Annotated in this window: 55 protein-coding genes and 2 pseudogenes (1 of these 57 running past the window's edge); 31 read left to right on the top strand and 26 right to left on the bottom strand. The window is 50.6% G+C overall.

Going from position 1 to position 57671, the window contains the following annotated elements:
- From B5E56_RS06270 to B5E56_RS14420, 13 genes are all read left to right on the top strand, one after another.
- Positions 1–463 carry the final stretch of a ParB N-terminal domain-containing protein gene (locus B5E56_RS06270; protein ID WP_087389081.1) on the top strand. It extends 611 nt beyond the left edge of the window, so 463 of the gene's 1074 nt are visible here — the last part of the coding sequence; its start codon lies beyond the left edge, outside the window; the stop codon is at positions 461–463.
- A 153-nt stretch (positions 464–616) separates the two neighbouring features.
- On the top strand, positions 617–991 hold the full coding sequence (locus B5E56_RS06265; protein WP_158098683.1) for a hypothetical protein: 375 nt from the start codon (positions 617–619) through the stop codon (positions 989–991).
- Complete coding sequence (locus B5E56_RS06260) at positions 963–1367, top strand: type II toxin-antitoxin system RelE/ParE family toxin (protein ID WP_087389079.1); 405 nt, start codon at positions 963–965, stop codon at positions 1365–1367. Before B5E56_RS06265 ends, B5E56_RS06260 begins: the two co-directional genes overlap by 29 nt.
- Positions 1368–1452: 85 nt before the next feature.
- Positions 1453–2556, top strand: a complete 1104-nt coding sequence (locus B5E56_RS06255) for a hypothetical protein (RefSeq protein WP_087389078.1) — start codon at positions 1453–1455, stop codon at positions 2554–2556.
- Positions 2553–3305 carry a class D sortase gene (locus tag B5E56_RS06250; RefSeq protein WP_087389077.1) on the top strand — a complete coding sequence of 251 codons (753 nt, stop codon included), beginning with the start codon at positions 2553–2555 and terminating at the stop codon, positions 3303–3305. Before B5E56_RS06255 ends, B5E56_RS06250 begins: the two co-directional genes overlap by 4 nt.
- Positions 3306–3705: 400 nt before the next feature.
- Positions 3706–4866: a hypothetical protein gene (locus tag B5E56_RS06240; protein ID WP_087389075.1), complete on the top strand. Its 1161-nt coding sequence runs from the start codon at positions 3706–3708 to the stop codon at positions 4864–4866.
- Between the two features lie 151 nt (positions 4867–5017).
- Positions 5018–5419 (top strand): thioester domain-containing protein, encoded by a 402-nt coding sequence (locus B5E56_RS06235; protein ID WP_343214233.1) that lies wholly within the window; start codon positions 5018–5020, stop codon positions 5417–5419.
- Positions 5420–5432: 13 nt separating this feature from the next.
- Positions 5433–6440 carry a type IV secretory system conjugative DNA transfer family protein gene (locus tag B5E56_RS06230; protein WP_158098682.1) on the top strand — a complete coding sequence of 336 codons (1008 nt, stop codon included), beginning with the start codon at positions 5433–5435 and terminating at the stop codon, positions 6438–6440.
- Between the two features lie 90 nt (positions 6441–6530).
- Positions 6531–7679, top strand: coding sequence for a replication initiator protein A (locus B5E56_RS06225; protein WP_087389073.1), 1149 nt, complete (start codon positions 6531–6533; stop codon positions 7677–7679).
- A 15-nt stretch (positions 7680–7694) separates the two neighbouring features.
- A complete protein-coding gene (locus tag B5E56_RS06220; RefSeq protein WP_087389072.1) occupies positions 7695–8243 on the top strand; it encodes a DUF5697 family protein in 549 nt (182 codons plus the stop codon).
- A 47-nt stretch (positions 8244–8290) separates the two neighbouring features.
- The gene (locus B5E56_RS06215) at positions 8291–9826 is read left to right on the top strand and encodes a hypothetical protein (RefSeq protein ID WP_087389071.1); all 1536 of its coding nucleotides are present in this window, start codon (positions 8291–8293) and stop codon (positions 9824–9826) included.
- A gap of 641 nt (positions 9827–10467) precedes the next feature.
- On the top strand, positions 10468–12327 hold the full coding sequence (locus B5E56_RS06210) for a carboxypeptidase regulatory-like domain-containing protein (RefSeq protein WP_158098681.1): 1860 nt from the start codon (positions 10468–10470) through the stop codon (positions 12325–12327).
- Between the two features lie 23 nt (positions 12328–12350).
- Positions 12351–13154 carry a hypothetical protein gene (locus B5E56_RS14420; protein WP_143383142.1) on the top strand — a complete coding sequence of 268 codons (804 nt, stop codon included), beginning with the start codon at positions 12351–12353 and terminating at the stop codon, positions 13152–13154.
- 146 nt (positions 13155–13300) lie between these two features.
- Here the strand turns inward: B5E56_RS14420 and B5E56_RS06205 are convergent, their stop codons facing one another.
- Positions 13301–14038 (bottom strand): Fic/DOC family protein, encoded by a 738-nt coding sequence (locus B5E56_RS06205; protein ID WP_087389069.1) that lies wholly within the window; start codon positions 14036–14038, stop codon positions 13301–13303.
- Positions 14031–14234 (bottom strand): antitoxin VbhA family protein, encoded by a 204-nt coding sequence (locus tag B5E56_RS06200; protein ID WP_087389068.1) that lies wholly within the window; start codon positions 14232–14234, stop codon positions 14031–14033. Before B5E56_RS06200 ends, B5E56_RS06205 begins: the two co-directional genes overlap by 8 nt.
- A gap of 208 nt (positions 14235–14442) precedes the next feature.
- On the opposite strand from B5E56_RS06200, the gene B5E56_RS06195 reads away from it, so the two are divergent.
- The 4 genes from B5E56_RS06195 to B5E56_RS06180 all read left to right on the top strand — a co-directional run bounded on the left by B5E56_RS06195 (position 14443) and on the right by B5E56_RS06180 (position 19944).
- Positions 14443–15735 carry an ATP-binding protein gene (locus tag B5E56_RS06195; protein ID WP_087389067.1) on the top strand — a complete coding sequence of 431 codons (1293 nt, stop codon included), beginning with the start codon at positions 14443–14445 and terminating at the stop codon, positions 15733–15735.
- A 1079-nt stretch (positions 15736–16814) separates the two neighbouring features.
- Positions 16815–18293 carry a hypothetical protein gene (locus B5E56_RS14415; protein ID WP_158098680.1) on the top strand — a complete coding sequence of 493 codons (1479 nt, stop codon included), beginning with the start codon at positions 16815–16817 and terminating at the stop codon, positions 18291–18293.
- A 63-nt stretch (positions 18294–18356) separates the two neighbouring features.
- Complete coding sequence (locus tag B5E56_RS06185) at positions 18357–19232, top strand: ATP-binding cassette domain-containing protein (protein ID WP_087389065.1); 876 nt, start codon at positions 18357–18359, stop codon at positions 19230–19232.
- Entirely contained in the window at positions 19213–19944 is a 732-nt protein-coding gene (locus B5E56_RS06180) for a hypothetical protein (RefSeq protein WP_087389064.1), read from the top strand. Before B5E56_RS06185 ends, B5E56_RS06180 begins: the two co-directional genes overlap by 20 nt.
- A 457-nt stretch (positions 19945–20401) precedes the next feature.
- Here B5E56_RS06180 and B5E56_RS06170 read toward each other — a convergent pair whose 3' ends face one another.
- The 3 genes from B5E56_RS06170 to B5E56_RS06160 form a co-directional block, all read right to left on the bottom strand.
- Positions 20402–20755 carry a hypothetical protein gene (locus tag B5E56_RS06170; RefSeq protein WP_087389062.1) on the bottom strand — a complete coding sequence of 118 codons (354 nt, stop codon included), beginning with the start codon at positions 20753–20755 and terminating at the stop codon, positions 20402–20404.
- Positions 20756–20829: 74 nt separating this feature from the next.
- Complete coding sequence (locus tag B5E56_RS06165) at positions 20830–21507, bottom strand: DUF4367 domain-containing protein (protein ID WP_087389061.1); 678 nt, start codon at positions 21505–21507, stop codon at positions 20830–20832.
- Positions 21497–22027: an RNA polymerase sigma factor gene (locus tag B5E56_RS06160; RefSeq protein WP_087389060.1), complete on the bottom strand. Its 531-nt coding sequence runs from the start codon at positions 22025–22027 to the stop codon at positions 21497–21499. The genes B5E56_RS06165 and B5E56_RS06160 overlap by 11 nt, the downstream gene beginning before the upstream one ends.
- A gap of 415 nt (positions 22028–22442) precedes the next feature.
- Between B5E56_RS06160 and B5E56_RS06155 the strand changes: the two genes are divergently transcribed.
- Positions 22443–22652 carry a hypothetical protein gene (locus tag B5E56_RS06155; protein WP_206404959.1) on the top strand — a complete coding sequence of 70 codons (210 nt, stop codon included), beginning with the start codon at positions 22443–22445 and terminating at the stop codon, positions 22650–22652.
- 89 nt (positions 22653–22741) lie between these two features.
- Here the strand turns inward: B5E56_RS06155 and B5E56_RS06150 are convergent, their stop codons facing one another.
- The 7 genes from B5E56_RS06150 to B5E56_RS06120 all read right to left on the bottom strand — a co-directional run bounded on the left by B5E56_RS06150 (position 22742) and on the right by B5E56_RS06120 (position 31011).
- On the bottom strand, positions 22742–23725 hold the full coding sequence (locus tag B5E56_RS06150) for an alpha/beta hydrolase (RefSeq protein WP_087389059.1): 984 nt from the start codon (positions 23723–23725) through the stop codon (positions 22742–22744).
- 97 nt (positions 23726–23822) lie between these two features.
- Positions 23823–25598, bottom strand: coding sequence for an oleate hydratase (locus tag B5E56_RS06145; RefSeq protein ID WP_087389058.1), 1776 nt, complete (start codon positions 25596–25598; stop codon positions 23823–23825).
- A 143-nt stretch (positions 25599–25741) separates the two neighbouring features.
- Entirely contained in the window at positions 25742–26314 is a 573-nt protein-coding gene (locus tag B5E56_RS06140) for a TetR/AcrR family transcriptional regulator (RefSeq protein WP_087389057.1), read from the bottom strand.
- A complete protein-coding gene (locus B5E56_RS06135; RefSeq protein WP_087389056.1) occupies positions 26298–28757 on the bottom strand; it encodes an HAD-IC family P-type ATPase in 2460 nt (819 codons plus the stop codon). The genes B5E56_RS06140 and B5E56_RS06135 overlap by 17 nt, the downstream gene beginning before the upstream one ends.
- Before the next feature lies 1 nt (position 28758).
- Positions 28759–29361: an HdeD family acid-resistance protein gene (locus tag B5E56_RS06130; protein WP_158098678.1), complete on the bottom strand. Its 603-nt coding sequence runs from the start codon at positions 29359–29361 to the stop codon at positions 28759–28761.
- A 25-nt stretch (positions 29362–29386) separates the two neighbouring features.
- Complete coding sequence (locus B5E56_RS06125) at positions 29387–29980, bottom strand: hypothetical protein (protein WP_143383140.1); 594 nt, start codon at positions 29978–29980, stop codon at positions 29387–29389.
- Entirely contained in the window at positions 29977–31011 is a 1035-nt protein-coding gene (locus tag B5E56_RS06120) for a lysylphosphatidylglycerol synthase transmembrane domain-containing protein (RefSeq protein WP_158098677.1), read from the bottom strand. The genes B5E56_RS06125 and B5E56_RS06120 overlap by 4 nt, the downstream gene beginning before the upstream one ends.
- Before the next feature lie 248 nt (positions 31012–31259).
- Between B5E56_RS06120 and B5E56_RS06115 the strand changes: the two genes are divergently transcribed.
- Together B5E56_RS06115 and B5E56_RS06110 are read left to right on the top strand one after the other, a co-directional pair.
- Entirely contained in the window at positions 31260–31835 is a 576-nt protein-coding gene (locus B5E56_RS06115; protein WP_087389052.1) for a DUF308 domain-containing protein, read from the top strand.
- 37 nt (positions 31836–31872) lie between these two features.
- Complete coding sequence (locus B5E56_RS06110) at positions 31873–33273, top strand: radical SAM protein (protein WP_087389051.1); 1401 nt, start codon at positions 31873–31875, stop codon at positions 33271–33273.
- A 58-nt stretch (positions 33274–33331) separates the two neighbouring features.
- Here B5E56_RS06110 and B5E56_RS06105 read toward each other — a convergent pair whose 3' ends face one another.
- Positions 33332–33886 (bottom strand): TetR/AcrR family transcriptional regulator, encoded by a 555-nt coding sequence (locus B5E56_RS06105; RefSeq protein WP_087389050.1) that lies wholly within the window; start codon positions 33884–33886, stop codon positions 33332–33334.
- Positions 33887–34054: 168 nt separating this feature from the next.
- On the opposite strand from B5E56_RS06105, the gene B5E56_RS06100 reads away from it, so the two are divergent.
- The 7 genes and pseudogenes from B5E56_RS06100 (at position 34055) to glgB (ending at position 41090) form a co-directional block, all read left to right on the top strand.
- Complete coding sequence (locus B5E56_RS06100) at positions 34055–34939, top strand: hypothetical protein (protein ID WP_206404958.1); 885 nt, start codon at positions 34055–34057, stop codon at positions 34937–34939.
- Positions 34936–35793, top strand: a complete 858-nt coding sequence (locus tag B5E56_RS06095; RefSeq protein WP_087389049.1) for a DegV family protein — start codon at positions 34936–34938, stop codon at positions 35791–35793. Before B5E56_RS06100 ends, B5E56_RS06095 begins: the two co-directional genes overlap by 4 nt.
- Before the next feature lie 50 nt (positions 35794–35843).
- On the top strand, positions 35844–36728 hold the full coding sequence (locus tag B5E56_RS06090) for a DegV family protein (protein ID WP_087389048.1): 885 nt from the start codon (positions 35844–35846) through the stop codon (positions 36726–36728).
- A 57-nt stretch (positions 36729–36785) separates the two neighbouring features.
- Positions 36786–37973 (top strand): mechanosensitive ion channel, encoded by a 1188-nt coding sequence (locus B5E56_RS06085; RefSeq protein WP_087389047.1) that lies wholly within the window; start codon positions 36786–36788, stop codon positions 37971–37973.
- Between the two features lie 32 nt (positions 37974–38005).
- Positions 38006–38545 (top strand): annotated as a pseudogene (locus B5E56_RS06080) (S-adenosylmethionine synthetase N-terminal domain-containing protein); the annotation flags it as partial.
- A 64-nt stretch (positions 38546–38609) separates the two neighbouring features.
- Positions 38610–39254, top strand: coding sequence for a patatin-like phospholipase family protein (locus B5E56_RS06075; protein ID WP_343214231.1), 645 nt, complete (start codon positions 38610–38612; stop codon positions 39252–39254).
- A 42-nt stretch (positions 39255–39296) separates the two neighbouring features.
- Positions 39297–41090, top strand: coding sequence for a 1,4-alpha-glucan branching protein GlgB (glgB, locus tag B5E56_RS06070; RefSeq protein ID WP_087389045.1), 1794 nt, complete (start codon positions 39297–39299; stop codon positions 41088–41090).
- A 273-nt stretch (positions 41091–41363) separates the two neighbouring features.
- On the opposite strand, the gene B5E56_RS06065 is transcribed toward glgB, so the two are convergent.
- The 9 genes and pseudogenes from B5E56_RS06065 to B5E56_RS14880 all read right to left on the bottom strand — a co-directional run bounded on the left by B5E56_RS06065 (position 41364) and on the right by B5E56_RS14880 (position 50759).
- Entirely contained in the window at positions 41364–41582 is a 219-nt protein-coding gene (locus B5E56_RS06065) for a hypothetical protein (RefSeq protein ID WP_087389044.1), read from the bottom strand.
- Between the two features lie 544 nt (positions 41583–42126).
- Entirely contained in the window at positions 42127–42369 is a 243-nt protein-coding gene (locus B5E56_RS15060; protein WP_343214235.1) for a hypothetical protein, read from the bottom strand.
- 46 nt (positions 42370–42415) lie between these two features.
- A pseudogene (locus tag B5E56_RS15055) lies at positions 42416–42547 on the bottom strand (helix-turn-helix domain-containing protein); the annotation flags it as partial.
- A complete protein-coding gene (locus tag B5E56_RS06050; RefSeq protein ID WP_087389042.1) occupies positions 42544–42753 on the bottom strand; it encodes a helix-turn-helix transcriptional regulator in 210 nt (69 codons plus the stop codon). The gene B5E56_RS06050 and the pseudogene B5E56_RS15055, both read right to left, overlap by 4 nt.
- Positions 42754–43140: 387 nt before the next feature.
- Positions 43141–43836, bottom strand: a complete 696-nt coding sequence (locus tag B5E56_RS06045; protein ID WP_087389041.1) for a hypothetical protein — start codon at positions 43834–43836, stop codon at positions 43141–43143.
- Between the two features lie 185 nt (positions 43837–44021).
- Positions 44022–44417 carry a winged helix-turn-helix domain-containing protein gene (locus tag B5E56_RS06040; protein WP_087389040.1) on the bottom strand — a complete coding sequence of 132 codons (396 nt, stop codon included), beginning with the start codon at positions 44415–44417 and terminating at the stop codon, positions 44022–44024.
- 117 nt (positions 44418–44534) lie between these two features.
- Positions 44535–47957, bottom strand: coding sequence for a GLUG motif-containing protein (locus tag B5E56_RS06035; protein ID WP_158098675.1), 3423 nt, complete (start codon positions 47955–47957; stop codon positions 44535–44537).
- A complete protein-coding gene (locus B5E56_RS06030) occupies positions 47938–50442 on the bottom strand; it encodes an efflux RND transporter permease subunit (RefSeq protein WP_242958796.1) in 2505 nt (834 codons plus the stop codon). Before B5E56_RS06030 ends, B5E56_RS06035 begins: the two co-directional genes overlap by 20 nt.
- On the bottom strand, positions 50439–50759 hold the full coding sequence (locus tag B5E56_RS14880) for a hypothetical protein (protein WP_242958795.1): 321 nt from the start codon (positions 50757–50759) through the stop codon (positions 50439–50441). The genes B5E56_RS06030 and B5E56_RS14880 overlap by 4 nt, the downstream gene beginning before the upstream one ends.
- Before the next feature lie 182 nt (positions 50760–50941).
- Between B5E56_RS14880 and B5E56_RS06025 the strand changes: the two genes are divergently transcribed.
- Positions 50942–51562, top strand: coding sequence for a TetR-like C-terminal domain-containing protein (locus B5E56_RS06025; RefSeq protein WP_087389038.1), 621 nt, complete (start codon positions 50942–50944; stop codon positions 51560–51562).
- A 1-nt stretch (position 51563) separates the two neighbouring features.
- Positions 51564–52169 carry an AAA family ATPase gene (locus B5E56_RS06020; protein WP_087389037.1) on the top strand — a complete coding sequence of 202 codons (606 nt, stop codon included), beginning with the start codon at positions 51564–51566 and terminating at the stop codon, positions 52167–52169.
- A 453-nt stretch (positions 52170–52622) separates the two neighbouring features.
- On the opposite strand, the gene B5E56_RS06015 is transcribed toward B5E56_RS06020, so the two are convergent.
- Complete coding sequence (locus B5E56_RS06015) at positions 52623–53165, bottom strand: SLOG family protein (RefSeq protein WP_087389036.1); 543 nt, start codon at positions 53163–53165, stop codon at positions 52623–52625.
- 127 nt (positions 53166–53292) lie between these two features.
- Here B5E56_RS06015 and B5E56_RS06010 point away from each other — a divergent pair, with 127 nt between their 5' ends.
- Together B5E56_RS06010 and B5E56_RS06005 are read left to right on the top strand one after the other, a co-directional pair.
- Positions 53293–54090: a GTP pyrophosphokinase gene (locus tag B5E56_RS06010; RefSeq protein WP_087389035.1), complete on the top strand. Its 798-nt coding sequence runs from the start codon at positions 53293–53295 to the stop codon at positions 54088–54090.
- Positions 54091–54353: 263 nt separating this feature from the next.
- Positions 54354–54686 carry a helix-turn-helix domain-containing protein gene (locus tag B5E56_RS06005; RefSeq protein ID WP_087389034.1) on the top strand — a complete coding sequence of 111 codons (333 nt, stop codon included), beginning with the start codon at positions 54354–54356 and terminating at the stop codon, positions 54684–54686.
- A gap of 30 nt (positions 54687–54716) precedes the next feature.
- Here B5E56_RS06005 and B5E56_RS06000 read toward each other — a convergent pair whose 3' ends face one another.
- The 3 genes from B5E56_RS06000 to B5E56_RS05990 form a co-directional block, all read right to left on the bottom strand.
- Positions 54717–55100 (bottom strand): hypothetical protein, encoded by a 384-nt coding sequence (locus B5E56_RS06000; protein WP_087389033.1) that lies wholly within the window; start codon positions 55098–55100, stop codon positions 54717–54719.
- Positions 55101–55105: 5 nt separating this feature from the next.
- Positions 55106–56020 carry a ParM/StbA family protein gene (locus B5E56_RS05995; RefSeq protein WP_087389032.1) on the bottom strand — a complete coding sequence of 305 codons (915 nt, stop codon included), beginning with the start codon at positions 56018–56020 and terminating at the stop codon, positions 55106–55108.
- Between the two features lie 118 nt (positions 56021–56138).
- Positions 56139–56999: a hypothetical protein gene (locus B5E56_RS05990; RefSeq protein ID WP_242958794.1), complete on the bottom strand. Its 861-nt coding sequence runs from the start codon at positions 56997–56999 to the stop codon at positions 56139–56141.
- Between the last annotated feature and the right edge of the window lie 672 nt (positions 57000–57671).

The raw sequence follows: 57671 nt of genomic DNA, 5'->3' as shown, positions 1-57671 counted from the left end.
AAAGTCCCATACCGACGAGAAGATTGCTCAGGAATATGAGTTGACCCGAGATAAGGTGTCCAAATACTGTCGATATGCAACGTTGTACCGTCCCCTGCTGCTGCTCATGGATACCGGAAAGCAGTTGGGACAGCTGGCCGCTTACGAAGTCAGTTTCGTGGAAGATCACGACCTTCAGGAATGCATCTATCAGCACATTTCCGCTGGGAAATCAGCACTGTCCACTGCAAAAGGTAAAAAACTCCGGGCACTCTTTGAAGCGGGAAATTTGGATGCAGCGCAAATCAAAGCTATTTTGACCGAGGAGACCACCACCGCAAAACGGCCCGGGCGCCGCATCTCGGTTACGCTCTCAGCGGATTTTGAGTCGTATTTCCCAAAGAAGGCAACTGCAAAAGAAATCGAAGAAACCATTCAAAAGGCACTTGAACTTTATTTTAAGACTACAAAGAGTTCTTTATAGAGTCAAGCAAAAAGTACTGGCTCGGCGCTTCCGATAAGGAAGCGTCGGGTCTTTCTTTTTCAAAATAAATAGGAGGTAGGTAATATGCCAAAAAACCTGTATCTTCGTGTCCCAGATCCTTTTGATGAATCCACAGCGGCACGTTTGGAGCGTATGGGAATTCTTCACCCCACCGGCGAAGTAAACATCGAGACCATGCGCGCCTTTGTGCAGATATTTGCAGGCCTGTTCTTTGATGATCTGTGTGATTTCTACTCGGACCAGGAGGAGGTCTCTGCCGTGGCGGCTGCTTTCTCTGAGCTGTCCGCCCGAAAGGACTGCCAGAATATCTATCTGCTGATTTCGCTCCAGTATGATACTATCCGCAAACCGCTCCCTGATCCCATCTGGTGGCTGGCCGGCTGTGCCCCCGCCTTGTCCCTATTCTGTCTGGGATTTGTGGAGCGGCTTCTGGAGCTGATGAAAGGCCAGGCCTGCACTGGGAAGGAGAGAGTTGCGCATGAAGTTGCAGATTGTTGTACCGGTTGAGGGCGCTACGCCCTTCCTGGAGTTCTTCGATACTCTGGATGAAAAGCAGCGACAAAAGCTCATGTCGCTTTTTGCCATGCTTTTGCAATCGCCCGCAGCAGTGATGCGGGAACCCTATGTGAAGCATTTTTCCATCGAACGATACCAGGCTCTCTATGAGCTGCGAGCCAAAAGCAAGAACTTGGTTCGGATCATCTTCACACTCACCGACAGCGGCGACATTCTCTTTCTAGCTCCGTTCATCAAGCGCCATAAGAGAAACACCATGCAGGCGCTGGAACGCTCTCTGGACTACCTGGCGTACATCAAGGATGGGTCATGCTCCATTCAGGAGCTATCCATAAAATTTTTTCTCAATGGAGGTATCACAGTATGACGAAACACAAATTGATCTGGGCGGGGCTCATCATTGGGCTTCCCACGCTGTTCCTGGCGCTCTGGAAAGGCTGGTGGGCGAAGGTATGAAGAGAACGGCTGTATTATTGATGCTCCTGTGTATGCTGACTGTCACGGCCTCTGCGGCCTATGTCCCGGAAGATGTGGTATCGGAAAACCGGGACGGCAGGCAGCTGATCATCAAGACCTACACCCTTCCCCCTGATGCCGACCCCAGCGAATTGATCGAGGAACCCTTTGAGCTGGAGGGCTACACCTACCATCACCTTGAAACCGTCAAGGAAGAGCAGGCATTTAAGGATTCCAAGGCACAAACGGAAGTTGTCACATTGGAAACCAATACGGATGATCTGGCAAAAATACTTGAGCAGCTGGCCCCTACCATGGAATACAACAAAGACGGCTATTCTGGTACGTTAACTCTGGATCATACCACCATTCAGACTGAGGCCGCAGGCTACACCACGAAATACTATACCATCACTGATACGAAGCAATTTCCGGGACTGTCCCGGAACGATCCTTCCTGCGTCCCCACAACGACCGTGAAAAACGGCAGTACCTTGACGCTGAGTGATATTTCCTGGACCGTAACAGGCACGGGTCTGGCTGATGACACTCTCGTCCCCACCTCGTACACGGCCACGGCAACCTATACGGCAACTGGGAGCCGGAGCGTGGCTACCGGCTATGTGACTACCGCCAGTTATACCGGAGAAGTCATAGCTGAAGGCATTCAGTCGATTGCTTACACGGTCACCTACTTGGGCACCCCTGTTGAAACGCCGGTTACTTTCCAGCCGCTCTGGCTGGCTGTGCCTGGCGCGATTCTCCTGCTCCTGGTATTAGGCGGCATCGTGTATGCAGTGCGCTTCCGACCCAATGCAGTAATCTATGCCATGAACGCAAGAGGTGTAGCCTACAAAAAACTGGGCAAGCAACGGGTTTCCACCCGCACCCCCAAATTGGATCTCACTAAACTGCGGGAGTACCCGGCGGGCGATGCAAGCGTGGAGTTGCCCAACAAGCTGGCACACAAACTTGCCGGCAGGATCATCACCATCCAGATGTATGGCGGGAGTCGTACACACCTGGTGGAACCTTTCGAGGGGGATGACAACTACTGGTTTGCAATCAATGAAGACGAAAAGGAGGATGATGAATTATGAAACGATGCAGAGGGCTATTGCTCTCCTTGGCGGGCTTGATGCTCATGACCACCCCTGCTTTTGCTGCGGACTACAATTTTGAAACGCCGTCGCCTAAGGATTATTATGGGAGCACTTCCTACGAGGAGGTTTACGGTGCGCAGTACAATTACGGCGGCATCAACGCTGTGGACTTCCTTGACCCCTTGGCTGACGGCGCCCCGGTCTCCACGGTGGGCGGTGGCTCTACTGTGGAATATGGGATCAACGCGGGCAACGGAAGCATCTATCCGGACAGCAGTTCGGACGGTTACCCCATCCAATGGGGAGATGTTTCCACACTTCCGACAACGCAATTTACTTCCGCCAGTGAAGTAAAGCGTTCCGATGGCAGTATCGGTACCCTGGTTATCCCTAGCCTTGGGATTCGCTATAAGGCCTATGAGAGTACAGACTCGGCCGCCATGCGAAATGGTGTGGGCCACTTCCCCAGCACCAGTGCATGGGGTGGAAACATTGGCTTATGTGGTCACAACAGAGGATCGAGTCACAACATCGGCTCAATCAAGAACCTGGATGTCGGCGATACCATTCGCTATGAGACCAGTCTGGGAACGCGTACCTATGCGGTAAGCGCTGTCAAGATCATCGACAGGACGGATTGGAGCTATCTGAATGCCACATCGGATAACCGCATTACCATTATCACCTGTCTGGCAGACCAGCCTACTAAACGGGTTTGTGTCCAGGCGGTCGAGGTCAGTTCATAAAAAATTCAAAATAAACTTTTATGGCCTCAATTCGTCCCTCGAAAAGCAAAAAACGGCAATAACAGGAATATAATAAGTGACTTTTGATTTATCGGCAAAGGCGTTTCAAAAAAACCTTTGACACGGCTCCTTTTTCGCATTATTTTGGGCTTGAGGAAACATTTCAGGTGGAAAGGGGGCACCGTTATGACATGGAAGTTTCCAAGCGAAAGGGGCCGGAAACCGGATGACTCTACTCTTCGCATTTGCTTGGATATGACATTTGACGTCCCCAATGAGATCGCAGAACAACTTGAATTATGGGGACTCAATACATTCCAGAAATGTGAGTACGATCAGGATTGCCGGCAGTTAAAGGTGAGTGCTCAAACAACGCTGTATCGAAAGGGGGCTTAAATCAATGTACTGGAAACGCTTTTTGCCATTCCTTCTCAGCCTGTGTCTACTGCTTGTTTTTTCCGCAGAAGTAGCTGCGGCTGCCGTTTCCTCTGAACAAGAGACCGCGGCCAGCCATCTTAAAAAGCAAGGAATCATGGTGGGCGATCAGGCTGGAAACATGAATCTGGATAAAGGGCTTACCCGGATAGAACTGGCCACGATTCTAACTCGCTTGAATGGAAATCCAGAGCATGTTCAGGCCGAACAAGTATTTTATTCCGATCAGTGCAAATTCCGGGATGTCCCAGATTGGGCCCGTCTCTATGTAGGCTACTGCTATTTTAACGGCCTTATGGTCGGTTATGATACTGGAGCCTTCGGCGCCTATGATGGTGTGACCCCTGCGGCTGCCACTACAGTTGTTCTAAGGTATATGGCCTTGCCGGAGGTTGAATGGGATTATTCCACCGCTTGCCAAACTGCCCTGGAGCAGGGGCTGATTACATCCGAAGCTGCGCTCAAAGCAGAAGTTACGCGAGGCGATCTGGCAGTCATGATCTACCGGGCTTTGGGGAATACAGGTCCGACGGACACAGAGGAGTCGGAGACTCCGTCTACCACGGGTATCAGTAAAAATCCGGATGGTTCGATCAATCCGCCCGCTGACGGTTCTCAGTATGTTCCCCAGGTCGGAGATGTGATCCGCTGTGATGACGGGACCAATTATACCATCACAGATGTGAGCCGTTGGGATAAGAGCATGTTCGCATCCGGACCAATCGGTGCTTTGCCGGAGCCCACCTGTGACTGGAGCCTTTTGGAACAGCCGGAGCTCCCGGAAATGGAAGTGCGACACTGGCAAAATGAGACTGGCGATCATCTCCGGGTCCGCAATCTCTACGAGACCAGGCGAATGCAATATACCCTTTATAATGCCATAGGCGCTAACCCGGAGACATGGGAAAATGGCGCACCAAAGCTTTCGTCGAAAGGAAACCAGCTTGTTCACATCAATCTCAGCATTCCTGACGACTTGTCTTATCAAATGTTTTGGCCTTGGCGAGCAAGCGAAATCGTAAACCTCTTTAATTCTCTTCCGCCTGGAACCTACTCCATGCAGGCATGGGACGTTTATAAAGACGGAAAATTCCTGCATACAGAATATCAGATCCATGTAATCTAACTTTTGAGCAGAGAAAGACAGCAGGCCAAGTAAGGTGTGCTGTCTTTCTTTTTACCCAGTTTGCATCTTCACCACAATTTAATCAGACCCATTCAAAGGGGGGATGCAACTGCGGTCAGGGGCATCCTCCCTACTTTTATGGAGGTTGCTCATGAAAAAACGATTGATTTCGATACTCTTGACCCTTCTGGTGGTCATGGGACTTCTCCCGACTGCCGCTTTTGCTGCAGAAACGCCTGAGGAGGCGCTGGGAGAGGTCCAGATTTACAATGGCGGCTATAAGATGTCCTACCTGTCCATCAATGGCCGAGTTCGGGAACTGATTTATACCTATTACAACTATGACAATGGAAGCGGCTCAATCCGCGAGATACCGGCATATTGTGTCAATCCCAATATCTATGGCGTTCCCCAATCCGTTCCGGAGGGGGAGAGCATCGAGTATCTGGCGGATGAAAAGGCCAGCGACCCCAAAGTGGTCGGCATCGTCGCTAACGGTTATCCGACCCGCAGTCTGCAGGAGCTGGGACTGGAGAACAAATATCAGGGCTAACATCGCCATTGGCTTGGGCAACCGTCTCTCGGTGTTTCAAAACCCGCTGGTAGACAAGATTACTTCCTACAACGAGATCGACCTGACTTTACCCGGCAGGAGACCCTGTGCGTTTTTCTGCTGTATCTCTGCTCAGGATTCTTCGCTGGAGTTTTTAAGCTCGCTGTTCTTCTCCCAACTTTTTTCTCGGCTTATCGACTATGGGCGCCGACACGGAGAGCATGGGCGGCTTCCCATCAAGGTCAATGTCTGCTTGGAGGAATTCTGTAATATTGGAAAGCTGCCCGATTTCAAAAAGGTTTTGAATTTCTGCCGCGGCTCCGGGATCTTCTGCCAACTCGTGGTTCAATCCATCCCTCAGCTGCAGGACCGGTACCCCAAAACCGAGTGGGAGGAGCTCATTGGTTGCACGGATATTCAGATCTGCCTTGGATGCAATGATGTGGATACGGCGACCTATATCTCCAAAAAGTGCGGCATGGTCACCATCAAGGTGGAAAACAATCAGATGCCCCTCCAGCCGCTTTTCTCCCCAGTCTATAATTCCACCCGGCCATACAGCCAGACCAAGAGCAATACCCAGCGCGCCCTTATGCTCCCGGACGAGATCCTGCGGATGGATAACCGGGAGAGCATCGTTTTGCTGCGCGGCCAGAAGCCGTTGAAGCTCTATAAGATCACACCGGAAGAGCATCCCAGCTTTTCCAAGCTGCATGATGTTCGGATCTCCGATTATGTTCCCGAATGGCGCCGCCTGGAAGAGACTACAAAAGCAGAGCCCGAGCAGGCTGCGGCACAATCCGCAGAACAGCCGGTTCCGTCTGCAGGCGATCCGGTCCCGACAGTTTCCGAGCCAGAAGCGGCTCACCAACCCGCATCGGATGCTGGGAAGAGCACCGGCCAAGAGTGCGAGCGGGCCCCGGAGCCGGACGCTGGCGGCGAGGATCAGCCGGATGTGGATTCTCCCTACGGAGCCTTTGATTTGATTGAAATGCTGCCGGACGAGGTGGGCGGGCCATAGGCGGAGGAGGAAGATTTCTTCCTCCTTTCCCTTTTGCCTGGCAGGACGGCAATTCCCAAATTTGAATGATAGGAAAAGGAGTGAATCACCATGAAGGCAGCACCCATGACAAAAAAGCCGTCTTTCCCGCTGATGAAGCAGGGCGACATTCAAAATATCTACCATCTCCAGATGCCCCGGTGGCTGTTCACGGACTCCAGATACATGGAGCTCTCTTTGGTGGCAAAGGTGGCCTACACCTTTTTGCTCAACCGCTTTCAGCTCTCCAGGCTCAACGGCTGGATCAACGATGACGGCGAGGTGTTCATCGTCTATACCAGACGCTCCCTAGCTGCAGAGATGCAGGTGAGCTATCACAAAATCATCGAGGCCATGAAAGAGCTGTCGGCCTCCGGGCTGATCTGGGAGCGCCGCTGCGGGCGCGGTGACGCCAATCAAATCTACCTGGCTTTGGTCAAGCATGAGGAAGTGGTGGACGGCAGCGCGCCGTTTGTTCCGCGGGAGCACGAGGCAGCCGGCGGAGAACAGCCGGGTTCCATGAATGCCCCGGGCGAATCCCCTGAGGGGCCTGCGGAAGGGACACCTGCAGCAGGATCACAGGAGGAACAAGCACTGGCCAGAAGTGCCGGCTCAGAACTTCTTGATCCCAACCAGCAGGCACCGGGCGCACCTATGTCTGCTTCAGAAGTTCCAAACAGGGACTTCATGAGGGCCGGGGATGAAACTTCAAGAGGTGCGCAAACAGAACTTGCAGAGATCGACCAGCGGGACCCCAATTATATTGATTCAAGTCATACTGAGCGGATTCATACTGAAGTCAGTCTATCTATCCCACCGGGGGGCTATCCGGAGGGGACGGACAGACTTGGACAGTGGTGGAGAAATCTTTCCGAACAGGAGCAGTTGGAGCAGATCCTGGAGAACTGTTCGCTATGGCTGTTCGACGCGGAAACGGCAAAGGTGTTTGAAAACGCGATTGAGCGGCTGTTCTACACGAAAGAATACCGCATTGGGCGGGCCGTATTGCCCCAGGCCAACGTACGCTCCCGGCTGTGGGATCTGGACAGCACCACCCTCCAGACTGTGGAGCGAAAACTGCATCAAAATCAGAGGTCCATCAAGAACTCGACCGCCTATACCATGGCGGTCATTTTTAATGCGATCTGTGAGGCACAAAGCGATCTTCTGCTTGACCCCTATCTCAACAGCCTCGGCGGGTATTCCGGCGACGGAGCGTGAGAGGGGGCGGGGCAGATGCTTTTGACGAAAGACCAGCAGTTTCTTCTCGGCGTGCTGCGGGAAACGGGATGGATGCGGCAGGATCAGGTGCTTCCCCTTATGCGGCTTTATGATCCCGCCAAAGTGCAGTCCCACTGCGAAGCCATCCTGCGCCACCTCCGCTACGCCGGTGAGCTGATCCCCATGGACGACGGGCTGATCTGTCTAGCGGAGCTCAGGGGAAAGGGGGCGGACCATGCAATGCTGTGCGCCCTTGACGTTCTCCTCTCGCTGGCGTCTGGACCGCCGATTCAGCTGACCAGCCGGATGCCGCCCTATAAGCTATGTTTTCTGTTGGAGCGGGAGGGCGGGCGGATCGACGCCTTCGGCGTGCTGCCGGTGGAACCCGGGCGCGAGTCGATCACCGGCATACTCCTGGCCCAGCAGCCCCAGGATGTGACCGTGCTCCTGTTTCTCACCAGTCTGGAGCAGCATCAGCTTCTCCACCTGCGCCAACGGCACTACTTTGTCATCCGGCAGGAAGGCAGGCTGCGGTTCTTTAAGGGAGGTGATGCCCGGCAATGACGCGCAATGGCGGACCAATCTCAAACCATACAGGAAGGAGTCAGACTATGAATTACGACGTACAGGAAGAACGGATAGAGCTCAACGATGGCGGGGAGCAGAGCGGCGCTGTGCTGCTTGAAGATGTGCCCATGGAGGGCGCCGCCGGGGAAAGTGAATTTGCCGGTGACGGGGTAAACGACGGTGCTGCGGAAGATGCCGCCTCCTTTGCCGAGCAGGGAGATGGGCAGCTGGAGCCCGATGTTCCCATGGAGGACAGCGGAGAGACCGCTCAGGAGGCCCAGGAGCCCGCGGAAGAGAAACCCAAGCGTAAGCGTACATCCAGGAAAAAGGCGGCTGAGGGCCCCGCAGAGGCGCCCCAGGAGACGCCCGGTGAGGGCGAATCTGAGGATGGAGACCCTGTGGAGGCCGCCTTGGACGAAGATGCTTCGGATGGGGTGGACGCTTCTGATCCCGGCGGTGAGGAGCATGACGCCGAGACGGCAGCATTTGTCCTGGAGGAAACCGGCGAACCGGAAGATCCGGAAGCAGCGTCCTTGGACGGCGCAGACCCTGGGGACGCGGAAGAGCCGGCGGAAGAACCGGCGTCTGCACCTGCGGCGGCGCCGCCTGCCGGCGGAGCAAGGCCCCGGCGGGTCCGGAGAACGGCCGCTGCAGAAACGGGCCCCAAGGAACAGTTTGCCAGCAGGCCGCTGAAAAACAAACCGGCGCTCCTCTCCTTGGACCTGAATGAATTGGACCGGGACCTCACGGAGGAAGAGCGGGAGGAATGGAATGCCATCTATGCCTCCTACCGTTCCAAGTCCCTTCTGACCGGGCGGATCATGGGCATTGACACCCACTCCTTCACGGTCCGGAACCGGGAGACCGGCCAGATCGAGCGGCGCAGAATGCAGTGCGCGGTCATCATCAGCTATCGCGTCAAGGTGCTGGTCCCGGAGACGGAGGTGTGGATGCCCGGCCAGGAGCGCCCCCCCTATGTGCTGCGCAATATGACCGGTGCTGAGATCGACTACACCATTATGGACGTGGACCGCGAGGGCGGCGTAGCCATTGGCTCCCGCCGGATGGCCATGCTGGCGCGCCGGCATTTCTTCGATACAGCAAGGAACGGCCACGAGCTTGGAGAAAAGCTCACCTGCCGCGTGCTGTCTGTGGGCCCCAAGCGGTGCCTGGTGGAGTGCGGCGGCCGGGACATGAGCCTGAGCCAGAAGGATTTGACCTATACGGCCACCCCCGATCTCCGGGAGCGGTACCATCCTGGTCAGGAGCTGGACTGCATTTTGAAAGAATACAACCGGCAGTCCGGGCAGATGTGGGTCTCCGTCAAGGAGACCATGGCGAACCCCTTCTTCGGCGCCATCAAACGCCACCCCATCGGCAGCCGCAGACAGGCCGTCATTTCCGGTAAATACGGCGGCGGCGTGTTCTGTACGCTGCCCGATGAAACGGTGTGCCTGTGCCTCTATTCCACCCGCCATTCGGACAGTGACTTCCACGTTGGAGACACTGTGATCCTGGCGATCAAGCAGTTCGACTATGAACGGCACCTCATTTATGGGCGCATCCTGTCCAAGTGGTGAGCGGCATGGGGCAGGATAAACAGCTTTTGGAGGATCTGCAGACGCTGGTAGGGTGCGATTACCTCTCTGATCTGCGCTTCCTTCCTGATCGTGAGCCCATTCACAGGGCTATCAGGCAGCTTTGTCCTGAGGACTATTCTCCTGCGCAATGGAAAGAAGCGATATGTTATCTGCTTTTTTAGCTGCAGAATACAGGCTATAAACGTTAATCGGCCCCCTGAGCGAAATCTCAGGGGGCCGATTTTTTGTTTATTTCGATAACCAAGTTCATTACTTCTGCAGAATGTCAATATGGTGTCACTTCTTCATTTATGTGTTGAAGCTTGATGCTTTGATAAAAGAAAAACATGAAGTGTCCCCATTTGGCGTATTTCATCGTATTTATGATATGAACAAGATATTAAAGTTTTTTAGCCTATGTACTGATCAATATAGATAGATTAGTCGATGAAATGTGCTCACTTGGAAAGAAAAACGTCTGTTATATTACAAAAGCGTACAGGTGAGTGCTTTTAATATTCCATTCTGACTGGGAAGAAAAGAATGGTTACAGGGGAGGTGGGTATGAACTAGGTTAAGTCAGAAGTAATAAGTCAGCTTTACCAGCAAAAATGCTACGCTCAAAAGAAAGGAGAACCTTCATGAAACGGATTATTGCTTGTTTCATCGCAGCAGCTTTGATCATGAGTTCCTCAGCTATGGCAATTTCTGCAGATTCCACCCTGGTCCCAAGAGATGTAAGTATGGGTTCTTTTGTCCAAGCATTTAATGATGCAGACATTCAGAATAATTTCGAAAACTACACTACAACTACCGTTAATGTCCCGTTAAGAGTAATTTCAAGCACTCTTAACATCGCTATGGATACCCCTCAGATTGTCGAAGAAAATACAGCAGATGTAGTTGGATTGGTATATGATAGGCAAACTCAAAAACCGGTTCAAGGCGCCACGGTTGGGGTGAAGGATCTTGGTATCTCAGCAACAACGGATAAAAATGGTCGCTTTGCCATTGGCAACATGCCAGTTGGTCAATACGACCTCCTTATCACTGCTGCTGGATTCCAGGATTCTGAATATAAAAGCATGCCTGTGGAAGATGGTGCCGGAACAGAAATCTATTCGTTGGCACTGGATAAAGAGTGCGCAGTTATTGAATCATATCTTGCTCCGGAGACCATGAGTGATATGTGCATGGATGACTGCAGCACTCCTGTGGAGGGAGATTACGATGCAATCGACATGCTCAGTGCAGAGCCAAGTAGAACTCCTGAAGCCAGACTTTATTCGCCTCCAAATTTGATGCACTTGATCGTGAAATACTACCATTCTGACGGCACATATGAATTCCATTCGTTTGGGTCTTCTAATATTGACGAGTACCTTTACTATGTTGTACCCTCAGAGATGTATTTCTACACGGTAAAATTGACTCAGGCACAGCAATCCGAGGCATACAAAGCTCAGGCAGTTGCCGCAAGAACATTTGCTGATTATCTCATGCGAAATCCTAAACACAAGGATACTGGCGCCTATATTTGCTCTAAAGATAATTGCCAAGTTTATTGTCCTTATGTTACCAACACAACCGCTATTGAGGCAGTAAAAGCCACCTCAAGGCAGATATTGTTCGATAATATTGGCAACTACCGGCTGGCGACCGAATTCCATGGCCAGTGTCGAGGTTCGACCACATTTAATGGGAAAACCATGACTTGCACAAAGCATGCTCTTCCGCAAATACCCTATGCTCATAATCGCGGAATGTGCCAAAGTGGAGCAGTTGCAATGGCACTGCAAGGAAAGAAATATTCCAATATTCTGAGTTTCTATTATCCAACGACCTCAAGTAAAGCTGCTGCACTTGTTACAGCAGGAAAAGTTCCTACGGAAGGAATAAATCCAGGCGAAAAGAAGCGTATCTCTGGTACTACAGCAGTAGAGTACATTTTCACTGTGAGTAAGAACGCTTCCTACTATTTCTTGGCATCGAGTGCATCAAGTGCGACTGTAAATGCAAGCATTACTGTAAAAAATTCGGCTGGTACTGTAGTAGGTACCGGAACAAATACTCTGACCAAACAGCTCTCGCCTGGACGATATAGCGTTACCGTTAAGAACAAATCTACTGGCAACCTAAGTGCGTTTTTCGACATCAGGTGCCCCGAGGCAGATTCGGAGGTGTTCGTATACAGTGAACCGAAGTATCAGAACTATATGCAAGGCTGCGTCTATAAGCAGGTGAAATTCGTACCGACATCCACAAAAAAATATACTTTTACAACATCAAAATTTATTACAAACCAAAACCTGTATATGGCCATTCTTGATAGCAATTCCAGTATGCTTGTAGAGAGCAAAAACGCTACCGGCTATCCTACGCTCTCTTGCAACATGACTAAGGGCAAAACCTATTACATCATGATTTGCTCGAAAGCCTTTGTGAATGTGTCTACGATGAAGTCTGCAAGTAATTTTGATGCTGCGCTCAAAATTACTTGATCAGCTATGGGGTGTAGGTAAGAATGAAAAAAATAGCAGCTGGTATTGTGGGAATCTGTAGTCTATTAATTCTGACCGGTTGTATGTCAACGCAGATTTCGCAAACTGCCGAGAGCACGATTTCATCTTCTCTGGATATTGACCAAGATGGCACAGAAGATTTGATCGAAGTGTATTATCAGACTCCCGAACAACTATATTCGGATAATGATGAAAAAGCGGATAATACATATTCTCCATGCATTAGAGTCGTAATTTCGGGAAATGAAACCGTTATACCAGTCCAAGAGCCATACATTTATGATGCGGCTATTCAGGCATTGACATCTGATACTCGTTCTCCAATTATTCTTGTAACATTTGATGTTGGAGGGGCGTTGGGGAATAAAACAATCTATGCGGTGACAGTTCAAGATAAAAAAATAAAAGAGCTGCCCCTCCCAGAAATAGAATCCGGGGTTTTTGGCTACAATTTTGATATTACCTATCTCAATATGTATGAGGTAACAATATCATGTCCTCAGACAGGGTATTCAACACAAATAAGCCGCCCTCAATCAAGTTTTGAAATGACAACAGATGGGCTAGATAGCATTTACGACGAGAATGGAATCGTGATGTATCAGCCACAAATTTTCATTCATCGCCCCAGTTCTGTCGAGGTGGTTGAACACAACGGAAGGACGTGTCTATCAGTAAAGCAAAGTGTTTCAGAAATTATAGACGCAAATGTTTGGGGAGAAATTACAACTTTTTTGACTTGGGACTCAGATGGGAATTATGAAATCCTTGAGCAACAAGTTACTGTGCTTTCCTCAGTGGAGTAAATGATACTGGAAGTCTTACCATAGGCATTTAACGCATATTAAGGCCCACAGAGTTCGGAACAACTCTGTGGGCCTTTTCAGTTGCGAACAATTCAAAACAATTTTTATCTCATTAACAATATGAAGCACAGAGCGCATACTGAAACTCAGACAGGGTTTGGTGCTTTTGATCTCTCATTTTTATTGTCGTGCGTAAACATTGTTTTATCTTTTAGATGACCATTTCTTTTTTCCGGCAAATCCGGAGCGTGGCTCAGGCTCTTCCCTGAGCCCTCAATCAGTGTACTACGCACAATATCAAGCAAGAGTTGCTCCAGATGTTCACACTCTGAGAATTGGTCCAGTGAGGCCATCACGAGGGCATCACGAATACTGCCTGCGTTACTCACCAAGAGCGTCTGATCTACAGAGTATCCATAGTGCTCCGCAAAGAACATCATCATCATAAGAATAGACTGTGTATTTCCCTCCCTGAAAGGGTGTACCTGCCAGATGGGCGGAAACATCCGGGCCATCTCATAGACGAACTGCTCCCGGTTGAGTTCGGCCCAGGGGACGCAGAGCAGTCTACTAAAAGCCACTTTCAGATCTTCCGAAATATCGTTCTCTCTGCTATACCAGACGCTACGCCCGCACAGCAGCTGCTCCGGTTTTTCAAGGCTGATGTGACGATATTGCCCCGCCCAATCGTAGAGGTTACCAAACAGCGCGAAGTGGATCTCACACAGACCGGCTGGAGAAAAGTCCTCAAATCCCTTCTCGTATAAGAGCATCATATTGGCTCTGGATAGTTCTGCTTCAATGCGATTCAGCGTTGTTTTATCCTTAGTTCCCAGTCTATTTCTGAAAACGGGAGCATCTATATAGAAATACGGATCAGACATGGCTCCGGCGCTCCTGATCTGCGAGATTGCGGTGATAAGTCAGCAGAGCAGCTTTCATTTCTTCTCCGGTAAGTTCTCCTCGGGCCCAGCTTGCAGAAAGAGCTCTGGCATAGTCAGAAATCGGTGTGCCTTCGATGGCAATTACAGCATCTGCTGTCTCAACCGCTGCGGTCCGCTTTTGTAGCAAAGAACTCAATGCACCTTCACCTCCTCGCGTGGTTTTCAATCAGTATAGCACAGGAGCGCTTTGATTTCCAGCATAGCGCTAAAATCGACTACAACGCCACTTGAAAAAATGTGTAAAGTCTCTTCGAATATATTTGAAAAAACGTGTTCATGCTTGATTGAATTACTTGAAAAAATGTGTTACACTGTGATTGTCAATAGAAAGGAGGGCGATCTGGATGAAACGTAACGCGATGCGTGACCTGGTTCAATGGAAAGAGAGCGAAGATCGCAAACCAATGGTGCTCAAAGGCGCACGCCAGGTAGGCAAGACCTGGCTCATGAAGGAGTTCGGCAGTAACTACTACCAGAACTATGTTTACTTTAACTTCGATGAAGAGGACGAACTGAAGTCCATCTTTGAGAAAAATAAGAATCCACAACGGATCATCGAGCTGCTCTCCATGATAGCCGACGAGAAAATTTTACCTGGTGACACCCTTATCATTTTCGACGAAGTTCAGGAGTGTCCAGAGGCTTTGAATACCCTCAAATATTTTAAGGAGAAGGCCAACGAGTATCATGTGATCGCGGCCGGCAGCCTGCTTGGAACGCTGCTGGCGCAGCCTAAGTCCTATCCGGTCGGAATGGTCAATCTATTGAACGTCCATCCATTAACCTTTGACGAATTTCTGGAGGCAACGGACGAAAGCCTATACAAGTATTATTGCAGCATTCAGAAAGAGCAGCCCATTGAAGAGATCTTTCATAATCGGCTCATGGAAGCATATAACCTCTATTTGATTATCGGAGGAATGCCGGAATGTGTGACCTCGTGGGTCAACCACAAGGACCCTGCAAAAATCTCTCAAATCCAGCATGAATTGATCGAGGTCTATGAGAACGACTTCTCCAAACATAACGGGAAAGTCAACAGCGGTCGCATCCTGATGGTGTTTCGCAGTATTGTTGCTCAGCTGGCCAAGCCAAATGAAAAGTTCATGTACGGGGCCGTCCGTGAGGGTGGCCGGGCAAGGGACTTTGAGGAAGCAATCGAGTGGCTTGTGTCCGCCGGTATGCTCAATCGTGTCTACAATGTCTCCAAGATGGAGCATCCACTTGCGGCCTTTGATAAACTGGACAGCTTCAAACTCTTTGTCTTTGACACAGGACTTCTCAAGCACATGGCCGGCGTAGATAACAGCGCAATCCTTCTACAGAGTAATTATCAGTTCAAAGGGCCGCTCACTGAAAATTACGTCTTGCAGCAATTCTGTGGGCAATTTGAGATAGAACCCAGATATTATTCAGACCGCAGCGGCGAGATAGACTTTGTCCTGCAATATGGTACGGAGATAATTCCGGTAGAGGTCAAAGGAGGGGAAGATAAATCTGCACCGACCTTCAAGCGGTACACCAATGAGAAGCAGCCGTCTCACGCGATCCGCTTGTCCAAACGTCCCTATTTGAAGAACGGTTTGATCACCAATATGCCGTTGTATCTTGCCAGAAAGGCAAAATACCTACTGTAGATTTCGATCTATATATCCTTATACTACAGCGCTGTTAGCGCCGGCTATAATCGTCGAGTGGTTAATGTCCCCTTCCTAAACAGCCACTTATAAAAGGATTATTACAAAATACATGTAGTGATTAATTTTTCGACAAAAAGTTGGAGAGGACCATCGATGCGGTGATTCTATCCAACTTTTTTGCGTTTTTTGGGAAATAATCTTCGTTTTGGCTTAGTGCCTTTTTTGCATTTTGAAAAAAATAAATTTTTCTAGTCCAAAATCTTCCTCTCTCATCGTATTAAATAAAGAAATAGGATTACACGACCTGTTCAATTATTGCGTGCGCTCACGGGACATGTTCCTGTGAAACGCCGCGAAGGAGAGGTGGTGAGGCCGATGGCTTAGATTGAGAATAGGCGATTCTTATCTGGCATAGCATTAACCTACGGAGCAAATTCATTTTCAAGGAGGAAATGACAATGTTGAAGCACAAAAGAATTGCATCGTGTGTCTTGGTGCTGGCTCTCGCTTTCGTTCTGTGCATTCCGGCTTTCGCTTCTTCGTTCAGTGCCGACTTCTCTGTCCGGACGGGAAGTTCTTCGTCCTGGAGCGGGAAGGATACGGATCTGTGGAAGTTTACGTCTACGGATGAAGCCACGTTCAAAACTACCCTTACTTATGGGACCAGTGTTACGTCCACTCTCTGGATGGTCAAGGTATGGGCGCCCGACCAGAGTATTACCAGTTATAGTGTGACAAAGAGCGATGGCAGCAATAGCAATACTTTTGTTCCTCAAACCTCTAACAGTTACTATGCCGTCGTACAGCCCGCTGACAGCTATGGTGTCAACGGAACTGTTTCCGCATATAACTAAATCCACATCGCAAAACAAGTAAACACAATTTATGCAATAAGGGTGGGGTACCCCACCCTTATTGCATAAACAAGAGTAAAATTGGGGAACAAGCTCTTTTGGGGGACATGACATGAAGCTTATCCATCTTAACTTAAAAATAGTGTTTTCATCAATTTTGACATACTTATTTTTTGCACTTAATTTGTTTTTTTTCGTGTTTTTTTGATTGTATTGAATGGTGTGCCATTTATCAATTATACATTTTTCCTTGATGCTTTAGCCTATTATGAAATAGCGTTATTCATTTTATCCTTTTGTCTCTCTGTGTATTTCTCTCACAAAAAACACACATTAGAAAAAATCTGTTTCGTCGAAAAGCCAAAATATGTTATCGCTACTTTTTTGGCCACTCTTTTAGTGTCTTATCTGGTGTGCTTTCTTCCTGTTTCGTATATTCTTATAGCATCATTACAAGAAGGAACCGGACTATATTTTAATCTCTTATCCATTATTTATTTTTTACTTAGATGGCTCTCTATTCTTTCAATATCTCAAGCTGTTGGATATGTCGTAGGGCTATTAATTAAAAAAAATTTTGTATATCTTTTGGCGGCACCGTTTTCAATCCTGTTTAGTCACTTGAATGAAACATTTTTCGATATATTTTTAGATGGAGAAACACTTCTCAAAGTTTCTAATCTTTTTTCCTTGCAAAAAATTTTTATAAATGCAATAGACATTGATTACAGTGGCCCACGTATTGATCTGCTTTATTTAGTTAAACAGTTAATCGTTTTAACGCTTATGTTCCTTCTGGTTTCCATAATCAAGATTCTTTCAAACAAAAAAGTAAAACTAAAGTCCATAGTATATCTGTGTTCATCCTTTATAGTTTTGGGGTTGTTTACGTGCGGGTATATTAACTTATTTCCTCAATCATATGAATACTCAGATAAATTGTATGCATTAGAAGACATCGATAATGGATATAAAGTTCGATCTTACGAAGGGAAAATAAAACTTAGTGAAAACAGCAATTTCTATTGTGTTCTTGATGTCGAAAAAGGAGAAGGAGACTTAATTATAAGGTTAGATAGAGCCTTTCAAATTGAGGATATAACTGTAAATGGAAATAGTGTCAATTTTTCAAAATCAGGAGATTATATTAGCATTCCGCAGGTTGGGCTACCTGCGGCTCAATCTTTTACAATTGAATTTTCTTATTCTGGCCGAGTACAATACATAAATGATGTTAACTGTGTGAATATATACACCTCATTTATTTCTTCAGCGCTTCCACCCAATTTTGCTTTTATACCTATTATTGATGGTGATATGTCAGTTAAAAACTGTAACTTTGATGTTGTTAGTAGTAATAATGTTATTTCCAATTTAGATGTAGACAATTTAGACAATAGCAACCATTATGAAATAAGCGGCTCTGCTTCTTCTTTTTGTATTTTTTCTGGCTTCCTTGAAACCATGGATATAAACGGCACAACAATATATAAGGCAAAGTATAATCAAATTACAGACTATTGGAATGAATATCAAGCTAGTTTGTCAAGAAGGTACTTAGATCCCTATACAGGGACGTTGCAGGAAGACATACCTTTTAGGCCACAAAAGGTTTTTATGATTTATTATCTTTATGGTGTTGTTGGATATCCAGTTGTTTTTGACAACTACATGATGCTGAACTACGGATTTACAAGTTAGCAAAAGTAAACATGTACTGACCTTTGGCTTCTCTGGCCACTGTGGAAAGGATTGGTCATAGCTATGATAAAAGTCGAACATATAACATATTCGTATAAAAAAAACTGCCCAATATTAAATGATCTAAGTTTTGAATTGGAGGATGGTATAACGTTTTTAATCGGTGAAAATGGGAGCGGAAAGTCTACATTACTCAAAGCATTAGCTTCTATCCTACCTACCTCTGGTTCTATTACCATTGACGGCATAAAAAACGACACATGTGAATATAATAGCGTGATCTCTTACTTACCTCAAGACTTTGACATTTACCCAAATCTAAAGGTAAAAGATATCTTATATTTTGTCGCTTCTCTTAAAGGGGAAAAAACTATTGATGCTAAAAGGGAAATTGATAATATTACTGGTTTGCTTAATCTTGAAAGTATACTTAATAAAATATTCAAAAAGTGTTCTGGCGGAATGAAGCGCAGAGTAGCCATTGCAACTGCTCTTATTGGAAATCCTAAATTTGTAATTCTGGATGAACCAACAGTAGGAATTGACCCTAAAGAGCGAATTGCATTTTATAAAACCACTAAATCTTGCTTTGAACATAAAAGCGTCATTATCTCAACTCATATTTTAGATGATATTGAAATTCTAGCAGATAATGTATTAATGTTGTCTGGAGGTAAAATTACATTTAATGGGCGTTTTAATGATTTTCGCAATTCGTTAAATAATCGCTTATTCAAGATCACTGCTCAAAGCTCATCAATCAATCATTTTGGAGATTGTAAAATATTATCCACAGAAAAAGTTGGAGAAGACATTATTTATACGGTGGTAGGCAACTCGGAGGCAATGCCAACTAGTGCTATACCAATTCAACCTACACTCGAAGATGTTTGGCTATATTACCAAGGAGATTTAGATAATGTGGAGCAGAAGAATTGACCTCCTAACCACATGGAAATACTATTTGGGTTTCCTAGGGTTTTTAGCAGTTACGTTGATGTTGAGGAATATTACCTTTTCTACAGTTGCTTGGAAAAATGGAAGTCCCATTGTCTATAATAGTGTATATTTTTATCTTCAATTTATTACCTGTATTTTTGTTGTAATGATTACGGGAAAAATGTTTGGTGAGTGTTTCCGTGCGTCCACAAGCGAATATTTAAGATCGCTTCATATTTCACCATTGCAAATCATTGTATTGCGCTATATAAGATTAGTTGTGGCTATACTAATTCCACATAGTATAGTTGTTGTTATCTTATTCCGTGAAGTAAATTCTTCAATAATGAGTTTCCTTGAACTTTATCCCCAAAACGCTCCATTTCCAATAATAGATATAACTGTACCACTTTTTCAATGTGCTGTTGCAATCAATTTTTATATTGTACTGACTCTTTTTTTAATGCTTCTATTCAAAGATCCCATGATACCAGTCATATTACTAATGGCCTATTGCGCACTGGAGGCTGGCCCACTTAATAACATTCTTAAAGAGTATTCGATGTTTGCTGGAGCTTTTAGTGCGCCAAATTACTACGATTATTTCCCACCCAATATACTGTGGATGATTTTTACCCTTCCAATTCTATTTTCTATCGTCTTGCTTTTTTATGGAAAGCACACATTCAAACTATTTAATTTTTCCAAATAAAACGGACAGGGACACCGGACAGTCAGTCCGGTGTCCCTGTCCAAACTTCTTTTAATAGGTAGAATAAGCTATACAAATTGAATAGTGGATAAAAAGAGACATGGTTTGCATATCTCTGCTAGAATGACGTTGCGCTGTCACCATTTGAAAGGAGATAGCAAACCATGTCGGGAAAGATTTTGCAGCTGTTATCAAGGGGTAGCGCAAGGAATTTGTGAGAGGAAGTGCAGAAGAAATCCTCAACGAGTTTCTGGAGACCTGAGCGAATTATTCCCTGAGGTCAAGTTCCAGCGGTTTACTGTCCGCGTCTACCGTAATATGTTCTCTGTAGCGCTTCGTTCCAAAGTGAAGTTGGTAGTCAAGATGCTCAAGGAGATCTAAACCCAGGAGAGCAATAAAGCAGCGCAAGAGAAAACAGTACGCTTCTAATTTCCATCACGTGAAATGGCTCTGCACTCTATTTGTTTGTTCGCTCAATCGAAATTGGAGTTTTTGTCGTCCCATTAACCGAATAGCTTACAGTCAGCTGATAAGTTTCATATCTACGTACAGTGGCATCTCCTTCAAGCTTGAGGAAACCATATCCTGCTCCAGACCAGCTATCGATCATTTCATCGTCCTGCCATAACTCCATTGTTGCCGAAATCTTATCCGTGGTTCGGTCGCCCACTATTTGGACCATACAGGTAGCATTCGTACCGTTGAACTGGATGTCGGGTACTACCGATATGAGCCTTGTGCTTACGGCATAAGCCGGGGTAGCAAGGAGCAGCGCAATGATAACCAGAAATGGCATAATACGCCTCTTCAAAATAATCACCTCCTTCCTTCCTTGAACTTATAAAGTTAATACGATGAAAGGAGGCGATTTTGGACAACTAAAGACTATTTAATTTGTTGGACGCTTTCCGCCATCTGAACCAGCTCTGACTCACTTAAAAATGCCGAGATATAAAATGCGCATTTGTCATCAATCGTCCACATGATTACATTGGCACAGTCAACATCCTCTGCGACAAGAATATCTGCTGAATAACCATTTACTATTGTCGATTTTATTTGTGCCTGCTCGACATCAACAAACCAATCGACTTCATCCAGTGAATAAGTGTACCGGAAGGTCAACATCTGATTATCGGCATTTGTATATATGATCATTACCGTTGATCCGGTTGAATCTATGATAGATTCGGTATAGCCATCCGGAAGCCATGTCGGCCGGTAATCACTGTTTGCAGGAATGCTGCTGTCACTGTCTTCGATACGATAAACAAAATATGTTTCATAGATTTCTTTGACCCATCCCAAGAAAGCTGCTCTCGCTTCGGCATCCACAGTAATCCATGTGCCTCCAGATATTAAGAGTACAAGGACGATGGAGGCGATCTTATAAAGTGAGCGATATAACAAAGGATGATCTGCCCTGCGCTGCAATTTCTTCATTTTTCTATCAAAATCAGGAGAAGGCTTTTGTTGACATTCGGGATTAAAATTACTATCTAATTCTTCTACAAAAATAGTACGAGACCTTAGCGCAGCATTCCGGATCTTGTCATCGTTCATCAAAAAATCCACCCTCCTTCCGATAAAGTTCTTCAAGTTTCTTTTTAGCGCGTTGATCAATCTTCTGTGCCCATCTCAGGGAAATGCCAAGTAACTTTGAAATCTCATGAAGGTTATACCCATGTATATATTTGAGCCAGATCACCATGCGCTGCTGGTCTGGCAGTTTCAGGATACATTTGGTCAGAATATCTTCACCTTCCGCTTCTAAAGTTACATGATTCTGCAATTCCTCATTGAAGGGAACAACCGCATGTTTGCTTCGTACTCGATATAGGTCAATTACTCGGTTATATACCATAGTTACGACAAGCTGCCTCGTTTTTGGACTGACTGGCTCAATTATTTTTATATTTTCCGCTATTTTCACAAAAACATAATGTACGACATCTTCAGCATCCTGAGGATGGTGCAGTTTGTCATAAGCAACATGGTACATAAGCCCATAGTAAGCTTTATATATGGCCTCAAACTTTGATTTGTCATCGTCTGTTTCGATTACTTGAAAATAAATAAGCATTGGGCTTCACCCCCCTAGCAGTAACACTTAAATGATAGCTGTCCCAACGAAAAAAGTCCAGTGTTCAAATAGGAATTACTATACGGCAAGTGCGCATAGCTCTGTTGGTGAAGCTCACGATGAACTGAGGAAAACTGTAGTATTGATAACCCATTTCTAAAAATTAGTTCAAACTATTTAATTTTATCATATATAGCAAAAATCGCAACTACTCAAAAGAGAATGGGAATGGTATGCTCTAAGTGTATTTAGGTCAGATTTTGTAGGTCAGATTTTCACCCGGAGGGGCCAGTGCGCCCTACGGAGACTTGCCCAAACCTAAATACCGAATCTACCACGCACAAAAACCGCAGTTACCCCGGCCCGGGGTGGCTGCGGCTTTTTTTGTGCAAAAAAGAAAGGAGCTACCACATGAATGAATGCAAGCAAACTGATGAAGGTCACTTACTTCGACCCCAAAAGCGACATCCGCCTGCTCTGCTATGCGGATACCGTGGTGTGGGATACCAAGCCCGCGCCGACCCTCATCGCCCTGCGATTCGGCGGGTACCCCGAGCGTGTGCAGGGGCTGGCGGACGCCATCTATGGCGGAGCTACCATCGAAATCGAGGACGATACTATATGAATTCTAACTTTTTCCTTTATCCCTTGGAGCTATTTAGGATATCCCACCGACCTATTTGCTGTTCACGCCCATTTCAACGATAAAGCTGCTCAGTCAAAATCGGCCCAGAAATCTTTGATTGCATTTTCATATCGTTCCTTCTCTACCAAGTAACTCACTCCATGTCCCGCCCCTGGAACGATTAACAACCGCTTGGGGGCTGCACAAGCAATATAATTTTGATAGGTCATGTCCACAGGGACAAATTGATCCTGCGCCCCATGGATAAACAAAATTGGAACAGAGTTTGTCTTTAGTGCGTCAAGAGTTGAGTAGTCAAAACCCTTGACCTGGTTCTTTTGCTCATAGATACCAGCCATGATTTTTCGACGAAGGTGATAGGGCAGATGGAGATTTTCGTTGGAAATGTGTTTCCCAATCTCATCAGGAGAGGTATAGGCACAGTCAGCCACAATTCCATGAACGTTCCGTGGAAGATCCAACCCCGCCGCCATTAAAACAGTAGTCGCACCCATGGATACTCCACTTAAATAGATTGGGAGGTCAAGTGCCCGCTCATCTGTTGCCCAGCGAATCCATTGCAGGCAGTCAAATCGTTCTGTGACACCCAGCCCCATGTAGTCGCCTCCGCTGCTGTTCTGCCCCCGTTGCTCCGCAAAAAGAACACAGCAGTGATTGTCATGCAGAAAATCCGCAATCAGCCCACAACCCATATCCCAGGAAGAACGCCAGCCGTGCATGGCGATCACAACCCGTTTGGGGTTTTCACATGGGTACCAATGACCTACAAGCTCAATTCCATCATGGGCTCGGGTTTCAACGGTTTCCAGATTTTTCTCCCGTAATCTTTGGGCTGCCTCTTTCTGTAGGGTTAGAACCTCCTCATCTGCAAGGGAGCCAGCAATTAGCTGACTCATTGCTCCTGAAATCACGGGGGCAACTTTAGGCGCTTCCCGGTCAAGAGCCGTTTTTGCAAGGAGCCTTGTGACTGCATAGGCGGTTGCCCCCGCTACAGCAGAAGCGGATAACAGCACATAAGAGGAAACCCGCATTTTTCCCCTGTCCATATCCATTGCTATACTCCTTTTAAATGATTCTTGTCATCCCTTTTCTGAAAATGGCGTCGGATCCCAATCGGTTTCCGGCGCCATTCTCATTTTTTGAAGGCGTTTAGATTACATGATACTCCTTCAGCAGCTTTTCCACATCGGTGCCTTCGATCTTCTCCAGCACCTTTTTCACCGCCATCCGCTCCTTGAAACCCAGGTCCATCTCGGTGAGAGGTCTGCCGTCCCGGAGGCTGATGGAGGCTTTCAGCAGATCCCGGATGTCATAGAGACTGCTCCAGACCTCGGGCACGCCCCGATCCACATTGAAGAGGGTGTAGACAGCCACCATAGCGGTACGCATGGAATACTCAGTGGTAAACACGGTATCCCGCTCCACTTCGGCAAACTGGCCCAGGAAGGCAAAGTTCACCGCTCCTTTAGGCACCACCTGGGGCCGGTCGCCCTTGGCGCGGGGCATGAAGTAGGCGCTGGCGAAGGGCATCATGGTGGGCACCGTGTTGGCGCTGTGGGTGGCCAACTCCTCGATCTGATCCTCGGGCACCCCGATGTGGTAGAGCCACTCCATGCAGATCTCCTTGCCGGTGCAGTCCTTCATGGGCTTCTTCACAAAGTCGCCCTCCGCGTTGGGGAACAGACCGTAGAGCCACACCAGGCACTGATCCTTGGGCTGGGAGTGGAACTGGGGCTGTCGGTTGATAGTCCAGCTCAAAAGCCACCCAGAGTCCTGAGCTGTTACAATGCCGCCGGTGACCACATTGCCGGACAGGGGATCCCGCTTGCAGATATTTTTGATGTAGGGCAGAATCTTCTCGTCCAGAGTGTTGACGGTCACGCCCATCCACTTGCACTCCTCGGGGTCGCCACAGAACTTGTCGGGATGGCCGAAGGCGGGGTCCTGCTCCGCGATCTTCCGCCACAGGTCGAAGGAGCCGCCGGGCTGGGGGGTAGGAATGTACTCGCAGGGCTTATCCTGACCGCCGATGGTGGAATTCTCCACGTTGCTGCCGTTGGTGATAAAGAGGTAGTCATCCTCGGTCAGATCCAGGAATTCCTGATTACCGTCATGGAGTAGCTCCACCCGCTTGGCCACCTTCCGGCCGTCCCGAATATCGAAGCGCACATCCATCACCTGGGTGTTGAAGTGGAACTGGGCGCCGTGGTCCTCCAGGTATTTCACCATGGGCAGGATCATGGACTCATACTGGTTGTACTTGGTGAAACGGAGGGCCCGCAGGTCGGGGAGCCCGTCGATATGGTGGATGAAGCGCTGCATGTAGAGCTTCATCTCCAGGGCGCTGTTGCAGTTGTAGAAGGCAAACATGGTGCGCCAGTAGGTCCAGAAGTTGGAGTTGAACACCTCGTCATCAAAGATGTCGGTGATCCGTTTGTCCTCCAGCTCCTCATTGGGGGTAAAGAACAGCCGCATCAGTTCCATGGCCCCCTTGTCAGAGATGCCAAACTTCCCGTCCGTGTGGGCGTCCTGGCCCCGGTTCTCGGTGACCCGGCACAGGGAGTAGTTGGGATCCTTTTTGTTCAGCCAGTAATACTCGTCCAGAACGCTGACCCCCTCGGTCTCAATGGAGGGGATAGAGCGGAACAGATCCCACATGACCTCGAAGTGGTTGTCCATCTCCCGGCCACCCCGCATGACATAGCCGATCTCGGGGTACTTCCACCCATCACAGGCACCGCCGGCCACCGGGTCACGGTCAAAGAAGTGGATGTTCTTGCCGGGCATCTGGGCGTCCCGCACCAGGAAGCAGCCGGCGGACAGGGCCGCCAGGCCGGTGCCGATGAAGTAGGCCGACTTGTGATCCACACCCTCCGGCTTCAGGGGACGGGCAAAAGCTTCATAGTTACCGCTGGAATAATACATAAATTATACCTCCTATTATTGTTTTAGGGCCTCTTGACATAACCAATGGTAACGCAGTTTTATCCCCCGCTCAATCAGCAACCTGAACGCTTTGATAAAAAATCCGTCATATGAGGAAAAATGTCTGCTTTTTTATCAAAAGGTCATGGGTGATGGTTTTTATCTGTCCGCACCTGCTCCAAAGCGCTGGTGATACTGCCGTGGATCACAGTAGAAAACCGGGCCACAAGCTCTTTGGGGTCACTTTTCATGTCGTTCCGGATCCAATCCAGCATCAAACCTACAAAGGCGTACTTCCAGACGTGAGCAATGAATTCTTTATCATCCTGCCGCACCGCCATAACCGCCGATTTTTCTTCCACTACGCCGATGACCAGATCATACGTGACCTTGTATAGATAGTTCTCTACCTGCTCCCGGCTCACCGAGTGATACACATTCATAATAAAGGGCTTGTTCTCTGCCACCGCCTGGAAAATCTGGTAAAACCCTTCCTGCCAGGTCTCATAGGTCTTTTTTCCGTTCAATGCCCGTCTGGCATCCTCCTCACAGGACCATTCCACCAAATCATAGATATCCTTGAAGTGATAGTAAAAGGTCATACGGTTGACCTCACATTCTTCGGTAATGTCGCTGATGGTGATTTTATTCAACGGCTTTTGGAGCAGCAATCGTTTCAGTGATTCCTCCATCGCCTGCTTAGTCGTTTTGTGCATGAGGATTCTCCTTCCTATCGCTCCCATTGATTACTCGCTTTCCACCCGGCATGCAGGACTCCAACCATAAAAAAGCCCGTTGTAAAGTGTGGTCAATGGGAAAGGACAGCAATAGCAGTGCGGACAATATAAGGGCGCAACCATAGTTCAGAGGGACAATGTGGAACCACTCCGGGATAAGGAAGACCGCCGCTAAAAACAGCGCTCCCATGGCGCCGAACAGGATCCCGTGCCAGGCGGTCATGGGCTTACAGACCCGAAACAGCATGAGGTAGGCCGCAATCGCATAGAGGAAAAAGGCCACCGTGGAAGCGAGTTCGGTGGGGATTTGGAACGCATCGGCAAAGAGCAGGGACCACTCCACCAGGATCACCGAGGTGAGGGCGGCGGGCAGGGCGCGAAAGAGGACGTTGCGCAGGAATTTACCGTGAACCAGATCCGTGTTGGGCTCCAGCGCCAGGAAGAACGAGGGGATCCCGATCATCATCACAGAGGCCAAAGAGATCTGTGCCGGTTTCAGTGGATATAGGGAAACAGAGATCAAGCTAATGAGAGACAGAGCAAAAGAGAAGATGTTTTTAACCAGAAAGAGCGAGGCAGACCGCTCTATGTTATTGATAACCCTCCGGCCCTCTGCAACTACATGGGGCATTGAGGCAAAGTCAGAACTCAGAAGCACCAAATCAGACACATTGGCTGCCGCATCGCTCCCTGACGCCATGGCAATGCTGCAATCGGCGTCTTTCAGGGCAAGGACATCATTGACCCCATCTCCGGTCATGGCCACAGTATGACCGGCTTTTTTAATGGCTTGAATAAGGAGCCGCTTTTGCTCTGGGGTTACTCGACCAAACACGGTATAGTCGGCAGCGGCTTTTGCTAATGCCTTTTTGTCACTGATTTTGGAGCAATCCAGATAGCGTTCGGCATTTGGTATTCCCGCCTCTACCGCCGCCACCGATGCTGTCAACGGGTTATCTCCTGAGATGACCTTGATCTCTACACCCTGCTGTGTAAAGTAATCAAAGGTAGCTTTTGCGTTGGGACGAATAGGATTGGAGAGGGTTATCAAAGCAATAGGGGCTATCTTGCCATCCAGACGGCCTTGTTCAAAAATATCGTTTTCACTTCCAGCGATATATTGATATGTGGCAAACACCAGCACTCTCTGACCTTGGGCCGCCTGCTGATCAGCCATCTCTTTTATACCGGAGTAGTTCTCCTTCAAAATGATTTCTGGCGCTCCCAGCACATAGGTGTCTCCATCGCCAAAATCCAAAGCGCTAAACTTTAGCGTCGAGGAAAAACCGAGGATACGAGCTGCCTGCTCCTTGTTCCCATCGCCAAAGTACACCTTTAGTGCTTTCATTGTCTCATTGTCCCCGGGCATGGAACGTACAAAAAGGCCGAGGAGATCCTTTGGGTCGATACATGGCGCATTTGGTAGCGGGATGATTTTTCTTACTTCCATCTGAGGCTGCGTAATGGTACCGGTTTTGTCTACGCATATCACATCCACCCGCGCCAAGGTTTCAATACACTTCATGTCATGGACCAGAGTGTTCTGTTTGGCAAGACGGATGGTACTGGCCATGAGGGCCACGCTGGTGAGCAGATACAGCCCTTCCGGGATCATACCGATAATGGCGGCGGCAGTATTTTCCACGCTGACCCGCTCGGTGAGGCCAATTACATGATACTGGTTCCAAAACATCATAGCGGCAAAAGGAATAATGATGACTCCGATGATCTGTATAAGACAGGTGAGAGAGCGCATCATTCCCGGCTGCTGCCTTTTTTTAATCTGCTTGGCCCCTACAGAGAGTTGAGCTGCAAAGGAGTCATCTCCCACCTTGTCCAGCCGAACATAGGCTTTCCCTGACACAACAAAGCTACCTGATAAAAGGGTATCTCCGACCGCTTTCTTGATCTCATCCGCTTCGCCAGTGACCAGCGACTCATTGACCGTAAGTTCTCCATCGCAGACCACGCAGTCGGCACAGACCTGATTGCCCGCTGTCAAAAGTACAATGTCGTCCAACACCAGTTCCTCGCTTGGAAGCCGGATTTCCTTTCCGTCTCGAATGACAATACTCTCCGGGGCTGCTACCAGTTGGAGCTTGTCCAATACTCGTTTGGCTTTCAGTTCCTGCACAATGCCTACAATCGTGTTGGCAAATACGACGCCAAGGAAAGTCAGATTGTTGTATGAACCCTCATAGACCAAGACCCCTGCCAGAAGAAAGAAAATAAGGTTAAAGTAAGTAAACAGATTGGAGCAAACGATTTGCCCAGCGGTTTTGGATGCTTTATCGCTGGTTACATTGATAAGTCCAGCTTCGGTATTCCCCTGAACCTGCCGTGAGGTGAGGCCATGCTCCACGGAAGGATTATAACGGGCAATATTGGGGTATGGGATGTTAATCGGGTTCTTTTTCCTCATGTTACTCCACGCGTCTCCATTCTACGCCAATTACTTCAGACTGGCTCTCAGCCTTTGGTCCTTCACTTATTTTTATGGCTTTTGTAAGGCGGGACACATCATAAAGTCCCTGTATGCCGTTGACCATAAGGGACACTCCCATAAAGGTCATCAGCGCCGCAGTTCCGTGGAAGGGATCTGCAAAGAGAAAAATGGATAGCACAAGCCCTACTATTCCAAGAGCCAAAGAAGTTCCCCAGGCTCCCATCTTGTATTTGGAGATATTTAGGGCAAGTTGAATGTTGAATATACTACCCGCAAGAACATACAATCCTGCTGCAAACGGGAGGAACGAAGAGCCGATAAACGGTGGCAGGAGAACAACTCCAATCAAAATATCGCAAATGCCCAAAACGAGGTCGAGGCGGAAAAAAAGCCCCGCAAAACCGAGCTGGAAGTACCTTGTGATTTCATGAATCCCCACTCCCACGATGAGCAGACCCAATATCCAGCACAAGGCTGTAGCAGAAACTTGAGGCCAGATCATCATAACAGTGCCGAGAACCAACGAGCAGCAGCTTACACCGATCAACCATTTACGAACATACATCCATTTTGCACTCATTTTTCTTCCTCTTTTCTTATATATTTCACTCATGTGTAAAGGAAATCTCGCTTAGTACGGCTTGCCCCGCATATAGGCGCTCTGCTTTGAGGGCCTTACGCTCCAGGAGCCAGCAATCTACAGCCTCCCAAAGAGCAAATGTTCCCATAATGCTTAAAAATTCCATGAATATGGGTTTCAGATTGGATAGCTCCAGCGCAAAATACAAGGTCAGGAAGGCAATTCCACAGAGAGCTAATCCAAGCATCTTCAGAGAGTTGATCCGCAAATCTGCTTCTTTGTCCCGGAAAATAAAGGCATAGTGTTCTGTGAGCATGGCTGCGATTTCCGTTTCTGAAACATCTTCGGGCAGTTTCCCGTGAAAACAAATTCGGATGTCATAGAGCGTGGGAATTGCATAGAGTTTGCGGTCAATATAGTCATAGATATCTGCCCTGAGATCCCGCTGCCGGCCAACGGAAAGCGGATCAAGCAGTTCCATGCCTTCATACAAGGAAACGTCAATCTGAGCCTTTCCGTCTGGGCACAAGTATTCTGCCGCAATGGCTTCACTGGAAGATGGAAGAGATGCGTCCAGATGATGCACTTTTTTTAAAAAAGTCTGACCTTTTCCCATCATTTGCGCCTCCTATTTTCAGCCTGTTGCTTTTTCTTTTGCTGAACCAAGCAGTGGAAGGAAACGAAAAAAAGAATGCTGACCAGAAAGGGGAAAAAGTAGCTTGCCATTCGGTACAGGATCATGGCGGAGGCAGCGCTGGCCCTTCCCAGATAGGGAGAATAGAGCAATGTAAAGGCAAACTCTGCTGGTCCAACGCCTCCCACATTGGGGATCGCGCCGGCAATCAGAACCATAACTGCAGAGAGAAGCTGTACCTGCCCAAATGAAAGCTGTTCAAGCCCCAGCAGGGAAACACCATAATAGGAAACCGTATAAAGCAGACAATACTTTCCCGCATATAGCAGCATTACGGCGCCGCAGCGGCCTCGGTCGGTCAGCAGGACTTTGGATTGGGTACGGAGTACCTCTATATTTTTACTCCATTCGGATTTCCGCTTGGCCCATTTTCCCGTATCGGGTAGTTTGCCAATACACCATAGCGCCAGCTTTTGTACTTTTTCCCAAGTACAAAGGAGAATCAGCGCCAGGATGATCAAGCCGCAGACGATATATCCAAGCAGAATATAACGGGAAAGGTTTAGGTTAGAGGCGTGTAGCCATCCGCCCTGAAATATCAGCATGACTGTGGCGTAAATCAATATGGTAAGTTTCTGTAGTGCGTAGCACAGCGTCATCATTCCAACGCCGGCACCTGGCAAGAGGCCATAGAGGGAGAAATACCAACTTTGCAGGGGGATAGAGCCCGCTCCCATGGTGGCCACATTTCCGAAAATCCCAAGAAAGGATGCGGTGAGCGTCTGCCAAAGGGTCACATTTGGCATTTGAGGTCGCAGGGCAACCCATAGTGCAATGGCCTCCAAAAGTGGGCAGGAGAGCCCCAGGAGCAGCAGTCTCAGAAGGCCGAGAGTTGGAACAGTATGAAGGCACTGAAGAATCTCCCTGCCCTGACCGTGAAACAAAAGCATCAAAACCAGCGTAAGGGCAGCAAGGGTGATCACGCTGGAAATTACTGGCTTTCTGCGATTTTCCATTGTGGCATCCCCTTTAGAAATAAGAAAAAATAAGCTTTTGTGTTTTCTATTCTGGCAGGATTTTTTATATCTGTTAATAGGCAAATGAGGCCGAATGCCAAAACTTTGTGCATTCGACCTCATTTGCCCGTTGTTGACAAAATCCGCATAGAGTATGATTTGACCATCGGCAGGGGAACCTTTCCAAACAGCCAAGAACAAAAATATATTTGCTCAATAGACCCTTATTGACAGATTGGAAGTGAAATATGAAAAAACTACAATTTGCTCGCAGCGGATACATCCTTATTTCCTTTGTTTTTTATGTTGCCGCTGTGATCTATCTCATTTTCCCTGACCTTCCACCATTAGCTTTGAGCTGTTTCAGCGGAGTTATTCTGATCCTCTACGGCATTATCAAGCTGGTGGGATTTTTCTCTGAGGATCTATACTGCCTGGCGTTTCGTTATGACTTGGCATGGGGACTTCTCCTTATGGTGGTCGGGGTGCTGTTGCTGGTGAAGAACGTCTCTGTCGCACAGTATCTCACACCGGGGCTTGGCTGGATCGCACTGCTGGATAGTTTGTTCCACATTCAAATGGCCAAGGAAGCACGGGATTTTGGCATAAAAGAATGGAAATTGGTGTTGGGTCTTTCCATCGCCGCTGGGGTCCTCAGCGTACTTCTGATCATCCGCGGTTTCCCCAGCCCGCAGGCCACCCATATCCTTGCCTGCATCGTTCTGCTGGCCTGCGGCGCGATCAACCACTGTATCGTCAAGCTGATGGTCTACTTCCCCCACCGCTCTGCCGCAAGTAAAACGGATACAGAAGAATTCATCTGAAAGAGCACAAAAAATATATGAAAGAGGGACACAAATCATGGGATTCAAGACTACACTGCAAAAAGTTGGGGTAGACAAGCTCATCGAGTACGCCTACAAGGACCCGGAGACAAGCCTGCCCAAGATCATGGACTGGGCGGACAAGTTCTCCGGCGGGGAATTTCCCTCCCAGCGGAAGGCCATCCGGGAGGCCATTGAGAACAAGGATCACCCCTATCATGAGTTCATCCTCCACATGCTCCGCGACACCGACCCCAACGTGATGAAGACCCTCATCACCAACTTCTTCATCAACGCCAACCTGATCGGCTGGCCCAAGCAGGAGAAGCTGCGCAAGGAGTACGGCTGCAACATCCCCTGGGCCATCCTGCTGGACCCCACCTCGGCCTGCAACCTCCACTGCACCGGCTGCTGGGCCGCCGAGTACGGCAACAAGCTGAACCTGACCTTTGACGAGATCGACTCCATCATCACCCAGGGCAAGGAACTGGGTATCTATATGTACATCTACACCGGCGGGGAACCCATGGTCCGGAAAGCCGATCTGATTAAGATCTGTGAGAAGCACGATGACTGCTTGTTCCTCACCTTCACCAACGGCACCCTCATCGACGAGGCCTTCGCCGACGAGATGCTCCGGGTGGGCAATTTCATTCCCGCCATCTCTTTGGAGGGAGACCAGGGCGACACTGACTCCCGCCGGGGCGACGGGGTCTACCAGAAGGTGCAGAACGCTATGAAGATCATGCGGGAGCGGCGGCTGCCCTACGGCATCTCCTCCTGCTACACCAGCGTGAACTACAAATCCATCACCTCGGACGAGTACTACCAGAGCCTGATCGACATGGGAGCCTTCTTCATCTGGTATTTCCACTATATGCCCGTGGGCAACGACGCCGCTCCCGAGTTGCTTCCTAACCCGGAGCAGCGGGAGTGGGTCTACCACCGCATCCGTAAGCTCCGGGCCGAGAAGCCCCTCTTCGCCATGGACTTCCAGCACGACGCCGAGTATGTGGGCGGGTGCATTGCCGGCGGGAAGCGGTATCTCCACATCAATGCCAACGGCGATGTGGACCCCTGTGTGTTCATCCACTACTCCAACGCCAACATTCGTGAGATGAGCCTGCTGGACGCTCTCCGCAGCCCCATTTTCATGGCCTATCACGACAATATGCCCTTCAACGACAATATGCTCCGGCCCTGCCCCATGCTGGAGAACCCGGAGTTCCTGCGGAAGATGGTGGCCGAGACTGGCGCCCACTCCACCGACCCCATGAGCCCCGAGAGCGTGGAACACCTGTGCGCCAAGTGCGACCAGTACGCCGCGCACTGGAAGGGCAAGGCGGACGAACTTTGGCAGGCCGAGTGCGCCCAGCGACCCGAGCTGGCCGACATTGCTGACCGGGAGCGGAAAAACACCAGAGGCGAAGAGAAATAATGGCGCTGACACAAAAGTGGGAGGGTGCCAGGGGCACCCTCCCACTTTTGAACCTGTTTCATTGTTTGATCTGGGATTTTTCAATGGCGTTACGGGTAGAGCCCTCCATCAGCTTGCACAGCCGCTCCACCATCGCATTCATGTCATAACTCATTCCGGACTCCAGCCAGTCCAGGAGCCCACCGACCAAAGCACCTTTATAATACCGAATCAGGACGTCCAAATCTTCTTCTGGAATAGGAACTCCCTCTGTTGCCTGCTTCATACACCTTTCAACTATATGAGTTGTTATTTTATCTAATGCAGGCAAAAACTGCTCTCTGGGGTAATAACGGTAAATATGAAGTACAGACATTTTTCTCTGCTTAAAATAGTTGACCACTCGCTCCAACTCTGTTGCCGGATCCGGCTGGTCAAAGGAATCTAACAGTTGATTGACCATCGTAGTCAGATGGTACTCCACAAGCTCCGGGATTCCATCAAAGTAGTAGTAAAATGTATTTCGGTTGATCTCACACCGCTCAACAATAGTTTTTACCGTAATCTTATTGATGGGGGTCTCCTCCAGAATTTCTTGAAAAGCCTCAATGATTGCTTTTTTTGTCCGTTCCATGGAAACCCTCCTTTCCCCTCAAGGTCATATTTCAGCCACTCACCCATGCTATAGATGATAAAAATATACAGTTTAATTATACAGTCTAACCTTGCTGGTTGCAAGAGCTAAGTAACGAATTTTGAGGTTTTTTGTTTTGTAAGGGAAGAGAGCGAGGTAATAGTGAAAATGAGGAGGATCAAGCAGTTTCTGAAAGCCATGAGGATAGAACAAAGAGAACACAAAAGTTCTTTTATCGTATTTACGATTCTCAGGCTTTCTGTCATTCTCGTTATGGTGCGTCAGCTATTTAATGGAAACTATGAAAGCGTGTTCTTGTGCCTGCTGACGCTCCTGCTCCTGATCGGTCCCAGCATTGCGCAAATCACCCTACGGGTGGAGCTGCCTACCACATTGGAGATCATTATTTTCCTCTTTGTCTACGCCGCAGAAATCTTGGGGGAGATCCATCAGTTTTATACGGCGATCCCTTATTGGGATACCATTCTCCATACGTTAAACGGTTTTTTAGCGGCAGCCATCGGATTCTCCCTGGTGGAGCTCCTCAACCGAAATCAAAAGCTGGTGTTTCAGCTCTCGCCTTTCTTTACCGTTCTGGTGGCCCTATGCTTTTCCATGACCGTAGGGGTCCTATGGGAGTTTTTCGAGTTCACCATGGACATGGTTTTTGGCCTGGACATGCAGAAGGATACTGTCATCCACTCTATTTCTTCTGTACTGCTGGAAACAGGCGGCAGTGGAATTCCATATAAAATCAATGGAATCTCCGAGGTCTATATCAACGGAGAGCCGCTGGGCGTAGGCGGTTATCTGGATATTGGCCTTATTGATACCATGGCCGATCTGTTTGTGAACTTTGTCGGTGCGGTAGTGTTTGCCGTTTTCGGATACCGATATGCAAAGCACCGGGATAAAGCAGACCCGATACAGCGATTTATCCCTATACAAAAGGATACCGACAAGGATTATCTTCTTGCGGTGAGAGAGGGAGACAAAGACGCTGAGACCGGCTTGACTGTACATGTACATGAGGAGAAGGAGCGATTACAATGAAGACAGCGATTCTGACAGACAGCAACAGTGGTATTTTCCCGGAAGAGGGAGAACGGCTGGGAATATTTGTGCTTCCCATGCCGGTCATTTTGGATGGAAAGGAATACTTCGAGGGGGTAAACCTCACTCCAAACGAATTTTATCAGCACATAGCCGAGGGTGCCGATGTATCAACCTCTCAGCCGTCTCCGGGAGATGTCATCTCCATGTTTGACCGGATCTTTTCCGAGGGATATGACGAACTGGTCTACATCCCCATGTCCAGTGGTCTCAGCTCCTCTTATCAAACAGCGCAAATGCTTTCGGAAGAGTACGAGGAAAGGGCCCAGATTGTGGACAACCATCGGATCTCTGTGACGCTCCATGATTCCGTCCTTTATGCCAAATCTCTGGCGGATCAGGGCATCAGGGCAAAAGAAATTCGCGTTGCCTTAGAAGCCACTGCCATGGATTCCATGATCTATTTGGGTGTAAATACCCTGAAATATCTTAAGAAAAATGGCCGCTGCACCCCTACTGTGGCAACCTTGGGGGATGTTCTCAATATTAAGCCGCTGCTTATTTGCCAAGGCGGTCGTTTTGACCGTTGCTGCCTGCCGCGTAGTACATCTGCCTGCCAAAAGGCTTTGCTTGAGCGTGCAAGTAATATGGCAGACACCCTGCGAACCTCCAGTGGGAAACTAAATATTGGAGCGGCCAGCTCATTTGTGTGTTCCGATGCTGAGAAGGATTGGGAACAGCAGGTCCGGAAAGCGTTTCCATGGGAGAATGTCCACTATGAGCCCCTTTCTTTCAGTATTGCCTGTCATACCGGCCCCAATGCTTTCGGGGTAGGGATCAGCAGACAGACGTAATGAGAAGAGAGCTGACCTCAGAGGAAAAGTAAGGGAGGAGTGGAAATTTTATGGCCGACTATACGATTTTTACCGATGCCGCCGCAGATATTCCCCTTGAATGGTATTGTCGGTACGATATTCAGGGAGTATCTATGGATTATATGCTTTCAGAGGAAACAAATACGATCTTCCCCGGCAAAGCGGACGCAGAGGAAAACAGCGACTGCTTTTATGACGCTCTGCGCAAGGGTGAAAAAACATCCACTACCCAGGCGACTCCATACAAATACATAGAGGCCTTTTCCCCTGTGCTGGAGGCAGGAAACGATATCCTCTACTGTTGTTTTTCCTCTGGTATGTCCGGTACCTGGCATAATGCGCTGCTGGCAAGTGAGATGCTGAAGGAACAATACCCGGAGCGGGCGATCCGGTGCGTGGATACCCTGAGTTCCTCAGCGGGACAAGGATTGATCGTGATCCAGGCCGCCGCATTGAAAGAACGCGGAATGTCTTTGGAGCAAAACGCCAAATGGCTGGAGGAACATCTCCAGAACATGAACCACTGGTTTCTGGTAGATGATCTGGACTTTTTAAAGCGAGGCGGGAGAGTTTCGCCCACCGTTGCCTTTCTGGGGAGCACACTGCAAATTAAGCCAATTCTTACGATTGATCGTAATGGTAAGCTGGTCGTTGCCGAAAAAGTCCGGGGACGCAAGCAATCCATGAAACGGCTGGTGGAGCTGTTCCGCATCAGTTCAGATTTTCAAGGCGTTTTGCCTGTCGTATTTATAAACTACGCTGGTTGCCGAGAGGATGGGGAACTTTCGGCTGATATGATCCGTGAGGCAGCTTCTTCTGATGTCCGGGTTTTTATCACACCGCTTTCCCCATATACCGGCGCTCACACTGGCCCGGGAATGCTCTCGGTTTGCTTTTGGGGAAAAAGAAGATAACTGTGTTTGGATTCAAAGGCACTTCACGCCATTGAATTAAAACAGGAGGAATCAATCATGTTCGTTGAAACACTGGAAGCCTTTTTTGGCGCAGGCCTGTGGGCCGTGATCAAAGCCGTCCTTATCCTTCTCCTGGCCTTTATCGTCTCAGCCGTTGTCAAATCCGCGGTCACAAAGCTCCTGGCAAAGACCAAGCTGGGTAAGGGAGCAGAAGGACAGGAGGCTGGCAACGCCTTGACGATGATTGGCAAGCTGGTCCATCTGGTGGTGTTTTTGCTCTTTGTCCCCGGCATCTTTGAAAGCCTGGGCTTGAACAATGTCTCGGCACCCATTTTGAGTCTGCTGAATACCATCTGGGGATACCTGCCCAACATTCTGGCAGCCGTCCTCATTCTCTGGATTGGTTGCTACATTGCGAAACTGGTGCGGGAACTGCTGGCCCCCGCTCTGAATAAGCTGGAGGTCAACCGTCTGCAAAAAATGGCAGGTATGGAGGTATCCGAAACCGGCAAGCTCTCCAATACGCTGGCCTATTTGGTCTATGTCCTCATTTTGATCCCGGTTATTATCACCGCACTCCAAGCTCTGAATATCCGGGCGATCTCTGAGCCCGCAGTGCAGATGCTGACCATGATCTTTAAGTTTTTACCCTATCTGCTTGCTGCCGTCATCATCTTCGTGGTGGGCTGGGTGATTGCGAAGCTGCTGGGCGCTATTGCGGAACGGGTCATTGCCGCCACCGGCGTGGACGCTAAACTCCGCACAGCCGTGGGACAGGAGGAGAGCAAGTGGGTCCTCTCTTCCGTTATCGGCAAAACCTTACGGACTGTTCTGGTCATCTTCTTTGTGGTAGAGGGAATCAACGCACTTCATATGGAGGTGCTGACTCAAATCGGCGCCACGGTAATTGGGTATCTGCCCTATGTATTGGCTGCCGCAATCATCTTCATCGGATGTTGGATTGGCAATGCCTTTGCTAAAAAGGTGCTTGTGAAGAATGGTCATAAGACTGCTGCCCTTGTGACCCAGTGTGCCATTTACACCGTTGGCGCTTTTTTGATCCTGAGCCAGCTTGGGATTGCGAAGGAGCTGGTAAATGCAGCGTTCATTCTGATTCTGGCCGCTCTTGCCGTTGCCTTTGCTATTTCCTTTGGCGTTGGTGGCAAAGACTTTGCTGGAAGGGCGCTGGAAAAGTTGGAAGGGAAACTCCAAAACGTCTCCCCGGAGGAAACTCCTAAAGAGTAAGCTCACAATAAAAGAAAGAAGGAATACATCGTATGGCAAAACGTCTTTTCACCTCTGAGTCCGTCACGGAAGGCCACCCCGACAAGGTCTGCGACCAGATCTCTGATGCAATATTAGACGATATTATCGCAGCCGATCCTATGGCCCATGTGGCCTGTGAGACCTTTACCACCACCGGCATGGTGGTGGTTATGGGAGAGATCACCACCTCCCATTATGCCGACATCCCCGGCATCGCCCGGCGAACCATCGAGCGTATCGGCTATACCAACCCCGATTATGGCTTCGATTTCCGCTCCTGCGCTGTGATGAGCTCCATCGACAAGCAATCTCCCGACATTGCCATGGGAGTAAATCAGTCCTATGAGCATCAGAATGGTGACACCGATGAGGCCGACCTCATCGGCGCGGGCGATCAGGGTATGATGTTTGGCTATGCCTGCGATGAGACACCCGAGCTGATGCCTGCCCCCATCTCTCTGGCCCATCAGCTCTGCCGCCGCCTGACCCAGGTCCGCAGGGCTGGGAACCTTCCCTGGCTCCGCCCCGACGGCAAGAGCCAGGTGACGGTATGCTGCTGGACAGCGGGGGCGAAACTACCCTTTCTATGCGGAATATCCTTTTCGCAAGGAATACATGAGTTGGGGGAATTTTCTTCGGAAAAGGTCTTATCTGGATCTGGACTATATATACGGTACCCTCAGCAATTCTGGGGGAGAAAATCCACTTGACTTTCCCGCAATCATGGCAAGCTCTATGGAATTATGTATTGTTGCCTGTGATGCGGAGACGGGAGAAGTCAAATATTTTGGAAAAGACGATATCCAGCAGGATGATTACAGCATTCTGAAAGCCTCCAGTGCCATCCCCTTTGTTTGTCACCCCTATGAAGTGAAGCGGCACCTATACTATGACGGCGCTTTAGGCGATCCCATCCCCATAAAAAAGGCGTTCCAAATGGGCTGTGACCGGGTAGTTTTAATTCTCTCCAAGCCCAAGAACCTATTTCGTCAGCCGGGGAAAGACCCTTCCTTTGCCAAAAGGATTGAGAGACGCTACCCAAAAGCGGCAAAACAGCTTCGCCTCCGGGCCCGGCGTTACAACGATGGCGTAGACTTGGCAAAACTTTATGAAGCCCGAGGGCAAGTTCTGATTGTGTCGCCTGATGATACCTGTGGCGTTGATACTTTAACCCGAGATAAGGATGCCCTGCAAAAGCTGTATGCGAAGGGGTATCAGGATGGGGGGACGATTGCTGCATTCCTCTCTTCAATCAAATAGAGTGCCTCATTTAACGACAGAATCAACGAGAGGAGAATAACCGTGGATATGTATGGGTTTTATAAAGGGCAAATTCTAAACGCATACGAATATTTGGGTACGCATTTCACGGTAGGAAGGACAACATTTCGTACCTTTGCCCCTAACGCCGCTCGTGTTAGTCTGCTTTACGCTGACGAGGAAATTCCTATGCTGCCGGTTTATGATGGGAATTTCTATGAGATTGCTGTGCCGAATGTAAAGGTAGGGCAACCGTACGAATACCGCATTTATATGCAAAACGGCGGCTATACCGATCATTGTGACCCCTACGGATTTGGGATGGAATTGCGCCCCGACCACAAGTCTGTTGTGGTCGATCTATCGGCCTATTGTTTTGCCGATGGAAAATGGATGAAGCAAAGGGGAAACCAGCTCGCACGGCCTATGAACATCTATGAGATGCACCTCGGCTCATGGAAAAAACCCAGCGACAATGAGTGGTATCGTTATGACGAGCTTGCCCCGCTCCTTATCCCCTATTTGAAAGAGAGCGGCTATAATTATGTGGAATTTCTTCCGCTTTGTGAGCATCCCTGCGATGAAAGCTGGGGGTACCAGAACACTGGGTTTTATGCGCCCACCAGACGTTACGGAAAGCCCGACGATTTGAAACGGCTGATCGACCTGCTCCATCAAAGCGGGATCGGCGTTATCCTGGATTTTGTACCCGTCCATTTTGCGGTGGACTGGTATGCGCTGGCACAGTATGACGGGACGGCGCTCTATGAGTATCCCCATAGTGATGTGGGTGTCAGCGAGTGGGGCAGCTATAATTTTATGCACTCTCGCGGTGAGGTGCGGAGCTTTCTGCAATCTGCGGCAAACTTTTGGCTGAAAGAATACCATTTCGACGGTCTGCGGATGGATGCGATCAGCCGCATAATATACTGGCAGGGAGACGAAAAGCGGGGTGTAAATGGCAACGCTGTCGATTTTATCAAAGTAATGAACCTGGGCCTGAAAGAGAACAATCCGGACTGCATTCTAATTGCGGAAGACAGCACCAATTATCCCGGCATTACAAAGTCCGTCCATGACGGAGGATTAGGGTTTGATTACAAGTGGGACATGGGATGGATGCACGATACGCTGACATATTTCCAAGCGGCTCCAGCGCAGCGGACAGCCCTGTACCACAAACTGACTTTCTCCATGATGTACTTTCAAAATGAGAAATATCTTTTGCCTTTTTCCCATGATGAGGTGGTACACGGAAAAGCCACTATTCTCCAAAAGATGAACGGACAATACGAGCAGAAATTCCCCCAGGCGCGGGCAATGTATCTCTATATGCTGGTGCATCCCGGGAAAAAGCTAAATTTTATGGGAAGTGAATTTGGACAACTGCGGGAGTGGAACGAAAAAAGAGAACAGGATTGGGACTTGCGAAAATATCCAAATCATGATGCGTTTTATCATTATATGGCAAAGCTGAACGATATCTATATATCTCATCCGGCCTTATTCGAGTGGGATTATCGAACAGACGGTTTTTACTGGTTGGACTGCCATCAGGAGAACCGATGTATCTATGCGATCTGCCGGAAAGGCAAAGGCGAATACCTTGCCGCCGTTTTCAATTTCAGCGACCAAGTACAGATGGATTATACCGTGGCCATCCCAGGAGCAATCGTCGCTTCCCCTTTGGTGTATAGTGATTGGGAAGAATTTGGCGGCACAACCCCCAGAGGGAAGGCTGTTTTTCAAATGAAAAAGAGCAACCTTACCTGCACTCTGCAACCATTCTCAGCCCTCCTAATGGATATAAAACAGGACGGTGCAAACACCTATTAGATGAGTAAATAGCCACCATTTTGATGGGGGGTATTTGGCGCATCTTTATTACAAGAGGACCAACTATTGTCCTTTTGTTTGTGTCAGCACAGGTTAGGCGCTCTCAATTATTCTCCTTGAAGATTGCCCATTATCGCTCAAACTACCCCATCCCCAGCACAAATTTCGGTTCCTTTTTCCAGCCAAGCACCTCTTGACCACATGTTTGCCCACAGACAGCAAAAACCGGCCCGCCGGGGATTTCTCTCTCCCGGCGGGCCGGTTCTCTGTCATTCAACTTGCCTTTCGGCTCCATCGCTTCCTCGCCTGGAAGGTGGTCATGGTGCGCTCCTTGGGATTTTCCTCTTGTGGTTTGATTTCCGCCTTGGCGATACCCTGGTCGATTTTCACCGCCGCCCGCTGTCTCATCTCGTCGGTTACATGGGAGTAGGTGTTCAGCGTGGTCACACAGGACACATGACCCAGGATGGTGGACAGCGTCTTGATATCCATCCCATAGGCCAAGGCGGTGGTTGCAAAAGGCCGGCGTCGTTGGCGCTGAGGTAGTCCAGGTAAAAGTCCACCGCCCGCTCGACGAAAGCGGTCATACTCCGGTTTCCGTCCTCCTGATACCGGCGCTCCAGGATGGCTTTCTTTTCCGGGGTGAGATAGAAAGCAAATCTCTCTTTTTTGCCCATAAACTGCTCCTTTCCGGGGCGTGACCCCTGTTTTTTCGTTATGGCAGTAGGGGTTTGGGGATTGTGACCGCAAGCGTGATCCCCGTTGCCTGTTTTTGACCCCACTTTTGATACACCCAAAACCCCCGTAACTGCCCGCACTGCGGGCAGTTGTGACCGGCCGGAGGCGCCACCGGTGACCCCGGCATTTATCCTGCTTTTCTTTTCGTCCCTCGTAAATCGGTTAGAGAGCGGCAGATACCACGGATAGGCGCTCCTTCGTAATGGCGGAACAATGGCCCAAATCCGGCCTGTACTTGCTGGGAGGGGCAGGGGCTCTGCCCCTCCCGTGATCGGGCCACACAGCGGCTCACAGGCGGTCACGCGGGGCTTTCCTGTTGCCGCAGGAGGGTGGCCGCGCGCTGGCGCTCTGTAGCCAACTCCAATTCCTCCAGCTGGCGGGCATAGTGCTGGTCAATCACCTCCTGGATCGGCCGGAGGGTGAACAGCAGATTGCCGTTGCGCTTTTCTCCTGCCTTGGTAATCACCTCGGTGGGTTCTGTCACGATGAGTCCGCGCTCCTCCAGCTGCCGGATGTACTTGCGGACAGTAAGTATTTTCACTCATCCGCACTGCTTGTCCAATGGTTTTGATACTGGGCCAGCACTGATGCGTCTTGCGATTCTCACACCGTTTCAGGAAACTATACACCACCAATTCTCCGGCACTCAGACCCAGGAGAAACACTTCGTTGGGCAGAGAGAAAAAATTTCCGCGCCCACTGTATTTGCTGTATCTCATACATCACCTCTCGTGTGTTCTTTCACCCACTGGATGAACTGCTCCTTGGGCACCACCATCCTGTTGCCGATACGCAGCACCGGGAAGCCTGGTTCGTGCATCAGCTCATATCCCGACGATGGAGAGACACCCAGGACTTTTGCCACTGTCTCTGAGTTGAGAAACAACGGCAGGTCGTCGTAGCTTTTGTAACTGGATTCTTTCACGATTACAGCCTCCTTCCATAAGGTCCACTCACTTTATTACCCGTTAAGCGGGGCAGTTCACAAAAGAATTTTTCTGTTCCAACTGTATAGAGGCGGAAAGGAATGATTTAGCAACCATAGGATGTAAAGTTCAGAGACATACCCAAAGCGGGATGTTTTGATTTAGTGATTTTGTAAACGTGCGGACACTGCGATACTCCGTGCCTCCAAACCTCCTCCTACTTCTTTCCCGAGAACATTTGTTGTATGACATAGGAGTGTCATACTCACCTCCTACTTTTGCCCCTCTACTTTCTATTGCTGAAACCACATCTTTTTGACATATGATTGACAGAAAAACGGAGCGCCCGCTTTGTCAGCAGACGCTCCACTTAAGAGAGTTTCAATTCAGTTTTGGCCTGGTTTCCACAGGCGGCATTTACCCTCCGCCTCGTCCCGTTCTTTCAGCAAACAAGCCAAGGCAGAGAAAAATTTCTTTTGCAGATAGTCCACGCTGCCGCGGTTAAGACCGTGGGCCTCGGCGTACTTGCGAACCGACAGTCCGTCTATAAACCGCTCTTGGAAATAGTCCTTGTACTCAGCCAGTACAGTTTTCATGGCATTGTCCAGAAACTGCAGGTCCTCTTTCAGTTTGGCGAAGTCACTTCGTGTGATGGCTGCGAATCTCTTTTCTTTCACGCAGAAACGATATTTGCCCCGGTCGAAGTTGTAGTTTTCACACAGGTCTTTGGCGAACGCGTGGTATGTGGCGGCCTGCTGATACTTACGGGAGTCATATTCTTCATCCATCTGCTGTTTCTGACTTTTGCGCACTGGTCCCCGGAAGCCCTCGTCTTCCAGCCTCTCGATGGCGGCCTCTGAGATCTTCATGTTCGTCAGACGCTTGTGCTCTCCGTCCACTCCTACAAAGGCGCAGAAGGACTTTTTGCTGGAGGTCCAATACCTGGGGAGATCCGCAAAGGGATAGGTGGTCCAGATGACGGCCTCCTCGCCGGTGTCGGTATCCGTGGCCAAGGAGACCACATAGACCACCTTGCCGTCATACCGCCGGTAGTATCCGGCACAGATCCGCCTGCCGGCCATCGCCGTATTTCCATTCTTTTTCTGTCTTCAGTATAGCGGAGGATGGAAAGTCTGCAAATGGGACAGAGGTTTTCTTGTTTACTGCCCAGTAAAATTTGAGTTTCTCACCACCCTTAACTGTTTTCTCCCAGAGAAAGCTGGCATCCTACACCCAAGACGGTCTCGATCAGATCCTCCATACCATGTTAGCCGAGTTTCCTGCGGATCTCCCTGACATGGTATTTGAGAGCATCATCCGCATAGACATCATGATCTGTTTCCCAAGCGGCCTCACAAAGTTCTTCCTTTGTAACTACTTCACCCATACGTTCCACAAGGATCTGCAAGACGATAAACTGCTTCGGCGTAAGACTGAGATTTTCCCCATGAAAGTAAGCCCTTCCTCTTTTCAAGTTAATTTTGAGGCCGTTTCCTGGAATAAGAACCGCTGCGCGCTCTGGGCGATCTTTCCAAAGATAGCGTCGTGTGATAGCTGTGATATGAGCCAGACAACGTTCGGGGTCCAAGACAACACCGCAATCCAAATAGTCGTCAGCGCCCGCAAATAGAACCTGGATCTCCTCCTCTGTTGTATATTTCATCGAAACGCCAAAATCGGCACCTGGGCAAGTCGGCGCAGGCTATGGATCAGCTTGATACCATCTATATCTGGAAAACTTAATTTTTATATTTCATTGGCTTGCCTCCCATACATGGGCTCAATGCCTCTTTTTGTGAATGCGGCGTGATCCATAGAAGATAATTGCCAAAAGGATCAGGCAACCTGCCCCGGCGGCAATCCAGGCAAAGAGGCTGCCGGGCCGCTCTGTCACGCAGAAGGTGATCTCCTCGGCCTGACTGGTAAGCAGCAGATATTGCCCGTCGATTGTAAAATCTGCCTGTGACCAGCCGTTCTCGTCCTGTACCCACAGGGCCCAGCGTTTACCGGAGTCCGGCAGGCGGTAGTGGACTGTGTAGGACACCTGCTCCAGATCCGGGTCCTCTACGGTGACAGTATAGGCGGTGGCGCTATGAGACTGCCCCTGGTCATCGGTCCAGGTCACATCCTCCGTTGTGTGGGAGACCTCCGCCCGGCTGCTGAAACTGCCGTCCACCAGGATCTCCGGCAGTTCTCCGCCGTCGGTCAGGGCAGAGGTGTAGGGTGTGTATTCCGCTTCCAGGGTCCGGCTGGCAGTCAGATGGGTATAGTCCAAGTCTGGCCAAGACGCAGAATACCCCTTTTTCGCTGGGATCTCCGGCAGGGCTTCGATTCCCTTCCAATACTGGAAGGGAACCACGGCCACAGTGACCCCGTCGGCCACAAAGGTTAGCTCCAGCTGGGAAAACAGCTCCGGAACGCCCTCCGTGCTGCAAAGGGTGTCAAAATCCACCGGCTCCGCTTTCCCGGCATAACTGATGCCGTCCAGAGCGCCCAGGCTCTCGCTGGTGAATGTGTTGCCTGACACTGTGCCATCGCTGTCCACGTCTCCCGCCACAGCGCCCAGATAGGCGGAGCCCTCGTCGATGGTCACCAGCGTATGGCAGTTCACCAGGGTGGCCCCCAGTCCGGCCACGCCGCCCACATAGTCCCCGCCGGACAGGCGGCACTTACTCCAGCTGTCCCGGATGCTGCCCCAAGAGGCACCGGCAATGCCCCCCACGTAGTCGCCGTTGCTGCTGAAGACCGCGCCGTAATTTTCGCAGTTCCCGACTCGTCCCAGATCCATCAGACCCACGATACCGCCGGTGTAGTCCTGTTTTCCGGTGATCTCTCCCGTATTGATACAGGCGGCGACCACGGCTTTGGTCTGATACCGGAAGTCCAGAGAGCGGTCGCCTTCCTGGATCAGATCGTCCTCCGGGTCAAAGTCGTACTCGATGGCCATGGAGCCCACGATCCCGGCCACATTGATGTCGCCCTCCACAGTTCCGTCGTTCCGGGCATTGGACAGATACCCCGTATCTGTGGTCTCGGGCGCTTCGTCCGACACATCTTCAAAGCGATCCTCAACCTCCTCGCCGGAACCATCCAGAATATCCCGCAGCAAGTCGGTAATGACACCGAACTGTTCATTGATGGCGTCCAGATCGTCCAGCAGGATGTCCGTGCTGCTGGACATGGACTCCCGCAGGGCGTCCCCGTCGTCCAGCAGGCCGGAGAAGATGTCTCCCAGGGCGTCTCCCTGCTCCTGAATCTCGCTGCTGATGGGCTGAATGGTGATGGTGGGCATCTCGGACAGTTCCTCCACGGTATCCGCCAAGTCCCTGCAGATCCCGGCCGCCTGCCCCAGGATTTCCTCTGCGGTATTCCCGACTTTCTCCAGTGCGCTTCCAATATTTCCGCCTTGCTCCAAAAGGTCCCGCAGACTGCCGATGGTGTCCTGCCCCTCCTTGGCAGCATCCGCCAGGGAGCGGAGGGCGGCGGCAAGGGAACTGCCAGTCCCTTTCACATCCTCCAGGGCCGCGCCAAACTCCTCCGGATGGGTCAAGGAGTCCGCCAGCCGGACCAGAGCCTTCCCCAGCTCCGGCAGGGCAGACGCTGCCTGGGCAAGGCCGCTCTGAACGCCGGCCAGTGCCGAATCCCACGCCTCCCGCTGCTCCTCGGTCATCCCCTCCGGGCCGCGGGCGTCCCACAAAATGCGCAGCGCCTGTGCGGCGGCTCCGGCCGCTCCGCTGCAGTCCTCCGCAAAGACACTGAAGGCTTCAAAAAACGCCTCCACGGCCGGGCCGGTGTCCTCTCCTCGACCCAGAACCTGTTTCAGGTGGTCCAGAGCGGACTGAAGCTGATCTCGTGAGGCGCGGGCCTGGCGCAGAGAAGAACGCAGCGCCTGAATCGCATGTTCCGCTTCCGCCGCTGTATCGGCACCGATCTCGCCTGCCGCTCGGCCTTCATCCAGCACATCGTTCAGTTGCCCGGCCAACTCTTCTGCCAGGTCCAGAACATCGGAGGTGTCATCCAGGATAGGCGCTGTCTTGTCCGTGAGCCAGGAGAGCCGGGCGGACAAGTCATTGATCTCGTCAATATTTTCATTGGCCCAGTCTGTGGTGGAGTCCATCAGATCACTCATGGCCTCCTGGGCCTCTCCCGCCCGGTCGGAGATGGCCTGCATCCGCTCCGAGAGTTCATCGGAGGCGCCGCGGACGTCGTCCCCCGTCTGGCTGATCAACTCGCGCAGCACATCCAATTCGTCCAGCAGGTCGCCCACCTGTCCCTCGTTGTAGAGCAGCCGCACCTCCGGCACCAGCTGTCCGGCGATGCCGCCCACATCCTTCCGGCCCAAGATTGTCCCGGAATTGGCGCAGCCGTTCAGGTAGCCGGACTGCCGCCCCACGATGCCGCCGATGTTGTACCCCACATGGGCATAGCCCACCGCCCCGGTGTTGACGCAGCTTTGCAGGATGCCGGAGGAGAAACCAGTGATGCCGCCGATGTCGGTACACACGGGCACATTCTCTGCGGCGTTGAGCTGTTCTTGATTCAAATTGTCCAGGTTCAGCTCCGCATCCACCTCCGTGGTGTTGATGCTGCCGCTGTTTTCACACTGGATGATGGAGCCGTAGTTCTGCCCGGCGATGCCGCCCACATAGTGCTCCCCGGTGACAGAGCCGGAGAAGGTGCAGTTGATGATCTGCCCCTGGGCCTCGTTGATACCCGCGATCCCGCCGATGCTGTCTGCCCCGCTCACCGTCCCAGAAAACGAGCAGTTTGTGATGGCCCCCTGGTTTTCCCCCACCAAGCCGCCCAGGGTGTTCTTGCGGTCGCTGGGGGAGATGGTGCCCGTGACGTTGAGATCCCGTACAGCGCCGGTAGGCTGTATGTACCGGAACAGGCCCCGTACATTGCCGCTGCCCGTGAGGAACAGCCCGGAGATGGTGTGTCCCTGCCCCTCGAAGGTCCCGCCGAAGGTGGGGATGGGGGTAAAGTCCACGCCGGTCAGGTCGATGTCCGCCTCCAGATAGACGGTTTTCCCCTGGGACCAGCTGTCCAGGGTGCAGTTTTGTGAGAACTCCGTCAGATCCTCCGCCGTGCGGAGGTAGACGGTATCGGCACTCCCAGCCGCCAGAGCGGCTGGGGCCATGAGGGAAAGGAGCAGAATTGCCGCCAACAGGAGGCTCAGGAATTTACTGGCTTTCTGTTTCATCTTTTTCGGGAACCTCCTCAGTCTGATAACTTCCAGTTTCCAGAATACCGGAAACATCTCCGCGAATCACGCCTTGAATGTTTGCGTCCACCATGCCGGACACCCGGCCCCGGACCCGGCCGTTCACATAGACGGTTCCGCTGGCGCTGCGGTTGACCTCCGGGACCTTGATGTTGAACCGGGTCTTTTCCACAATCCTGTCCCCCAGGTACAGGATCTGGGGCAGGATGAACATGACCAGGAACATGGAGATGAGCGTCCCCCGGCACAGGCACTCCCCGATGCCCACGATGGCGGGCTCCGTGGTGATCCGGCCGATCAGGAACCCGGCGGCGGACAGGATGCTTCCGGAGGTGAGCACCGTGGGGAAGGACAGGTTCAGCGCCTGGATGATGGCCTCCCGCCGGGACATCTTCTCTTTCAGTTCGTTGTACCAGGAGGAGATGACGATGGCGTAGTCGATGTTGGCGCCCATCTGGATGGAGGTCACCACCAGATAGCTCATAAAGAAAATCGGCTGCTGGGTCACCCCGGGGAAGGAGAAATTGATCCAGATACTGCCCTGAATCACCAGGATCAGCAGGATGGGCAGGCCCACGGATTGGAAGGTGAAGAGCAGCACGATGATGACAAAAACCACCGACAGCACGCTGATCATCACGTTGTCCCTGGCAAAGGACGTGGACAGATCATAGTCGCTGGTGGAGTCCCCCACCAGATAGACATGGTCGGCGTCATAGTATCGCTCCGCCTCCTGGTGGATGGTCTGGAGGAAGGCGAAGGTCTCCTCCCCCTCCTCCGGCAGGTCCAGGCTGACCAGCATCCGGGTGTAGTGTTCTCCTTGTAGCTGCGCCTGGGCGTCGGACAGCTGGTCATAGAGGTCGTCCAGATTCGCCTGATCCGCCTCGTCCAGATCCACATAGCCCTCCTCCACCTTGTCGTAGGCAAAGAAGAACATGTCCATCAGGGGAACGGTATAGTCGTCTATGCCGCCCACGATCCGGCCGTACTCCTCCTGTTCCGCCGCGTAGGCGGCATAGACCAAGCACACCAGTTCGTAGTCCATATCGGTGGCCTCGGCAAACTGCCGGGGCGTCAGGGAGTCGGTGAGCATGTAGCCGTCCATGACCTCCACGTTGGACAGACCCATGGCATAGTCCACCTGGTCGTAGGTCTCCAGCCGGTTCAGCAGGGCCTTCTCGCTGGCATAGTCCCCTTTCGGCACGATCAGCGCCATCACATTCTGGGTGCCGAAGGTCTCGTTGACCTTCTCCTCGGCGATCTGTGTCTCGTTCTGCCGGGCGGTCTCGATCTGGCTGTAGCCGTAGACATAGGGGCACTGGTTGGACAGCAGAAAGCCCGCCACGATGGCCACGGCGAACAGGGGCACCCCCACATAGCGCAGCTTCAGGGCAAACCTGCCCCAGCGGTCGATCTTGGGGATAAAGCTGCGGTGCTGGGTCCTGGCCATGGCCTTGGAGAAGAGCATGAGCAGGCCCGGCATCAGGGTAAAGACCGAGAGCATGCTGAACAGGATGGCCTTGATGAGGACGATGCCCATGTCAAAGCCGATGCGGAACTGCATGAACATCATGGCCGCCAGCCCCGAGATGGTGGTGAGGCTGCTGGCGGAGATGGAGGGGATGGCGGCGCTCACCGCCGCAATGCAGGCCTCTCGGTCCCCGGCGTGCTCCCGCTCCTCCAGGAAACGGTGGAGCATGATAATGGCATAGTCTATGGCCAGTGCCAGCTGCAGCACCACGGTCACCGAGTTGGACACAAAGGAGATCTCCCCGAAGATAAAATTGGTGCCCAGGTTCAGCAGGGCTGCCGCGATGAAGGTGAGCAGCAGTACCGGGATCTCCGCGTAGGAGCGGGAGGTGAGCAGCAGCACCAGCACGATGATCACCGCCGCCACCGCCAGAATGATCCCCATCTCGCTGGCCAGGGAATCCGCCTGGGAGCTGCCCACAGTGCTGTCGATATAGTAATCATAAGGCGCCAGCAGTTCCCGGATGGCCGCCATGGCGGTGAGGCTGATCTCGTCCGTCTCCTCCCCGTCAAAGGTCACGGAGATCAAGGCGTCCGCCCCCTTGAAATATTCCGCGATGTCCTCCGGCGTCTCCGGGTCGCTGTCCTCTGAGTCCACGCCGGTGGTGTCGCTCCCAAAGGTGGCTGAAGTAACTCCCTCAATCTGCTCGATCTGTGCCGCCAGCTCCTCCGCCATCTCATAGGTCACATGAGAAACCATGACCCGGGCGGTGCCGAAAGTGGTGAATTCCTCCTCCATGAGGGTCAGGCCCTGGCGGGTCTCCGTGGTCTCCGGCAGATACTCTGTGATGTCGTTGCAGACGCTGACCCAGTTCCGAGAGAACAGGCAAAAAATCAGGGCGCAGGCATAGAGGAAGAAAATCAGATTCCGCTTGTCGACGATGACCGTGGCCAGCTTCTCAAAAAAAGTTGGCTTTCCCGTTTCCTTACTCACAGTTCCGACTCCTCCTGGGATTCTGGATGGATGAGAGTGCCCTCCCACCGCATCCGGGCGGATTTTGAGGTGGATGCGCCCTGCAGGTTTCCCGCCCGCAGGTTCAGGACGGTCTCGCAGGGAATGGTGCTCACCGCCGTTTGGATGGGATGGAAGAGATGAAGCGTCCCATCCGCCGCCTGCACGCCTTGAATTGTGTTGACATAGCCCACCAGATCCAGTGAGCCGGTGATGTAGCTTCCCTGATAGCGGAGGGTCAAAACCCCCTCCCGCGGGCCCATCTGGCTCTGGATCGTGACTTGATACTGCTCCGTCATATCGCTGCGCTCCTTTCCATTTGCTCATTCCAGCATAGAAAACCGGGCCAGAGAATACAAGGTGCAGAATGGGGTCAAGTGTCAGATTTCTGACACTTGACCCCATTCTGCATCTATGATAAGTTCCAGAAGCTGTGCTAAAATAAGGGAAACAGCGAGAAGAAAGGTCTGTGGCAGTTGGGATGAAAAAACGAACATATGAGGCCAGTGAGGCCGCCAAGCGGGAGATCTGTGCCGTATTGAAAGCGTTGATGGCACAAAAGCCCCTGAACAAAATCACCGTTGCGGAGATCATGCAGTCCTGCAGCATGGCCCGGCAGCATTTCTACTATCACTTTGAGGACATCTACGACGCGGTGCGCTGGATGTTCGACCAGGAGGCTGTGGCGCTGCTGCGGGAGCACGAGGGAGTCATGCTGTGGCAGGACGGCCTGCTCCAGATGTTTCAGTACCTCCAGGAGAACCGGGCGGTGTGTCTGTGCGCCCTGCACTCCATCAGCCGGGAGCATCTGAAACGATTCTTTCAGACGGATGTGCATGTTATCATACAGGGCACGATCCAAAGGATCGCCGAGGAACTGAACTATCAGGTATCCGACGGAGAAATTGATCTGCTGACAAAGTTCTATGTGGGGGCGCTGGCAAGCATGATGGAGGAGTGGCTGCTGGGGAACATTCAGGAAACGCCCGAGGAGCTGATTCGGTTTGCCGATCAGCTTTTGAAGGACCACGTCCGGGGAGCGGCCCTGCGGATGGCGGAGCCGCACCCGGCCGCAGAACAGACTTGCAGGGAGGAAACGTGATATGAATACGTCAATCATCGCTTTGGGCCGACAGTTCGGCAGCGGCGGCCGGGAAATCGGGAAACAGCTGGCGGAGAGACTGAACGTCAGGTGCTATGACCGGGAACTGATTACGCTGGCGGCACAGAAGGCGGAAGTACGGGAGGAACTGTTCGCGGGCAGGGAAGAAAAGGCCCCGAACCCGTGGCTGTTTACCGGCGTCTATGAGGGCGGCCCACAGGTGCGGAAGGGCCAGCCGGCGGAGGACATCCTGTTTGAGATGCAGAGCCAGGTGATCCTGGAACTGGCCCGGATGGGTCCCTGCATCATCGTGGGGCGGTGCGCCGATGTTGTTCTCCGCGCCACCGGCATCCCGACGGTCAGCCTGTTCATCTGCGCCCCCTTTGAGGACCGGGTCAGACGCCGGATGGAGATCGAGAGCATCGGGCAAAAAGAGGCGGAAGATGCCGTCAGGAAAATTGATAAGCAGCGGAAGAAATACTATGATACCTATACCGGGCGAAACTGGGGTGCGCCGGAGAACTACGATTTTTGCATCAACAGTTCTGTGATGGGGATCGAGGGGACAGCGGAACAGATCATCACCTGGGCCAGAGGCACTTGGTGACACGGTTAGATTTAACTTTCGCTTTTGCATGAGAAATCAGGAAGCCTATCTGTTTTATGATACCCGTGGGGACATTCTTGCTTTGTTTACAGCGGCGTAAATCTTGAGCCGCAGACAACGGAAATCGCCTGCCTTGTCCTGCTCTTACTGGCAAAACGGATATACAGAGATATAAGGAGGCTCCCTACCACAGCCGGGGAACCGTCTCCGGCAAAGGACAGGGAGCGTTTTTGACCACATTTTCAGCCACAGTGCGGTGCGGAACACGTGGAAATAGCAGCTTTAGAGAGTGACGGAAAGCAAATGGAATGGAGCGGAAACGGCACAAAGCAAGCGGAAATCATGCAAAAAATCTTTCCGCACTTCTTTGTATCCTGCGTGTAGTTAGGCGGAGCGTTACCCGACAAAGGGCTGCTATTAAAAAGGATCGGCAATTATGAGTTGTCCTTTGTTTTAACATAGACTATTTGTAATCTTTCCAGTATCTGGGTGAATAAGGATAATCGGCTTTCCCACTTTTTGGGCATAGTTTACCGTCATACCTGTCCCGCTGCGGATAGTACGGTCATTGTCATAGACCGCCAGTAAACAGTCAGCCTGATCCACCATATACTCATTCCGCTGGCGGAAGCTGACCCCTGGGGCTTGTCCTTTTTCTCCAATCACAACTGTTTTTTCGCTGTGCCGTACAAGAAATGCCAGCCGTTTTTTACTCCGCTCGTCCCAGTCTGCATTGTGACCTTCGAAGGGCAAGGCCATCATCAGCTTTATTTCTCTGTACTCCGGTTGCTCTTTGAGCCGCAAAAGGATCTCGCCGGCCCACATATCTACACCCAGGGAGCCACCAACCCAGAACTGCCGCACACCTTTTTCGTAGAGCATAGCAAATTGCTCCTGCAACCGCTTCTTCAGTCGTTTGCAGCCGTTGTTATTTTCATTATATTTCCACTTAAACCGAGTTGGGCGATGGCCCGTAATTGCACAGGTAAAAAACATATTTAACTCCTTCCAATCAATTTTTCTTACTTTTTTAATCTATCAATCACATATTATTTTTAATGCCGCAACAGATGGACGATGGGACACAGGACAAAAGAATTATGGAGAGGAGAGGACTATGTAAATGGAACAGCCGCTCTTTGAAGTGCTGGATAACGAGACCATACAAAAATGGTTGGAATACAGAGCAGACGGTTCACTTCCCGCATCTCCCGAATCCGTTGAGTATTTCCTATTCCAGCAGGCAGTGAAGTTGACCGACACTCTGGTAGGCTACAGAGAACGAATGATGATGTATTCCTGCGCCATGCGAAATGTACAAGTCAAATTTGAGACATTGGACAATGAATTTAAGATTCGGAACCGTAGCAACCCAATCCATTCTATCAACACCCGGCTCAAGAGCAATGCCAGTGTGTTGGAAAAGCTATTTCGGAAAGAGTTAAAACCTACACTGGAAAATATTGAAGAGCATATCCAGGACATTGCGGGGGTACGGGTAATTTGTTCTTATATTGATGATATTTATTTGCTGGCTGATGCGCTGACTCAACAGGACGATGTTATTCTCTTGAAGAAAAAGGACTATATTTCCAACCCAAAACCGAACGGATACCGAAGCTTACACTTAGTAGTCAGTGTGCCTGTCTACTTTGCAGATCAAAAGAAGCAGATTCCGGTCGAAGTGCAGATCCGTACCATCGCCATGGATTTTTGGGCCAGCCTGGAGCATCAATTAAAGTATAAGCAGGAAATCCCTGAACAGCAGGAAATTGTCCAAAGGCTGCGGAACTGTGCAGACACAATCTCTGAGATTGATTCTGAGATGCAACATATCCGACGGAAACTGGAAATGGCATCAGACCGATCTGTTGAAAATGACTTACTGGATAAGCTGCGGAAATTGGATTTACCGATATAGTACAATTTGAATCAGGAGAGAGACGGAATACCTCTCTCCTGATTTTTGAAGAAGAAGGTTTCCACCAGCCCGCATTTCTATCCCAGGGTACCGCCGCCCCAAAACTACTGGACACCCTTTTCATAAAGCAAAATAAACTGGTTTCACATCCGTGTCGCCAGCCGTTTTTTCTATTATATACGCTTTAGCCGATTTAATCCATCTAAAAGCCGTTAATTTTTTACGCCGTAGCGGATAAAATAGTGTCCATAGGAGGGTCGCCTATGGATGATTTACTGGATCAAATGGGAAAACGCCTGGTTGCTCGGAGAAAGCAGCTCCGGCTGACCCAAGAAGAACTGGCAGAGCGTGCGGATATGAACTCACAAATCATTTCCACCGCCGAAACGGGGAAAAAGGGGCTGCGGCCGGAGAACATCATCAAGCTGTGTATCGCTTTGGACATCAGCGCGGATTATCTCTTGATGGGCAAAGTGGGGTCAAGCGACTATGATATTCTCTCCCAAAAGGTCTCCAAACTAACCCCCTCTCAGTACCAGCATTTAGAGGATATGATAAACGCATATATCACCGCATTGGAAGAGCGGGAAGCATAAGGCCAAAACGGTCCTATGTTTCCCGCTCTTTTATTCTTTCCCCCGGAACGCTGCCAGCGTATCCGCTATGGCCGCAAACCCGGCGGCGTCCAGCTCTCCGCCCAAAACTGGTTCCGGCAGCTCCTGGGTCGCCTGTCCATCAGACTGGTTCTCCCCGGCTTTTCGGTACCCCCGCTCCTCCAAGATCCGCACCACCAGGGCCTCCATCTCCGCCCGGCCCATCCCGGTGGGCGGCTCGGCTGTCTCGGGAATCTCCGGCGTTTCCGAACAGTGGATATAATGGAGGATGGCGTTCACAAGGAACTGCGCCTTTCGGCGGCCCTGCCGGTTCAGCAGCTCCGCCACCTGCCGGTGGGCCGGATCGCCGGGATTGAAGCCGATGGTGAACCGATACAGCGACTTTTTCTCGGCCACAGGGATCACCTTCTTGCGGCCACTTGGTAGAGGATCTCATAACCTTTGGCGTTGGCCTTGATGTCGTCCACAAAGAGGGCCTGCCTCACTTTGCCGGACTGCTCGATAAACCGGCGCAGCAGGATGGAGCCGCCGCCGATGAACACCACCTGGCCGGAGCGCAGGTCGATCATCCGCTCCCGGAGGGCGTTGAACAGGTCGCTGACAAATGCCGCTGTCTCCTGCTCCACCAGCTGCCGCACTTCCGGGGCATAACTTCCTTGGCCCCTGAGAATGGCGTCAATATCCCCCTCCTCCAGCAGCATATCAAAGTCCCCGTTGACCTTAGAGCGGATGCGGTTGTAGAGGACGATCACACCGTTTTCCAAGGAATCACAGGTCCCAAGCTGGGCCTTGCCCTGTTTGATAAAGAGATAGTCGGCGGTAAACCCGCCGATATCCACCACCAGCACCTTGGGGGCGCTGCCCAGAGATTGGAACATGGTCACGGCGGCGGCATACGCTTGGGGGAAGCACAGCGCATAGGTAATCTCAATGGAAAACGCTTTCTGATTGAGGGAAAAGCAAACTTCTCCACGGCCCATGAAGTATTGCTCAAACTTCTGATACTGCGCCCCATAGTGGGCCGGCGGCAGACCCACCGCGAGCTGAACGGGAATCGTTCCCATGGAATAAGCCCCTCTGGCCTCGATCTCCCTGGCAACGGCAAACAGGGTGAGAACGAAAAACCGCTCGTCCTCCGTCTTATCTCGCCGGTAGGGGATGCGCTCGTCCACAAGGGTGTAGTATTTTCCTCCGTACTGGAGAACATCGCCCCCAAAGGGCGGCGTGGCGCTCTCCCGCAGGCCGGAGGTAAACGGCGCACAGAGAGCGTGGGTGGTTTTGACCTGTTTATTTCCATGATCGACAGATACGAGCATTATCATTTCCTCCTTTTTGCTCTATACCTGTCCTTTACGATTTTAATACGCATAAACGCAACAAAAATGCAAAAAAGGGGAGCGTTCGGCCTCACGGCTGAACGCTCCCTTTTGTGCATCATACTAATCTCGCCATCGCTTCCTCCAGCGAGACAACTTTAATCCTCGTTGCGGCGCTCTTGGAAAATTTCAAGGGCGTTCCGTCCTCCTCATACGCTTTCGTATAGTTTGCGCGTACCGCTACATCCAGTTCCTCCAGATAGTCATAGACAATGCCCTGCTTGTCCATAAAGTGGGCCAGGCCGTTTTCTACCTGCCTGCCGTTGACCTCCACATAGGCGGTCTCCGGCACCGGCATCAACATCTTTCCATCATCCCGTGTGCTCTCCACACTGGGAAAATGATCCCACAGACGGATCTGACTATCAAAGGTACCAAAGCCATAGGTTTCCCGCTCAATGTACTCAAACTGTCCGGACGGGGTCATCACCATCTCCAGAATACGGGCGATGTTGTGCTCCACATGGGCCAGATTGATATGCTCATGGGGACGGTGTTCGTTGTAGTACCCGGCGCTGATATTGACGGCGGCAATCCCCAGATAGGGGGCGATGACCGAAATATCGCTGAAGCTGCCGTATGCCTCCTGAAAGCCAAATTCCGTGACAAAATCCACGAACTCCCGGTTGTCGCACCTGTAAAAAACGGCGTCATCATGCCCACGGCGATCCATCTCAACGATGTAATTGACGTCCGGGGCAAGGTCGCTTGCGGTGAACTTCCGGGCCCCTTGGCCGCCGGTCTCCTCGTCCTCGCAGAACAAGACATGGCAGCGGGCCTGTTCCAAAATCCGCAGGGCCATATAGACGCCGGCCCGGTCATCTCCGCCGATCCCCTGGGGAGACATCAGGATCGTCCCGTCCCCGGAGCGGCAAATATCCCGCACCGGCTCATGGTGTACGGTATCCAGATGGGCCACCAGCAATACCGGCAGTGTGCCTGGGGCGTAAAGGTATCCTTCTTGGACAACGGGGGAGTATCCTCTGCTTTCCAGCTCTGCGGCGAGTGCCGCTTTCAATTCAGCCTGTGTAAAACGTAGGATTTGCTCCAGGCTTAGATTTTCATACCTCATAGCTTTCCTCCATTATGCGGCGTCGGCCATAACGTCCGTCCATGGACAGAACCGGATAGCCGCCAGATTTTTGCAGATTCCGTAGATACCGCACTCCTGACAATGTACAGCCGCTTCCGCATAGCAGTCGTCACATAGAATGACTTGGTTGCCCTCATGGTCAATAGCAGCGTGCGCTTCGTGCTGGACGACGGCTCCGCACTTGGAACAGACGGGCCGGCAGGTGTGGCAGTAATAGGCCCCATCCACATATTGGGCATCGCCCTTCGGAATTTCCTGACCGCACTCCTTGCAAAGCACAACCGGTTCGCAGTGCCCACATGTGAGGCTATTATTGTGCGCTGTCGGCTCTCCGCAGCAGGGGCAGAGGGTCGAGTTCCCAATCACCATCGGCTCATATTCTTTTTCCCAGCCCTTCAAAAAGGAAACTACCGCATACCCGTTGTCATAGTCGGTGTACGCAGATCCCCCAGGTACATATCGCGCCTGGCCAGGAGCGGTACCTGCGGCATGAGCTGG

Source organism: Flavonifractor sp. An112 (assembly GCF_002161085.1).
Taxonomy (GTDB): Bacteria; Bacillota; Clostridia; order Oscillospirales; family Oscillospiraceae; genus Flavonifractor; species Flavonifractor avicola.
The sequence above is the reverse complement of the archived record's forward strand: the minus strand, read 5'-3'. Positions and strand labels throughout refer to the sequence as shown.

Excerpts from the sequence above, each read along its gene's own strand:
- B5E56_RS06250 (WP_087389077.1), top strand. The coding sequence starts at position 2,553 with ATGAAACGATGCAGAGGGCTATTGCTCTCCTTGGCGGGCTTGATGCTC.
- B5E56_RS06205 (WP_087389069.1), bottom strand. The coding sequence starts at position 14,038 with ATGTCTGATCCGTATTTCTATATAGATGCTCCCGTTTTCAGAAATAGA.
- B5E56_RS06185 (WP_087389065.1), top strand. The coding sequence starts at position 18,357 with ATGATAAAAGTCGAACATATAACATATTCGTATAAAAAAAACTGCCCA.
- B5E56_RS06260 (WP_087389079.1), top strand. The coding sequence starts at position 963 with ATGAAGTTGCAGATTGTTGTACCGGTTGAGGGCGCTACGCCCTTCCTG.
- B5E56_RS06040 (WP_087389040.1), bottom strand. The coding sequence starts at position 44,417 with ATGAAATATACAACAGAGGAGGAGATCCAGGTTCTATTTGCGGGCGCT.
- B5E56_RS06235 (WP_343214233.1), top strand. The coding sequence starts at position 5,018 with ATGAAAAAACGATTGATTTCGATACTCTTGACCCTTCTGGTGGTCATG.
- B5E56_RS06115 (WP_087389052.1), top strand. The coding sequence starts at position 31,260 with ATGAAAAAACTACAATTTGCTCGCAGCGGATACATCCTTATTTCCTTT.
- B5E56_RS06095 (WP_087389049.1), top strand. The coding sequence starts at position 34,936 with ATGAAGACAGCGATTCTGACAGACAGCAACAGTGGTATTTTCCCGGAA.
- B5E56_RS06105 (WP_087389050.1), bottom strand. The coding sequence starts at position 33,886 with ATGGAACGGACAAAAAAAGCAATCATTGAGGCTTTTCAAGAAATTCTG.
- B5E56_RS06020 (WP_087389037.1), top strand. The coding sequence starts at position 51,564 with ATGAATACGTCAATCATCGCTTTGGGCCGACAGTTCGGCAGCGGCGGC.
- B5E56_RS06130 (WP_158098678.1), bottom strand. The coding sequence starts at position 29,361 with ATGAGTGCAAAATGGATGTATGTTCGTAAATGGTTGATCGGTGTAAGC.
- B5E56_RS06160 (WP_087389060.1), bottom strand. The coding sequence starts at position 22,027 with ATGCTTATTTATTTTCAAGTAATCGAAACAGACGATGACAAATCAAAG.
- B5E56_RS06035 (WP_158098675.1), bottom strand. The coding sequence starts at position 47,957 with ATGAAACAGAAAGCCAGTAAATTCCTGAGCCTCCTGTTGGCGGCAATT.
- B5E56_RS06225 (WP_087389073.1), top strand. The coding sequence starts at position 6,531 with ATGAAGGCAGCACCCATGACAAAAAAGCCGTCTTTCCCGCTGATGAAG.
- B5E56_RS06155 (WP_206404959.1), top strand. The coding sequence starts at position 22,443 with ATGAATGCAAGCAAACTGATGAAGGTCACTTACTTCGACCCCAAAAGC.
- B5E56_RS06220 (WP_087389072.1), top strand. The coding sequence starts at position 7,695 with ATGCTTTTGACGAAAGACCAGCAGTTTCTTCTCGGCGTGCTGCGGGAA.
- B5E56_RS06140 (WP_087389057.1), bottom strand. The coding sequence starts at position 26,314 with ATGCACAAAACGACTAAGCAGGCGATGGAGGAATCACTGAAACGATTG.
- B5E56_RS06145 (WP_087389058.1), bottom strand. The coding sequence starts at position 25,598 with ATGTATTATTCCAGCGGTAACTATGAAGCTTTTGCCCGTCCCCTGAAG.
- B5E56_RS06265 (WP_158098683.1), top strand. The coding sequence starts at position 617 with ATGGGAATTCTTCACCCCACCGGCGAAGTAAACATCGAGACCATGCGC.
- B5E56_RS06005 (WP_087389034.1), top strand. The coding sequence starts at position 54,354 with ATGGATGATTTACTGGATCAAATGGGAAAACGCCTGGTTGCTCGGAGA.
- B5E56_RS06075 (WP_343214231.1), top strand. The coding sequence starts at position 38,610 with ATGAGTTGGGGGAATTTTCTTCGGAAAAGGTCTTATCTGGATCTGGAC.
- B5E56_RS06085 (WP_087389047.1), top strand. The coding sequence starts at position 36,786 with ATGTTCGTTGAAACACTGGAAGCCTTTTTTGGCGCAGGCCTGTGGGCC.
- B5E56_RS06065 (WP_087389044.1), bottom strand. The coding sequence starts at position 41,582 with ATGGATATCAAGACGCTGTCCACCATCCTGGGTCATGTGTCCTGTGTG.
- B5E56_RS06110 (WP_087389051.1), top strand. The coding sequence starts at position 31,873 with ATGGGATTCAAGACTACACTGCAAAAAGTTGGGGTAGACAAGCTCATC.
- B5E56_RS14420 (WP_143383142.1), top strand. The coding sequence starts at position 12,351 with ATGAAAAAAATAGCAGCTGGTATTGTGGGAATCTGTAGTCTATTAATT.
- B5E56_RS06240 (WP_087389075.1), top strand. The coding sequence starts at position 3,706 with ATGTACTGGAAACGCTTTTTGCCATTCCTTCTCAGCCTGTGTCTACTG.
- B5E56_RS06195 (WP_087389067.1), top strand. The coding sequence starts at position 14,443 with ATGAAACGTAACGCGATGCGTGACCTGGTTCAATGGAAAGAGAGCGAA.
- B5E56_RS06165 (WP_087389061.1), bottom strand. The coding sequence starts at position 21,507 with ATGAACGATGACAAGATCCGGAATGCTGCGCTAAGGTCTCGTACTATT.
- B5E56_RS06180 (WP_087389064.1), top strand. The coding sequence starts at position 19,213 with ATGTGGAGCAGAAGAATTGACCTCCTAACCACATGGAAATACTATTTG.
- B5E56_RS06100 (WP_206404958.1), top strand. The coding sequence starts at position 34,055 with ATGAGGAGGATCAAGCAGTTTCTGAAAGCCATGAGGATAGAACAAAGA.
- B5E56_RS06025 (WP_087389038.1), top strand. The coding sequence starts at position 50,942 with ATGAAAAAACGAACATATGAGGCCAGTGAGGCCGCCAAGCGGGAGATC.
- B5E56_RS06010 (WP_087389035.1), top strand. The coding sequence starts at position 53,293 with ATGGAACAGCCGCTCTTTGAAGTGCTGGATAACGAGACCATACAAAAA.
- B5E56_RS06045 (WP_087389041.1), bottom strand. The coding sequence starts at position 43,836 with ATGGCCGGCAGGCGGATCTGTGCCGGATACTACCGGCGGTATGACGGC.
- B5E56_RS06210 (WP_158098681.1), top strand. The coding sequence starts at position 10,468 with ATGAAACGGATTATTGCTTGTTTCATCGCAGCAGCTTTGATCATGAGT.
- B5E56_RS06015 (WP_087389036.1), bottom strand. The coding sequence starts at position 53,165 with ATGTTTTTTACCTGTGCAATTACGGGCCATCGCCCAACTCGGTTTAAG.
- B5E56_RS06215 (WP_087389071.1), top strand. The coding sequence starts at position 8,291 with ATGAATTACGACGTACAGGAAGAACGGATAGAGCTCAACGATGGCGGG.
- B5E56_RS06120 (WP_158098677.1), bottom strand. The coding sequence starts at position 31,011 with ATGGAAAATCGCAGAAAGCCAGTAATTTCCAGCGTGATCACCCTTGCT.
- B5E56_RS06125 (WP_143383140.1), bottom strand. The coding sequence starts at position 29,980 with ATGATGGGAAAAGGTCAGACTTTTTTAAAAAAAGTGCATCATCTGGAC.
- B5E56_RS06090 (WP_087389048.1), top strand. The coding sequence starts at position 35,844 with ATGGCCGACTATACGATTTTTACCGATGCCGCCGCAGATATTCCCCTT.
- B5E56_RS14880 (WP_242958795.1), bottom strand. The coding sequence starts at position 50,759 with ATGACGGAGCAGTATCAAGTCACGATCCAGAGCCAGATGGGCCCGCGG.
- B5E56_RS06150 (WP_087389059.1), bottom strand. The coding sequence starts at position 23,725 with ATGGATATGGACAGGGGAAAAATGCGGGTTTCCTCTTATGTGCTGTTA.
- B5E56_RS06255 (WP_087389078.1), top strand. The coding sequence starts at position 1,453 with ATGAAGAGAACGGCTGTATTATTGATGCTCCTGTGTATGCTGACTGTC.
- B5E56_RS06135 (WP_087389056.1), bottom strand. The coding sequence starts at position 28,757 with ATGAGGAAAAAGAACCCGATTAACATCCCATACCCCAATATTGCCCGT.
- B5E56_RS05995 (WP_087389032.1), bottom strand. The coding sequence starts at position 56,020 with ATGCTCGTATCTGTCGATCATGGAAATAAACAGGTCAAAACCACCCAC.